This is a genomic window from Actinomadura verrucosospora (assembly GCF_039540335.1).
In the GTDB taxonomy this organism is placed as follows: Bacteria; Actinomycetota; Actinomycetes; order Streptosporangiales; family Streptosporangiaceae; genus Spirillospora; species Spirillospora verrucosospora.
The window spans coordinates 114,212-156,015 of the sequence record NZ_BAABEV010000016.1; the positions used below are offsets into that span (position 1 = coordinate 114,212).

Sequence of the window (41,804 nt, forward strand, 5' to 3'; positions counted from 1 at the left end):
TTACGTGAATTGCGGGGTTCACGTAAAGGCAGTCACGCGTTTGTCGGCGCTTTCGTCTGCTCTCCTTCGCATGTGTCTCTCTCACACGGGACGGCCGGCTCGGCCAGTCGCGATCGCGCCTGGGGGCTCTCGGTGTTCAGCGGCCCACCCTCCTGGCTCCGCGGATGCGCGCGATGCCGCTGACTCCGCGCGCTGATCCCGATGCGATGCCGTCGTTCTCACCGAATGCTCTCGGCCGCTTGCGCTAGGGCGTGGTGCCCGGACGGTACGTCCTGCGGGCTCGGTCCCGCAGTCAACTGAAAAACAAGAGAAAAGAGAGAACCATGGGAGACGCCAAGATCACCCGGCGACAGGTCATCGGAGCAGCGGCTGTCGGGGCTGTGCTCGCAGTGACGGGCAAGGACAAGGACGAAGAGAAGAAGAGCCCCCAGCAGGAGGCTCCTCGCTCTGGCGACTCCTCCACGGAGCAGCCGAAGCGCTGATCGCGAAGAATTCAGCCGGGCCCCCTCCACGAGGGGGCCCGGCCCTGCTTTTGCGCCCGGCAGGTTGTGCCTCTTCCGGCTGCGGTGCGTGCCCACGCAGGGGCCGGGGTCAGAAGCCGAGGGCGTGGCGGAGGTCAGCGGCGGACTGTAGGACGATCAAGGCTCCGATGGTGATGAAGGCGATCGGGACCAGCCATCGGTCGTGCTGGTCCAGGAGATCGATGACCTTCTTGTGCGAGCCCAGCCAGGACGCGGTCAGGCACCACAGGGCCACGCCCGCCGCGAAGACCGCGACGGTGACGAGGGTGGACTCCGGGCCGATGGTGCGGAAGACCGGCGTGTAGGCCGAGATGTTGTCGGCGCCGTTGGCGATCGTCACGCCGGCGATCGGAAGCAGGCCCGAGGCGACCGCGGGAGGGCCGTCGTGGTCTCCGGCGCGGACGGCCGCGACGAGGCCGCGGACGCCGAGGGCCAGAGGGACGAGGCCGAGCAGGCCGATCCATTCGTCCGGGACGATCGTCAGGCCCAGCGCGGCGACCACCGAGACGAGGACCAGGGCAGCGATGCCCGCGTACTGGCCCGCCCAGATCTGCCAGGGCCGCGGGGACCCGGTCGCGCGTCCGGACAGGAAGAGGACGGTCAGGACGATCAGGTCGTCGACGTTCGTCGCAGCGAACATGCCGCACGCGGTCGCGACCGTGCCCGCTATTGAGCCCATCCGCCGGAACCTACCGGAGAGGGGTGAAGGCCGGGGAGGGGCCCGGCCTTCACCGTCAGCCCTTGCGTGCGGGGAGGATGCGCTTCACCGCGAGGCCCGCGGAGACCAGGGTGAAGAGGGCGAGGCCGAGCCAGAGGGCCTGGAGGCCGAGCCAGGGCGACGCGGCGGCGGCGCCGCCGAAACCGGCGGCCACGCCGCCGATCGGGGGGTTGTTGTACATGGATCACCATTTCCTTTCTTTGCGCCAGGCGGCCTGCCAGAACGCACGCGCCTGGACGATCTGGAGGAAGACGTCGAAGACCATCTCGACGACGATGGTGGCGGCGATCGCCATCTGCGCCGGGCCGCGCCGGCGGACGGTCACCACGCGCTCCACCATGAAGATCACCGTGATGCCGGCCCACAGCGGGCTGATCTGGATCCCGCCGAGCCAGATCACCGAGTAGGCGAGCGAGAGCAGGTACGCGGTGATCACGAGGATGCCGACCAGGGAGAGCAGCTGCCGTCCCCAGTAGGGCCGGGTGACGGGCGTCCAGCCGTAGTCGACGAGGTTCTCCAGCGCGCCGCGCTTCCAGCGGAGGCGCTGCTGGGCCAGTTCGCGCCAGGTCGGCATCACCTCGGTGGTGAGCGTGCACTCCTTCGGGCAGAGGATGCGGAACCCGAGGTGGAGGATGGCGAGGGTCAGCTCGTTGTCCTCGGTCAGGACGCGGACGTCGTAGACGTGCGGCAGGCCGGGGAGGCGGCGGTCCCGGCGGGCGGCGACCACCTCCTGGAGCGTGGCGGCCCGGAAGATCGTGGCGGTTCCGGTGAGGACGAGGGCCTTGCCTTGGAGGCGCCGGACGTCGCGGGCGTAGCGGGCGTACTCGTTGCGCTGGAACATGCCGACGGCGCCGCCGCCTGGCTTGCCGGTGAAGGTGCCGCCGACGGCGGCGTACCGGCCGGTGGCCAGGTATTCGACGCCGTGCCGGATGAAGCCGGGGTCGAGCGCCGAGTCGGCGTCCATCACCATGATCGCGTCGTCCGGGCCGAAGATCGGCAGCAGCCGGTCGAGGACCTGGTTCAGCGCGCCCGCCTTCTTGTGCTCGTTGCCGCGGGTGCCGACGATCTCGACGCCGCACAGCTGCGCGAACGCGGCGGTGGCGTCGGTGCAGTTGTCGGCGATCACGATGATGTGGTCCGGGGGGCGCTCCTGGCGGCGCAGCGAGGCGATCGTCTCGGTGATCTGCTTCGCCTCGTTGTGCGCCGGGATCAGGACGGTCACGCGCATCGCGTCCGCGCGCACGGGGGCCTGGTCGCGCTTGCCGTCCTTCCCCTTGCGGGACGGCGCGGGGGCGGGCCGCGGCCGGACGTGGACGGGTGGAGGCGGGGGCGGAGCCGGGGGCGAGGGGCGCCGGACCGGCGGAGGCATGAGCGCGGCCGCCATCCGGTCGGGGACGGTGACGGTCGGAGAGAGGGCGCGGTGGGGGCTGGGGCCTCCCCGCGCCACCGGGGACGCCAGGTGTCCCGGGCCGGGCGTCCGCCGGACGGGAGACGCCCCGACGTGCGGAGCGGGGCGCGGGAGACGGTGCCGTCCCTGGTGGGGGCGGGGCCCGTCGGGGGCGCCGGAGACGGGGCGCATGTCAGCGGGTCCCCTCGGTGCGCATCAGGTGACCGAAGGCGATGACGTTGTCCACGTAGTGGCCGGTGGCGCGGTCGAAGCGCCCGCCGCAGGTGATCAGGCGGAGCGCCGCGTAGCCGGGGTCGGAGTAGACGCGGCGGGTGGGGAAGCGGTCCTTGCCGAACCGCTCGACGGAGTCGACCCGGAACACGGCGGTGCGGCCGTCGGCGCGCAGGACGCTGGCCCGGTCGCCGGGGCGCAGCTCTCCCAGCCGGTAGAACACGGCCGGGCCGCGCGCCGAGTCCACATGCCCGATGATCACGGCCGCGCCCCGGCTGCCGGGCGCGGCCCCGAGGCGGTACCAGCCGGCCTCCTGCGCGCGGCTCGGCGGCGGCGTCTCGACCGTCCGGTCCGGGTTCTTGGCCAGCTTCATCAGCGGTGTGCGCACGCCGATCCGCGGCACTTCGAGGCGGAGCGGCGCGGCGGGCGGCAGCGACGCCGTCGTGGCGGGCTCGGCGGGACGGGACGCGTCGGGAGGCGGCATCGGCGGAGCGGCGGTCGCCGGGTCTCCCCGGAAGGCCTGGAAAGCCAGGAACCCGGCCACGAGCAGGGCGGACGCCCCCACGGCGACGGCGGCGAGCACGCGCGCGCGTTGACCACGAGACGTCACTGGGGTCGTGCTCCTCTCGCCGCTCGGGGGGTGGGGGGCCGCGGAACGCGGTGGTGGTCGAACGGTAATGGGCCAGAGTTAACGTTTGGGGCTTGAGGACGGTGAAGTCGCAGATGAACGTCCTGTGACAGTTGAGGTGAAATGCCCCATGAGGGAGTCATTGGTCCTGTCAACCAGGTCGTCCAGGCGGGGACGCTGCGAACCAGAGCGCTGCGCCATGTGGTACTTGACCTGCGAAAATGTCGCTGGGGGCCGGAGTGGGCGGCGAAGGGGCGCCGGTCGGCGACGGCGGGACGGCCGCGACGGTGGATGCGAACATCGCTGTCCGAAAGTGGCCCATCTCTCAGCCGAAAATGATCTTCGCAGGTCACAGGGGTCGTCGACTTGGTCCTCCGGCCGGGCCCGAAACGCGCGGGAGGAGGTGGGCCACGCCCGGCGGCGGCGTTCGCGTCCCTAGGGCCACCACATCAGGACCGGCGCGGGAACTCGGGATGAGGGAATTGGTCTAGCGGCTCCCCAAGGGGCGGGCCACCGGGTAGACCTGCATCCGTGCAGGTGAGTTATGTGAGTGTGGCGACGCCGGGACGGGAGAACGAGGACTTCGTGGCGGCCGGCCCCGGCTGGGTGGTGCTGCTGGACGGCGCGACCGCCCCGCAGGGGGTCGACAGCGGCTGCCGGCACGACCCCGCGTGGCTGGTGCGCAGGCTCGGCGGGCATATCGCGGCGCTGCTGGCGCTGGAGGACGGCAAGCCCCTGCCCGACCTCGTCGCCGAGGCGATCAAGGTGACCGCGGAGGCGCACACCGAGACGTGCGACCTGGGCAATCCGGACAGCCCGTCCGCGACCGTGTCGCTGCTGCGCCGCCGCGGCGGGGCCGTGGAGTGGTACGTCCTCGCCGACTCGCCGATCGTGGTGGACGTCGGCGAGATCAGGGTCTTCCGGGACGACCGGGTGGACCATCTGCCGAGCTACACCCTGGAGGGCGTGCGGCGGTCGCGCAACAGCCCCGGCGGGTTCTGGGTGGCGAGCACCAGGCCGGAGGCCGCGTACGAGGGCCTGACCGGCGAGGTGCCGGTCGAGGGGCTGCGGCGGGCGGCGGTGCTGAGCGACGGCGCGTCCAGGCTCGTGGAGCGGTTCGGCCGGATGGAGTGGGGCGACCTGCTCCGCCTCCTCGACGAGGAGGGCCCGCGGGAACTCGTCAGGAGGACCAGGGCCGCGGAGGCGGAGGCGACCGCGGCCCGCGGGAAGCGGTACGACGACGCCACCGCCGTCTTCGTGCGCTTCGACTCCTGACCGCTGCCCCCGCCTAACGCGTCGGGGCCGCCCTGCCGTCAGCGCGTCGGGGCCGCCCTGCTGTTAACGCGTCGGGGCCGCGATGTGCGGCCACCAGGCGTCCAGGTCCTCCGGCAGGTGCATGCCCTCCATGCGGAGGGTGCCGGGCATGAGCGGGAAGCGCCGTCCGGCGGGGAACGTGCGCTCGTAGGACGGCGGATCGATCACGACGACGCGGGTGCCGTTCACGACCGGGATGTCGGCCGGGACGCCCTCGTTCCAGATCGGTTCGCCGTGCGCGTCGACGAGGTTCCACGGGCTGGAGATGATCGGGCGCCCGGGCGGGGTGTCGGCGTTGAGGAAGCAGGCGATGATCTCGGGGGCGGGACGGTCGCCGGTCAGCCCGCCGGGACGTCCGATGAGCGCGCCCGCGAGCAGGACGTGCAGCTGGAAGTTGTCGCCGATCCCGCCGATCGTGACCGTCCACCCCTTGCGGCTCGCGCGGTCGAGGACGAGGAGGCGCTCGCCGTCCAGGACGCGCAGCAGCGCCTGGTAGTGCTCCATCTGCCCGAGGTACTGGGCGGCCTGCCCGGCGGCGAAGGCGCAGAAGTCGCGGTCGGCGATGCCCGCCCGCACCGCGGGCCCCATCTGCAGGACGGTGCAGCCCGCCATCGCGAACTGCGGCAGCGCGAACCACGACATCATCGCGGTCACGGCGCCGTCCCCGAGGTGCGGCGCGACGGTGTCGAAGACCTGCTGGGAGGGCTGCTCCTCCTGCATGTCCGGCGGCGGCTTGCCGCCGGCGGCCTGGTCCCACGCGTTCGCGAACGCCAGCGCGGCGGCGGTGACCTCGGAGATGCGGTGGACGAGCGGCGCCCCGACGGGGTCGGGGTCGGCGCCGTTCTCGACCCAGGCGCCGGAGACGATGGCGAGCCACCCGCCGAGGTTCGGGGGCGCCTCGGCGATGCCCTCGGCGAGGCGGGGCATCGCGGCGGTCATCTCGGCGGGGGAGGCCGTCTGGAACACCTGCATGAGCTGCGGGAGGAGGTCGCCGAAGGAGCGGTCCTCGACCACCGCGGCCCGGACGATCTGATCGACGAGAGGCTGGAGCGACATAAACGATCACCTTGGCATATCGGGTGCGCCGGGCCGGAATCCGCCCACCATCTTGGAATCTGATTCTAGAATAGGGCGCATGGAGCCCCAGGATTTCGCCGACGTGCTCAAGGCCGTCCGCAGCTTCGTCCGCGACCAGGTCGTCCCGTGCGAGGAGGAGATCGAGGAGACCGACGCGATCCCGGAGCGGCTCCGGCGCACGTCCCGCGACATGGGCCTGTTCGGGTACGCGCTGCCCGAGGAGTACGGCGGGCTCGGCCTCTCGCTCGGTGAGGAGGTGCGGCTGGTCTTCGAGCTCGGCTACGCCAGCCCCGCGTTCCGCTCCATGTTCGGCACCAGCAACGGCATCGCCGGGCAGGTCCTGGTGAACGCCGGGACGGCGGCGCAGAAGGAGGCCTGGCTGCCGAGGCTCGCGTCCGGAGAGGTCGTCGGGGCGTTCGCGCTGACCGAGGCCGAGGCGGGGTCCGACCCGAGCGCGCTGACCACGACCGCGGTCCGGGACGGCGACGACTACGTCATCGACGGCGCCAAGCGGTTCATCACCAACGCGCCCGAGGCCGACGTCTTCATGGTCTTCGCCCGGACGGGCGGCCCCGGCTCCCGCGGCATCTCCACCTTCCTCGTCGAGAAGGGCGCGGGCGGCCTGCGCGTCGGCCCGTCCGACGAGAAGATGGGCCAGCGCGGCGCCCACACGGCCGAGGTCTTCTTCGACGGCGTGCGCGTCCCCGCCGGCGCCATGGTCGGGACGGAGGGGACGGGCTTCCGCACCGCGATGGCGTCACTCGCCCATGGCCGGGTCAGCATCGCCGCCGTCTGCGTGGGGCTCGCCCAGAGGATCCTCGACGAGACCGTCGCGTACGCCAAGGAGCGAAGCCAGGGCGGCAAGGCGATCGGCGAGTATCAGCTCATCCAAGGGCTCATCGCCGACTCCCAGACCGAGCTGTACGCCGGACGCTCGATGGTCCTGGAGGCGGCCCGCGCCTACGACGCCGGCGAGGACACCAAGCTCGGCCCGTCCTGCGCCAAGTACTACTGCTCGGAGATGGTCGGACGGGTCGCCGACCGCGCCGTCCAGGTCTACGGGGGCATGGGCTACATGCGCGGCGTCGCCGTCGAGCGCTTCTACCGCGACGTCCGGCTCTTCCGCATCTACGAGGGGACGAGCCAGATCCAGCAGCTCGTCATCGCCCGGAACCTGCTGCGCTGACCAGCGCGGACACCGGCGCGGGAATCCGGTTCGCACCACGCGCCCGGACCCTGTATGGTTTCACTGCGCGAACGACGCAGGCCCCTTTAGCTCAGTCGGCAGAGCGTCTCCATGGTAAGGAGAAGGTCTACGGTTCGATTCCGTAAAGGGGCTCACGGCAAACCGGCCGCCATCCGCATTCCGGAGGGCGGCCTTCGTCGTACCGGGGAGCGGCCGTCGCCGCCCCCGCGGCGCCGAGCGCCCTGATTCGCTCCATACCTGTGCCTGTGGTACCGTCCCACCGGTTCCAGCAGGACGTTTCGCAGCTCACCGGCGCACCCGGTATTCTGGAGACGGTCCCGCGGAGCCCGCGGAACCGGTTCCCCGATCATCGTCCGGGTTCTCGTGTTCCCAGGGCTCGGTGAGCATCCGGTATCCTGGCAATCCGGTCCACACCGACCATCTCGGCGGGGTAGCTCAGTCAGGCAGAGCAAGCGGCTCATAATCGCTGTGTCGCCGGTTCAAGTCCGGCCCTCGCTACTACCCAGGTCTCTCACCCCCCGACGGGGGTGAGCAGGCTGGGTCGAATCGCCGGCCGTCCCCCGGGGACGGCCGAGGTCCGAAAGTCCATGTCCCTAGCTCAGAAAGGCACTCCATCGTGGCTGCCACCGACGTCCGGCCGAAGATCACGCTGGCCTGCCAGGAGTGCAAGCACCGCAACTACATCACGCGGAAGAACCGGCGCAACGACCCGGACCGCCTGGAGATCAAGAAGTACTGCCCGAACTGCCGGACGCACCGTCCGCACAAGGAGACCCGCTAACCGAGGTCCCGGACGGAGAAGTACTGCCCTGCCGCAGGGCCAGGACCCACCGTCCGCATCGGGACACCCGCTGGCCAAGGACCCACGGTCCATGCCCGGGAGACCCGGCCACGGTGCGAGTCCGCCCCGCAGCGCAGACTTCTTCGCACGCTTGCCACTGACACGCATCAGCCCGTTCTCGCAGTCCGCGAGGGCGGGCTGAACGTCGTTCCGGGCGCCGTCCGTCCGGAACGCAGGTCCCGGGGACCGGCCGGCAGCGTGGCTGCCGGCCGGTCCCCGGGCGGGTTTCACGGACGGTTGCTCGTGTCGTTGAGCATCGCGTCTTCGATCTCCTGCAGTTCCGCCTCCGGCATCTCGATCATGCCGGCCAGGACGAACCACAGGACCCACGAGAACGTGAGGCCGGGACGCTCCTCCCACTCCCCGCGGGTGATCTTGCCCCTGGCGTAGCGCAGGGTGCGCTCCGCCAGTTCCTGCAACTGGGCCTCGGAGACCCATCGCAGGTTCCGGAACGACTTCCTGTCGAGGCGGAGTGCCTTCACGTCGGCCACCGTGGCGCGGTACAGCTGCCACTTGTGGCCGAGACCGAACGGGCCGTCCCCCCGCTTGCAGGGGTTGGCGCGCCACTTCGGCTCCGGGAACAGCGGGTTCAGCGACGTGACGGTCAGACCCGTCTCTTCGTTGACCTCCCCGTGGGCCGCTTGGTCGAAGCCGTCGAAGTCGTCCTCGACATGCCCGCCAACGCCGGACGCGCCCCGGCCGTCGGAGATGTCGCCGATCAGGACGCCCAGGACCGGATCGGTGATGATGACGCCGACGGAATGACCGTCACACCTTTTAGGGTGCGTATTTCGGGCAGCGCTCATGGCTGCTTCACTCCCTTTTGTTCTTGTTTGTCGGATATCTGGCGCGGCACGATGCCGCAGGTTGGACAGTCCAGGCGCGAAGGCTCCCCGCAATGGGCGCAGAGCGCCTGGTGGACGGCCCTGTCATCGCGGTGCGCAGACCGGTCAGAACGGTGCGCACACGGGTCATCGCCCGTCGTGAACTCGTCCGCCAAGGGAGGTTGCGGCTCGTCCGGACCAGCGGACGATCAACATCGCATCCCGAAATCCGGGCTGCCCTTGCGTCCGTCTCGGACGGCGTAAGGCGGGTTCAACGGAGAACCAACATGACAGAACCGATCTGTTCCTCCGGTCCGGAGGAGCGAGACATAAAGCTGCCCGCCTCGCAGGCGGCCGAGCCGGCACTGGTCGAGCCCAGCTCGATGCTGGGCCGGCGCGCGGAGGCCGAGTTCGCCGAGGGCTTCCGGGTCCTCGACCGCATCGGCCTGCCGACGGTCGCCGTGTTCGGCAGCGCCCGCACCGCACCCGGCACGGACGAGTACGAGCTCGGCGTCGGCATCGGCGCCGCGCTGGCCGCAGCCGGCTTCGCGGTGATCACGGGCGGTGGCCCCGGCGCGATGGAGGCCGCCAACAAGGGCGCGTTCCAGAACGGCGGGGTGTCGATCGGGGTGGGCATCGAGCTCCCCCACGAGCAGCACCTCAACCCGTACCTCACCGTCGGGATCGAGTGCCGGTACTTCTTCACCCGCAAGGTGAAGTTCGTGAAGTACTCGGACGCGATCGTGGTGCTGCCGGGCGGCAACGGCAGCCTCGACGAGCTGTTCGAGGCGCTGACCCTCGTTCAGACCAAGAAGATCCCCCCGCGGCCGATCGTGCTGGTCGGCGAGAAGTACTGGGGGGGCCTGGACGCCTGGATCCGGGGGACGATGCTGCCCAGCGGCAAGATCTCCCCGGGGGACCCCGACCTCTACACCATCGTCGACACGGTGGACGAGGTCATGGCCCTCATGCCCGGGCACACCGTCTCCTAGGGGGCGGCGTGAAGTAAGGGTCCCGCTCCCTGGGCGGGATCCCTGAGCGTCAGTGGACTCCCGGTCGGACAGCGTTCTCGCTGCCCGACCGGGAGTTTCATGTATGTGCCGAGACTTTCGCCAGTGTCCGATTCCCGCCGTCCGCCGCTCCTCCAGAAGGCCGCTCATTCCCCAGGCCGCCCAGACCGTCACGAACTCTCCGTTCTGGCACTGAGACCCGCGCGGACGGTGTGAATGCCGTTCTGTTACCGTCCGTCCGGAGAGGCGGAACCAGCGCGCTCAGAAGGCGCCCGGACGCCCCGGCCGGCGGAGCGGTGCGGCCGGCGAGTCCGCGGGGCCCTGGTCCATCTGGAGGGAACGGACTGCATGGCACTCAACCGTGATTTCATCGGGCGGAGCTTCCCGCCCAGCGAGCCCTACGAGGTCAGCCGGGTGAAGATCCGCGAGTTCGCGGACGCGATCGGCGACCGCAACCCCGTCTACCGCGACCGCGAGGCGGCCAAGGCGGCCGGGTACCCCGACGTCATCGCGCCGCCCACCTTCCCGATCGTGGTCTCCCTCGGCAACCCCGGGCTCGCCGACCCCGACCTCGGCCTCAACTACGCGATGGTCGTGCACGGCGAGCAGCGCTTCGAGTACACGCGCCCGCTGCGCGCCGGAGACGTCATCACCTGCACCTCGACGATCACCGAGATCAGGTCGATCGGCAACAACGAGAAGATGGTCGTGGAGACCGAGATCGCGACCGTCGAGGGCGAGCCGGTCTGCAAGTCCTACAACACGATCGTGGAGCGGGGTGCCTGATGACCGCCAAGGTGAACTACGCCGACGTCGAGGTCGGCACCGAGATCCCCAAGCAGACCTACGCCGTCGACCGCGCCAACCTCGTCATGTACGCGGGCGCGTCCGGCGACTTCAACCCGATCCACTGGCGCGAGGGCGTCGCCAAGGCCGTCGGCCTGCCGGACGTGATCGCGCACGGCATGTACACGATGGCGCAGGGCGGCCGGTTCGTCACCGACTGGGCCGGCGACCCGGGCGCCGTCGTGGACTACGGGGTACGGTTCTCCTCTCCGGTCGTGGTCCCGGACGAGGGCGGCGCGACGCTGGAGATCAGCGGCAAGGTGGAGGAGAAGCTCGACGACAACAAGGTCGTCGTGGCGCTCACCGCCAGGTCCAACGACCAGAAGGTCCTCACGCGCGCCAAGGCGGTCGTCAGGCTCGCCTGAGCGCGGCGGCACACCGGCCGGGATCGTCCCGGCCGGTGCGCGCGTCGAGGGGACGAGGGCGGGCCGGCCCGGCGGCGCGGGGCACGGCAGGAGGGGGAGACGACGTGGCGGTGTTCGCCGAAGACGTGAACCTGGCCGGATACACCACGCTGCGGCTGGGCGGTCCCGCGCGGCGCTTCGTCGAGGCGACGACCGAGGCGGAGCTGGTCGCGGCCGTCCGCAAGGCCGACGACGAGGGCGAACCGGTCCTGGTGCTCGGCGGCGGCAGCAACCTCGTGGTGTCCGACGACGGGTTCCCCGGCACCGTCGTGCGCGTCGGGACCCGCGGCACCGAGCGCGTCGCCGCCGAGGGCGGCAGGGTGCTGCTGCGCGTCCAGGCCGGCGAGGACTGGGACCCGTTCGTCGCCCGCTGCGTCGCCGACGGCCTCGCCGGAGTCGAGTGCCTGTCCGGGATCCCCGGCCGCGTCGGCGCGACGCCGATCCAGAACGTCGGCGCCTACGGGCAGGACGTCAGCGAGACGATCGTGGAGGTCCGCGCCTACGACCGGGAGGCCCGCGACTGCGTCGCCCTCGACCGCGACGCCTGCCGGTTCACCTACCGGCACAGCGCCTTCAAGGGCAACGACCGGTACGTCGTCCTGGACGTCACGTACGCCCTGGAGGAGGCCGAGGAGTCGCAGCCCATCGCCTACGCCGAGCTGGCGCGCAGGCTGGGCGTCCGGCCGGGGGACCGGGTCGCGCTGAAGGAGGCCCGCGACGCCGTCCTCGAACTGCGGCGCGGCAAGGGAATGGTCCTGGACGCGGCCGACCCCGACACCCGCAGCGCCGGGTCCTTCTTCACCAACCCGATCCTCGACCCGGACCGGCTCGCCGAGCTCGAACGCCGCGTCGCCGAGCGCCTCGGCCCGGACGCGACGTTCCCGCGCTACCCGGAGGCCGACGGCCGGGTGAAGACGTCCGCGGCCTGGCTCATCGACCGCGCCGGGTTCGCCAAGGGCCACGCGCGCGGCCCGGCCCGCATCTCCACCAAGCACACCCTCGCCCTCACCAACCCGGGCGGCGCCACCACCGCCGACCTGCTCGCGCTGGCCCGCGAGGTCCGCGACGGCGTCCGGGACGCGTTCGGAGTCGAGCTGGTGAACGAGCCCGTCATGGTGGGCGCGACCCTCTGACCCGGGGCCCGCCCGAGGCTCCTTGGTAGGGTGGACGGCGTCGAGGGGGAGTAGTCCCAATCGCGTGGTCGACATGCTGGCGCCGCCGACGGCGCCCGGTCACGCGGGCCCGGTCACATCGCGGCGGACGAGACCTTCGGCCTGGCAGTCATGCCGGGCCGAGGTCGTGCGCGCGAGCCCCCGCCCTTCGCCCGGCAGCACGAGCGAAAGGGACCAGGTGACCGCCTTCCTCATCAGTCTGGCCGTGATCTTCGTGGCCGAGCTGGGCGACAAGAGCCAGCTCATGGCCATGACGTTCGCCACCCGCTTCCGCGCCCTCCCGGTGCTGATCGGCATCACGGCCGCGACCGCGATCGTCCACCTGGCCAGCGTCGCCCTCGGCGCGGCCCTCGGCGCCGCGCTCCCCACCGGCCCGATCTCGATCATCGCGGGCATCGCGTTCCTCGGCTTCGCGCTGTGGACGCTGCGCGGCGACGAGCTGGACGACGCCGAGCGCGACAAGGCGCGCATGGCCACCGGGTCGGCGATCCTCGCCGTCGGCGGGGCGTTCTTCCTCGCCGAGCTCGGCGACAAGACGATGCTCGCCACCGTCACCCTCGCCGCCGACCACGGCGGCCTCGCCGGGCTGACCGGCGTCTGGCTCGGCTCGACCGTCGGCATGGTCGCCGCCGACGCGCTCGCCATCGTCGTCGGCCAGATGCTCGGCCGCAGGCTGCCCGAGCGCGTCATCAAGTACGGCGCCGCGGCGGGGTTCGCCGTCTTCGGCGTCCTGCTGCTGATCGAGGGCATCACCGCGTGACCCGGCGGGAACACTCCCTCCAGGGCCCTTGAGCGGTAGCGAGGCTCCACCGCGGAAGGGCCCGGACGGGAGTTACCACCGTGGCCCTACCCGCCTCCCTTCCCCCGCCGCGGCAGGCGCTCGGCACGCGGCTCCAGCTGAGCGACGAGGCCGCCGCCCGCATCCGCGAACTGATCATGGACGGGCGCATCCGGCCCGGCGACCACCTGCGGCTGGAACGGCTGGCCCTGGAGTTCGGCATCAGCGTCACGCCCGTCAGGGAGGCGCTGAAGTCGCTGCGCAGCGAGGGCTTCGTCGTCCTGGAGCCGCGGCGCGGGTTCGTCGTCGCGCCGCTGTCGGAGCGGGACGTCCAAGATCTTTTCTGGGTGCAGGCCGGCATCGCCGCCGAGCTGACCGTGCGCGCCGCGCCCCGGATCGGCCCCGCCGCCCTGGAACGCCTGGACGGCCTCCAGCGCGCCCTGGCCCGCGACAAGGCCGCGCACCGCCCCGACCTCATGGAGGAGCGCAACCACCGCTTCCACCGCGAGATCAACCTGGCCGCCGACTCGCCGAAGCTCGCCTGGTCGCTCGGCACGGCCGCCCGGTACGTGCCGCGCGGCCTGTACGGGCGCCTCGCCGGCTGGCCGGACGTCGCCGTCCGCGACCACGGGCGGATCCTCGCGGCGCTCCGGGACGGCGACGCCCGCGCGGCCGGCGAGGAGATGCGCGCCCATATCGTCCGGGCCGGGGAGCTGCTGGCAGGCCACCTCGAACGCCGGGGCCTGTGGCGCCCGTCCACATGATCGCCGCGGCCCGCCGCGCGGTCGTCAGCGCGGCCGGTCGCCGAGCCAGGCGTCGACGCCCGCCAGCAGCCGGCGCCGCACGTCGTCCGGCGCCGCCGAGGCCCGGATCGACTGCCGGGCCAGCTCCGCCAGCTCGGCGTCGGTGAACGCGTGCGCGGTGCGGGCCAGCTCGTACTGGCGCGCCAGCCGCGACCCGAACAGCAGCGGGTCGTCGGCGCCGAGCGCGATCGACGCGCCCGCCTCGAACAGCCGCCGCAGCGGGACGTCCGACGCCGTCGCCGCCACGCCGAGACCCACGTTCGACGCCGGGCAGACCTCCAGCGTGACCCCGCGGTCCACGATGCGCTCCAGCAGCCGCGGGTCCTCGACGGCGCGGACCCCGTGCCCGATCCGGTCGGCCTCCAGCGTCTCCAGGCACTCGCGGACGCTCGCCGGGCCGAGCAGCTCGCCGCCGTGCGGGTCCGACAGCAGCCCGCCGCGCTTGGCGATCCTGAACGCGCCCTCGAAGTCGTAGGCGCGGCCCCGCCGCTCGTCGTTGGACAGGCCGAACCCGACGACGCCCCTGCCGGTGTAGCGCACGGCGAGGCGCGCGAGGGTCTTGGCGTCCAGCGGGTGCCGGGTCCGGTTCGCCGCGATCACCACGCCGATACCGACGCCGGTCGCCTCCGACGCCTGGCGCGCGGCGTCCAGCACCAGCTCCACGGTCGGGGTCAGGCCGCCGAAGCGCCCGGCGTACCCGCTCGGATCGACCTGGATCTCCAGCCAGCCCGACCCCTCGGCGGCCTCGTCCTCGGCCGTCTCGCGCAGCAGCCGGCGCAGGTCGTCCGGCGTCTGCAGGACGGAGCGGGCGATGTCGTACAGGCGCTGGAACCGGAACCAGCCGCGCTCGTCGGTCGCGTGCAGCCGGGGCGGCCAGTCCTCGACGAGGGCGTCGGGCAGGTGGACGCCGTGCAGGCCGGCGAGCTCCACGAGCGTGGAGTGCCGCATCGACCCGGTGAAGTGAAGGTGCAGGTGCGCCTTGGGGAGCAGGGCCACGTCCGGGCGGGCGGGACCGCGCGCGGGCGCGGGCTCCCGGGGGTCCGGCATGGGACGGTGCTCGGCCGGACGGGCTGAAACGGTACGGGCCTCCATGAGCCAATGTTGCCGGATCATCGTCCTCCTCGAACGCCCGCCCCCAAAGGATCACTCCACCGGACTACCTCGCATGACACCCGGCGGCCATCGCGCCCCATGGGCATCCCCGAAAAAAACTTTGGAATCCCGTGCAACCCCCCACCGGCACCGTGCGTATACGAGGGGCGCCAGAGAGAGACAGGCACCCCCGAAGCACCACCTTGCCTCCGAAGGGATTCACGATGATCACGCTGAAGGCCGCCTTGATCGCAGCGTCCGCCGTCGGGACCGTGGCCGTGGGCGGCGGCGCGACGTGGGCCATGACCGGCTCCCACCACGAGGCCGGCCTCCAGTCGAGCAGCGCCAAGGCCCCCGCCGTGGAGCGCAAGCTCCAGGACGTCGCCCCCAAGACCGCCCCGACCTGCCTCCCGGCGAACCTGCCGGCCAAGCCCGGACTGCCCAAGGTCCCGGCCGACGGGGCGAAGAAGCAGGTCGAGCAGCACCTCAAGCAGAACCCGGCCACCCAGCACCTGCCGGAGGGGCAGCTGCCGAAGACCGGCGTCCCCGGCAAGGACCTGCCGGAGGTCGGCATCCCGAACACCGAGCTCCCCGGCGCGAAGCTCCCGGACGGCAAGACCCTCCCCGCCAAGCCCGGCGTCCCGGCGAACCTGCCCACCTGCGCGCCGTCCACCGGCGACCTGCCCGGCGGCGCCCCGGCGGCCAAGCCGAACGCGCGCGTGCCCGGCGCTCCCGCCAAGCCCGCGCTGCCGGCGCTGCCCAAGCTCGACTGCAGCACGCTGAAGCCCGCCGTGAAGGTCGGCGGCCCCGTCGAGAAGACCGTCATGACCGCCAAGGGCCTGCGCTACGTGTCGGCCGTCCCCGGCTCCGCCGACCTGCGCAAGGCGCAGATCTGCGCCGTCACGCAGAAGTGGACCGGCAAGGCCGGCCAGTGGCTCACCGTCGAGACGATCAAGACGCGCGCCGGCATGACCCAGGAGCAGCTGCGCCAGGCGCTCGGCCTGCCGCAGGGCGGCACCCCGCTGACCATCGCCGGCCTGGCCGCCTGGCAGAGCCCGAACGGCAGCGGCGTGCTGCTGTTCGACCCGAACGGGACCTCGCTGTTCGTCAACGGCAGCCCCGTCCTGGCCGGCGGGACGAAGGACCTGGCCGCCGCCCTGCACAAGGCGGGCTGACACCCCGTAACGACCCAGGGCGAAACTAGTAACACCAGTAACACCAGTAACACAACACAGGCGTGGGCGGGCGGCCTTGGCGCGGAGGCCGCCCGTCCCCGACGGGACAAACTGCCGGAACCGCTCTAGCCGGGACGGAGCACTGTGGGGCGTCGAGACGACGAGTCGTTCGTGGAGTTCGTGGCGGCACGCGGCGATGCCCTGCTGCGCACCGCGGCACTGATGTGCGGGGCCCGGCAGGACGCCGAGGACATCCTGCAGACCGCGCTGGAGAAGGCCTACCGCCACTGGGGGCGGCTGGAGGCGGGAAGCGATCCCGAGCCGTACGTCCGCCGGATCCTGGTCAACCTGGTGATCAGCCGCTCCCGGCGGTGGAAGGTGCTCCGGGAGATCCAGATGGCGAGGCTCCCGGAGACGCCGGCCGACTCGCCGAACCATTCCGTCGAGCTGAGGGGGACCCTCATGGACGAGCTGCGCAAGCTCGGCCCGCGGCAGCGCGCGGTCCTGGTCCTGCGCTTCTGGGAGGACCTTTCGGAGGCGGAGACGGCCCAGGCTCTCGGCTGCTCGGTCGGAACGGTGAAGAGCCAGGCGTCCCGGGGGCTCGCCAGGCTCCGGGAACGCCTCGACACGAACCTGGCCCCACTGGGGAGATGAGCGATGGATCTGGAGAGTGAACTGCGGAAGGCCATGGCCGAGCAGGTGGCCGGGGCGACCGCGTCACAGTCGCTCGTCACCGACGTCAAGCGCCGCCACCGCCGCCGCAAGGCCCGGCTCCACGCGGCCGCCGGCGTCGCGGCCGCGTCGGTCGCGGCCCTGGCCCTCGTGCCCACCTATCAGTCGTTCCGGGCCACACCGGCCGGAGACACCGAGACGACCCGTCCCAGCGACACCGTCTCGCCCCTCCGGCTGCCGGAGCGACCTCCCGTCTCGGGCCTCCCCGGGTCCCCGTCCCCCAAGGGGAGTCCCGAGGCGGGAGCCTCCCACAGGCCGGAGCCGCGCGGCTCGTCCGGCGACGGGCGGACCCCGGCCACGCCGGGCCCGGACGGCGTCACCGGCGTGCTGCCGGAATGGATCACGTATCTGCCCGACGGCCTGGCCGCCGTCGGCCCCTGCGAGGTCACCGGCGACGCCGACCGCAGGACCACGACCTGCGCGTGGCGCGGCGAGGGCGGCTGGGTGGAGGTCGCGCTCGTGAAGGGCGGCGGGCTGACCGGCCCGAAGGACCTGATGCGGGTGCCGGGCATCCCCGGCCGCACGTCCGTGCACGGCATGCCCGCGCTGACCGGCGACCGCCCCGACTCCTCGCGGCAGATCTCCTGGCTGGCGCGGCGCGGGGTCGGCGTCACCGTGACCGCCTCCGGCTCGGCCAAGGACCGCCTCATGCGCATCGCCGAGGGCGTGCGCCCCTGAACCCCGTTCCGGCGGGGCGTCCCACGGCGGAGAGGGGCCGTGCGCGGGACGTCCCGCCGGACTTCCCGGGACGGGAACCGGCGGAACCCGTCCCATACGAAACCGGCCCCGGGAAATGTGCACCCGGGGCCGGTTTCGTGTGCGCGGGTTCGCGCGCGGCGTGTCGTGGAGGTCAGCTCGCCTCGGACAGCAGCTTCGCGACGCGCGAGACGCCCTCGACCAGGTCGTCGTCGCCCAGCGCGTAGGAGAGCCGGAAGTAGCCCGGCGTGCCGAACGCCTCGCCCGGCACCAGCGCGACCTCGGCCTCTTCGAGGATCAGCGACGCAAGCTCCACCGACGTCTCGGGGCGCTTGCCGCGCAGCTGCTTGCCGAGCAGCGCCTTGACCGACGGGTAGGCGTAGAACGCGCCCTCCGGCTCGGGGCACACCATGCCCGGGATCTCGTTCAGCATCCGCACCATCGTCTGCCGGCGCCGGTCGAACGCCACGCGCATCTCCGCGACCGCCGACAGGTCGCCGGTCACGGCGGCGAGCGCGGCGGCCTGGGAGACGTTCGCCACGTTGGACGTCGCGTGCGACTGCAGGTTCTGGGCGGCCTTCACCACGTCCGCCGGGCCGATCAGCCAGCCGACCCGCCAGCCGGTCATCGCGTAGGTCTTGGCCACCCCGTTCAGGACGAGCGTCCGGTCGGCCAGCTCCGGCACCACCACGGGCATCGAGTGGAACTCGGCGCCGCCGTACACGAGGTGCTCGTAGATCTCGTCGGTGACGACCCACAGGCCGTGCCCGTCGGCCCAGCGCCCGATCGCCTCGATCTCGTCGCGGCTGTAGACCGCGCCCGTCGGGTTGGACGGCGAGACGAACAGCAGCACCTTCGTCCGGTCGGTGCGGGCCGCCTCCAGCTGCTCGACGCTCACCTTGTAGCCGGTGGTCTCGTCGGCGACGACGTCCACGGGCACCCCGCCCGCCAGCTTGATCGACTCGGGGTAGGTCGTCCAGTACGGCGTCGGGACGATCACCTCGTCGCCCGGGTCGAGCAGCGCCGCGAACGCCTCGTACACCGCCTGCTTGCCGCCGTTGGTCACGAGAACCTGGGAGGCCTCGACCCGGTAGCCGGAGTCGCGCTCGGTCTTCTCGGCGATCGCGGCGCGCAGCTCGGGCAGCCCGCCCGCGGGCGTGTACTTGTGGAAGCGCGGCACCCGGCACGCGGTGACCGCGGCCTCGACGATGTAGTCGGGCGTCGGGAAGTCGGGCTCGCCCGCGCCGAACCCGATGACCGGGCGGCCCGCCGCCTTCAGCGCCTTGGCCTTCGCGTCGACGGCCAGCGTGGCGGACTCGGATATCGCGGCGATGCGCTTGGAGATTCGAGGACGGTCGATGCTCATACCCCTATCGTTACAGACGTCGCACCGGGACCCGCAGCCATATATCCGCGCCGGTGGGACGGGTCCTCGCCGCGGCCTTCCGGAGGCCCCCCGATATCCGGTTCGACGCGGGCCCCTCGGGCACGTAGACTCCTCCTCCAAGTGACGTGTCGCCGGTATACGAGCCTGTCCGCACGCGGGCACCGAATCAGGCCGTAAGCTGGGACCCGGCACCCACCCGATCCTGTGGTCGGGTTTCTCCTTAGCCGGAGAAGCGAAGGGCAGTGGCTCAATTGGTAGAGCTCCGGTCTCCAAAACCGGCGGTTGGGGGTTCGAGTCCCTCCTGCCCTGCGAGGTGCGGTGCGCGCACCCGTGCCGGCCGCGCCATGGCGTCGCCGTGGCACTCCGCGGCACGGGACCGCGCGGCAACCACAGGGTGGTTGAATCACGACCTATGAGGTGAACGGCGGCAAATGGCGACTGAGACTCGCGACGAGCCCGAGGCCAAGGACGAGGGCAAGGGCAAGAAGAAGGCCCCTTCCAAGCGGACCTCGCCCGCGCTGTTCGTGCGCCAGATCATCGCCGAGCTGCGCAAGGTCATCTGGCCGACGCGGCGGGAGCTGGTCACCTACACGACCGTCTCGCTGGTGTTCGTGCTGGTCATGGTCGCGCTCGTCTCCGGCATCGACTACGGGTTGCAGAAGGGCATCTACCAGCTCTTCGGCTGACGCAGCCCGGCCCGGGCCGGGCGACGGGCCCCGCCGTACCTTCGCAAGTCCATCACCGCAGACCGAGAGAAGAGTTGACCGTGTCCGAGCCCTCACAGCCCTACGACGAGGCCGTTGAAGAGGCCCAGTCCGCTGCGGCTGCTGCGGCCGACCAGGTGGCTGAGCCCGCCGACGAGACGGCCGAGGCGGTCGTCTCCGCCGGCGACGCCGAGCCCGCGGACACGAAGCTCGAAGGCGAGGGCCCCGCGCCGGACGCGGCCGAGGGCGCCGCCGAGCTCGCCGCGTCCGTCGAGGGCGAGGGCGCCGCCGAGGAGGAGGCGGACGAGGAGGAGGCCGCCGCCGAGCCGCCGGCCGACCCGTACGCCGACTTCAAGATGCAGCTGCGCCTCCAGCCGGGCGACTGGTACGTCGTGCACTCCTACGCGGGCTACGAGAACCGGGTCAAGACCAACATCGAGACCCGGACGCAGACCCTCAACATGGAGGACTACATCTTCCAGATCGAGGTCCCGCAGCACGAGGTGACCGAGATCAAGGGCGGCAAGCGCCAGAAGGTCAACGAGAAGGTCCTGCCGGGCTACATCCTCGTCCGCATGGAGCTCACCGACGAGTCGTGGGCCGCGGTCCGCAACACCCCCGGCGTCACCGGGTTCGTCGGCCTGCTGAACAAGCCGTCCCCGCTCAGCCTGGACGAGGTCGCCAACCTGCTGGCCCCCGAGCCGGAGGAGGGCGTCGCCAAGGCCGCCAAGGAGCAGGCCAAGGCCCCCGCCACCGTCGACTACGAGGTCGGCGAGTCGGTCACCGTCATGGACGGCCCGTTCGCCACCCTCCCCGCCACCGTCAACGAGATCAACGCCGAGCAGCAGAAGCTCAAGGTGCTGGTCTCCATCTTCGGTCGCGAGACGCCGGTCGAGCTCTCCTTCAACCAGGTCTCCAAGATCTGACAGGCGTCCACGGTCTCACCCGTCCCCGAGAGACGTCCGGGCCGCTCAGGCCAGGCCGTATCCTGGACGGGCCGTCCCCGCCGAGGCGCGGACGGGCCCGGGTTCCCGGCCTCCGATCATCGGAGACCGGCGCCCATCGCCCCGCTCGCGCGGGGATGACCTCGAATCACCGCGCTCTTCGGGGTGCGGTGTCGTTCCCCGCGCACGCGGGGACGCGGGGTCGGCCAAGGTCCCAACGCGGCGGTCTAGTTCCGCCCGCCGTGTTGCCCGGTCTCCGGGAGTCGGGACCACACGAAACGGAACACGAGGGAGAGGCATGCCTCCCAAGAAGAAGAAGATCGCCGCGCTCGTCAAGGTCCAGTTGCAGGCCGGGCAGGCCACGCCCGCGCCGCCCGTCGGTACCGCGCTCGGTCCGCACGGCGTCAACATCATGGACTTCTGCAAGCAGTACAACGCCGCCACGGAGTCCCAGCGCGGCAACGTCATCCCCGTAGAGATCACCATCTACGAGGACCGGTCGTTCAGCTTCGTCACCAAGACCCCGCCGGCCGCGCAGCTCATCCTGAAGGCCGCGGGCGTGGAGAAGGGCAGCGGCGAGCCGCACAAGACCAAGGTCGGCTCGGTCACCCGCGACCAGATCCGTGAGATCGCCACGACCAAGATGCCCGACCTCAACGCCAAGGACCTGGACGCCGCCGAGAAGATCGTCGCCGGCACCGCGCGGTCGATGGGCATCGAGGTCAAGTAACACGTCCCAGTGGGAGGGCCGGCGCTGGCCCCTACCACGAGTTCCGTCTGGAGGAACGCACATGAAGCGCAGCAAGGGCTACCGCGCCGCGGCGGAGAAGATCGACCGGGAGCGGCTGTACAGCCCGGTCGAGGCCGTGAAGCTGGCCAAGGAGACCGCGGTCACCAAGTTCGACGCGACCGTCGAGGTCGCCATGCGGCTGGGCGTCGACCCGCGCAAGGCCGACCAGATGGTCCGCGGCACGGTCAACCTGCCGCACGGCACCGGCAAGACCGCCCGCGTGCTCGTCTTCGCCGTCGGCGCCAAGGCGCAGGAGGCCGAGGCGGCGGGCGCCGACCTGGTCGGCTCGGACGACCTGATCGAGCGGATCCAGGGCGGCTTCCTGGACTTCGACGCCGTGGTCGCGACCCCGGACCAGATGGGCAAGGTCGGCCGGCTCGGCCGGGTGCTCGGTCCGCGCGGCCTGATGCCGAACCCGAAGACCGGCACGGTCACGATGGACGTGTCCAAGGCCGTCTCCGACATCAAGGGCGGCAAGATCGAGTTCCGGGTCGACCGGCACGCGAACCTGCACTTCATCATCGGCAAGGCGTCCTTCGACGAGCGCCAGCTGGTGGAGAACTACGCCGCCGCGGTCGACGAGATCCAGCGTCTCAAGCCGTCCGCCGCGAAGGGCCGGTACGTCAAGAAGGCGGCGCTGACCACGTCGATGGGCCCGAGCATCCCGGTGGACCCGAACGCGGTCCGCAACCTGACGGCCGAGCTCGAAGAGGCCTGATCGAGCCCGGCGTCGAACGCCGTCGAACAGGGCGTCCCCACCGCGGGGGCGCCCTGTTCGCTTTTTTCCACAGGCTGTGGATGGTCGGGCGGCCTTCCTCAGGTCGCGCTCAGCGGGACGCGGCCGGCCCCGCGCACCGGTCCGCCGCTAGATTCGGCGCCCGGATCGTCGTCGGCGAAGGGGATGCGATGGGCGGGACGCTGCGCCGGGACGTCCACCGGCTGTACGACGTGCTCGACGCGGCCGCGGAGGACGCCCCCGAGGCCCCTGCCCTGTCGGTCGACGGCACGACCTGGACGTTCCGCGAGCTGCGCGCCCGGACGGACGCGCTGAGCGCCCACCTGTCCGCGCGGTGCTCGCCGGGAGCGCGGGTGGCGCTGCTCGCGCACAACCGGCTGGAGTACGTGGCGGCCTACTACGGGGTTCCGCGCGAAGGCAGGATCCTGGTGCCGCTCAACCAGAGGCTGCATCCGCGCGAATGGGCCGACCAGGTCGTCCGCTGCGGCGCCGAGCTCGTCATCGGTGAGCCGGACCTGCTGGAGAGGCTGGCCCGCGAGGGAGGACTTCCCGCAGGGCGTCCGCCGCTCGTGGACGTCGCCGACCTGCCGTGGGACGGCCCGGCCCCTCCGCGGGAGGACGGCCGCGATCCGGCCGAGGTCGCCTGGCTCATGTTCACCAGCGGCACGACCGGCAGGCCGAAGGGCGTGCGGCTCACCCACAGGAGCCTGCTGGCGGGGATGGCGGTCACGGCGTCGGGCCGTCCCGTATCGCCGGACGACGTGTTCTGCACGCCGTTCCCCCTGTGTCATGTGGCGGGCTACCAGGTCGTCCTGCACCACCTGTTCCGGCGGCACGCCGTCGTGCTGCGCCGGTTCGGTCCGGCCGCCCTGGTGGACGCGGCGCGCCGGCACGGCGTCACGAACCTGTCGCTCGCACCGACGATGCTGGAGGACCTGCTCGCCCACCTGGACGGGGACCCGGCGGCGCTGGAGGCGCTGCGGGCCACCGTCCGGGTGATCGCGTACGGGTCGGCGCCGATGCCGGTGCCGCTGCTGCGCCGCGCGGACGCGGCGCTCGGCTGCGACCTGAACCAGGGGTACGGCATGACCGAGCTGTCGGGCAACGCGACGTTCCTGTCCCCGGCGGACCACCGCGCGGCGGTGGCGGGCAGGCCGGAGCTGGCGGCGTCGGCGGGCCGTCCGGGCGACGGCGCGGAGATCGCGGTGATCGGCGAGGACGGGGCGCCGCTGCCGCCCGGCGCGCTGGGCGAGGTGGTCGTCCGGGGAGCACAGGTGGCGGACGGGTACTGGGACGATCCCGAGGCGACCGCCGAGGCGTTCGCGGGCGGCTGGTTCCGGACCGGTGACGCGGGCCGCGTCGACGCGGACGGCTACCTGTACCTCGCCGACCGGCTCAAGGACGTGATCATCACGGGCGGGGAGAATGTCTCGTCGCGCGAGGTCGAGGACGTCCTGCGCACGGTCCCGGGGGTGGGGGAGGTCGCGGTGGTGGGGCTGCCCGATCCGCGCTGGGGCCAGTCGGTGTGCGCGGTGATCGTGCCGGACGGCGTCCCGCCGCGGGAGGAGGACCTGACGGCGGCGTGCCGCGCCCGGCTCGCCGGTTTCAAGACGCCGCGGCGCGTCGAGTTCGTGACGGCGCTCCCGCGCACCGGGACCGGCAAGGTCCGCAAGGCCGCCCTCCGCGCCGAGCTGACAGACCGCCCTGAAATCCCCTGAATCGGCGGATACACGTCTCGCAGTCCAGAACCGGACAATCTGGTATCCGATTGTTTTGTTACCGGCGAGGAACCTGGTGTTGAATTGCCGCGTGAAGCGTCGCACCGATCGGGCCATCGCCATCTCCGCCGTGACCGCGGTGGCCGTCGTGCCCACGGCGATTCTGATGGTGGTGAAGATCGGGGGCGACTCGCCGAAGGACGCGGGGGTGCTGCCCCCCTCCGCGGCGATGGCCCAGCGCGACCCGGCCAACCCCAACGGCGCCGCGTCCGCCACGGTCTCCCCGGGCACGCCCGGCGCGCCGGGAGCCGCCCCGGGCGCGAGCGCGCGTCCCGGCACGCGCACCCCCGGAAACGGGGGCGCCGCGCACAACCTGCCGACGGCGCCGCCCCAGCCCGGTCCCAGCCTGCACTCCTTCACCCGCAAGACGGACCTGAAGGTGACGGTGGGCTCGGACGGCGACTACCAGCACGCCGTCGAGACGGCCACGTTCACGCTGTGGCCGAAGTTCTCGATGAGCGCCACCGGCGTCACGCGGACGATGAAGGGCGGCGAGCTGTCCAGGGTCACCCAGAAGGTGATCGTCCAGGGGAGCACGCTCAAGGGCTACGACGGGCAGAAGTGGACGCGGTCCACGCTGACCCCGGCGCAGCTGGGCGGCCTGCAGAGCGGCTCCGACCCCCGGCAGTTCACCTTCATGATCGGGACGCTGCCCGGCATGACGGCGAGCGAGCCGGACGCCGCCGGGCTGACGCGCTTCACCGCGCAGACGCTCATGGGCGGCGTGTACGCCCTGCTGCCGCAGGACGCGGTGGCGGCGTTCCGCAAGTGGGTGCCGGACGACACCGGATGCGGGCTCGACCTGCTGGCCGACAGCGAGGCCCGGCCGACCTCGATCAGCCTCAGCGGGCAGGCGCCCGGCGCGGGGCTGGCCGGGTCGATGACCTTCGGCGCCTACCGCTGACGCGGCTCCGGGACGCCGGACACCCCTGACGTCGGGTCAGGGGAAGGGCTACGCCGTTGGTCGTACCGGGCGGGGGGCCATTCGTACTACCGGGGGATGCCCTTCCGTTAACGCCCGAAGAGACTGGGAACACCAGCAGGGCGACAAGGGAGGCTCAACCCTAATGAACCGACGACTCGTGGTGGCGGCCGGCGGCACCGCAGTGGGTGCCGCGCTCCTCCTCTCCGGATGCAACGGGGACGGGACGGAGAACACCGGCAACATGAAGCTCAGCGCGAACCAGGCGCTGCTGAAGGCGTCCGAGAAGACCGGCAAGGCCGACACGTTCAAGGCCGACCTGACGGTGACGGGCACCGGCGGCGGCGACGGGAAGGTCCACGCCAACGGGCAGTTCCGGCTGCGTCCGTCGCTGGAGTTCAGCGCGAAGCTGGACGACTTCAGCCAGAACGGGCAGAGCGTGCCGGGCGCCAAGGGCCAGGCCGTCTTCACCGGCAACACGCTGTACGCGAAGGTCCCGCAGCTCGCGCAGTTCGTCAGCGGCGGCAAGCCGTGGGTGAAGATCGACGTGAACCAGATGGCGCAGCGGACCGGCTTCGACGTCCGGGGCCTGGTCGACCAGGTGCAGAAGGTGGACCCGGCCGAGCAGACGAAGATGTTCACCGGCTCCAAGGACGCCCGCAGGGTCGGCACCGAGACGGTCGACGGGGTCAAGACGACGCACTACGCCGGGACGGTCACCGTCGAGGACGCGCTGAACCGGCTCGACGCGCAGGCCCGCGCGAAGGTCCACCAGTGGCTGCCGAAGGACCGCGCCAACGGCAAGATCAACTTCGATCTGTGGACCGACGGCGACAACCTGCCGCGCAAGCTCGTCTCCAAGGCGACCGGCTCGAAGGGCGAGAACGGGTCGGTGACCGTCCTCTACAGCGACTACGGCAAGTCGTTCAGGGTGAACACGCCTCCGTCCGACCAGGTGGGGCAGCTGTCCCTCCCGGCCGCCCTGGGCGGCAACTGAGAACGGTGAACCGCAGCGGGGTCATTTGCGTCTGATGTACCGTTCGGCCCTACCCCTCGGGTGCCAAGGAGAGCAAGGAGACCCCCCTGATGATCCGTCGTTTCGCGGCAGGCACGGCGCTGGCCACCGGCCTCGCCCTCTCGCTGACCGGCTGCCTCGGCGAGGCCGGGAAGACGGTGGACGACGCCGGCAAGGGGCTCCGGCTGTCCGCCGCGCAGGTCCTCGGCAAGGCCGCCGAGAAGACCGGCCAGATCGACTCGTTCCAGGCCGACCTGACGATGAAGTCGACCGGCTCGTCGACGGGCGACATGACGATGAGCGGCACGATGCAGTACCGCACGAAGCCCGACCTGGCCTACAGCATGAACTTCGGGCAGATGACGGTCGCGGGCAAGCCGACGGGCGGCATGGAGCAGCGGCTCGTCGGCCGGACCATGTACATGAAGATGCCGATGCTGTCCCAGCTCGGCGGCGGGACCAAGCCCTGGATCAAGATCTCGCTGGACGAGCTGGGCGCCAAGTCCGGGATGAACATCGACGAGCTGCTCCGGCAGTCCCGGCAGATGGACCCGGTGCAGAACACCAAGATGCTGACGGCGTCCAAGGACGCGCGCGAGGTCGGCAAGGAGACCATCGACGGCGTCCAGACGACCCACTACACCGGCACGTACCGGATGGAGGACGCGGTCGCCAAGCTCTCCCCGGAGACGCAGGAGGCCTACCGCAAGAGCCTCGGCACGACCGGCCTCCAGGCCATGAACTTCGACCTGTGGGTGGACGGCCAGCAGCTGCCGCGCCAGATGACGATGAGGTCGACGCAGTCGACCACCGGCGACATGACCATGACGATGAAGTACCGCGACTACGGCAAGCCGGTGCAGGTCACCGAGCCGCCGGCGAGCGAGGTCACGGACTTCGGCGAGATCATGGGCCGGCTCGGCGGCGGCGGCCTGCCCGGCGGATCCTGATCCTGGCCTGAGCACGACCGAGGGACCGCGCCCCGCCCGGGGTGCGGTCCCTCGCTCTGTTCCGCTGATTTGGTGTCCTTGGTCAGGACACGTATGCTGTCCGATGCCGAAGACCGCCGGTCGTCACCTCCCGCGAGGTGACCGAAGGACCCGACTCAGTTCGGGCGGCCTGCGTAGGTGAGACGAGAGCTTCCCGCATGGCCTCCGTGCCGTGCCTGGACGCCCCGTGCGCCTGCGCCGGGGCGTTTTTTGGTGGATCGGCGCCCAGTTCGTCCGCGGACTGCGGCGTGGATCGGACCACCCAGGTAATCGGAAGGAGGGCTATGGCCAAGGCCCACAAGGACGCGGCGATCGCCGAGCTCAAGGACGAGTTCGAGAGCTCCAACGGCGCCGTGCTGACCGAGTACCGCGGGCTTTCCGTCGCGCAGGTCAAGGAGCTGCGCGACAACCTCGGCGAGACCGCGCGGTTCCGCGTGGTGAAGAACACGCTGACCAAGCGCGCCGCGAACGAGGCCGGTGTCGACGAGCAGTTCCGTGAGCTGCTCGAAGGCCCGTCGGCCATCGCGTTCGTCCGCGGCGACGTCGTCGAGGCCGCCAAGGGCCTGCGCGACTTCGCCAAGGCGAACCCGATGCTGGTGATCAAGGGCGGTTTCATCGACGGTCAGTCGATGGACGCGGCCCAGATCACCAAGCTGGCGGACCTCGAGTCGCGCGAGGTGCTCCTCGCGAAGCTGGCCGGTGCGATGAAGGGCTCGATGGCCAACGCCGCCGCGCTGTTCAACGCGCTGCCGACGCAGGCCGCCCAGCTCGCCGAGGCGCTGCGCGCCAAGCGCGAGGCCGAGGGCGAGACCGCCGAGGCACCCGCCGCCGAGGCGTCCGCCGAGTAGGCAACCCGCGGTTCCCGTACCACCCCAGATCACAAGCCATAGCGGAGGAATCATCATGGCGAAGCTCAGCACCGACGACCTGCTCGACGCCTTCAAGGAGATGACCCTTCTCGAGCTCTCCGAGTTCGTGAAGCAGTTCGAAGAGGTCTTCGACGTCAAGGCCGCCGCCCCCGTCGCGGCCGTCGTCCCGGGCCAGGGCGGCCCGGTCGGCGGCGCCGAGGAGGCCCCGGCGCAGGACGAGTTCGACGTCATCCTCGAGGGTGCCGGCGACAAGAAGATCCAGGTCATCAAGGAGGTGCGCGCCCTGACGAGCCTCGGCCTCAAGGAGGCCAAGGACCTGGTCGACGGCGCGCCGAAGCCGCTGCTGGAGAAGGTCAACAAGGAGACGGCCGACAAGGCCAAGGAGGCCCTGGAGAAGGCCGGCGCCTCGGTCACCGTCAAGTAACGACGCTCCAGAGCTCCGGAGCCCGCGCGGCTCCACTGCTCTCCAGGAGGCGGTCACCCCGATGGGGTGGCCGCCTCCTTTGCTTGCCGGGGGTGCTCGCGGGCCGGGTCGCGCCCGGCGGGCGGCAGGCGGGCGGCAGGCGGATGGCCTTGTCGCGGAACGTGGACCGGCGATGCCCGGAAGGTCTGTTTTCTGTGCTGAGGTGACAAACACCTGCGGGAAACCGTGTGTCCCGGCGGGTTGTGCGGCTTCCCGCGCGCGGCGTAGCGTCCCGTCTGACGCGGTGGCCACACCCGGCCGCTCGCGTCCCCGCAGTGCGGCGGGCCGCAGGGTCGCGGCCGTCCCCGGCACCCCCGGTCTTGAGGCTCCGGTTCTTGGACCACTAGTCTCATAGACGCCGTAAGTAACGATTGTCTTACAACGTCGCATTTGGCCGCTGATCTGGGTCGGAACCCCTTCCATTTGGACGGGGGGCCGCTACGGTAGTGGCACCCGTCACGGCTACCGGACGGTAGCAATGCGGCGGACACGCGGTGTGACGACGGAACGCGGCGTGGAGACAGAACGCGGTGTGACGACAGAAAGAGCCTGAGTGCTACTCGCTCATTGGTTCGGGATTCCCCCGGCCTGGACGAAAGGTGACGAGTGGGCGTCGAGATCAGAGTCGAGGGCCTGACGAAGTCCTTCGGCCGCCAGGTGATCTGGCAGGACGTGTCGCTGACCATTCCCGCAGGTGAGATCTCCGTTCTCCTGGGTCCGTCCGGCACCGGAAAGTCGGTCTTCCTGAAGTCCCTCGTGGGGCTGCTCAAGCCCGACCGCGGGCACATCTGGATCGGCGACAGGGACCTGCCCTACCTGCCCGAGTCGCAGCTGTACGACACCCGGAAGCTGTTCGGCGTCCTGTTCCAGGACGGCGCCCTGTTCGGCTCCATGAACCTGTTCGACAACATCGCCTTCCCGCTCCGCGAGCACACCAAGAAGTCCGAGTCCGAGATCAAGCGCATCGTCATGGAGAAGATGGACCTGGTCGGTCTTCTCGGCGCCGAGCACAAGCTTCCCGGCGAGATCTCCGGTGGCATGAAGAAGCGCGCCGGCCTGGCCCGCGCGCTCGTCCTGGACCCCGAGATCCTGCTGGTGGACGAGCCGGACTCCGGCCTCGACCCGGTCCGCACCGCGTTCCTCAACCAGGTGTTCATCGACCTCAACGCGCAGATCGGCGCGACGTTCCTGATCGTCACCCACGACATCAACACCGCCCGCACCCTCCCGGACAACATCGGCCTGCTGTACCAGCGGCACCTGGCGATGTTCGGGCCGCGGGAGATGCTGCTGTCCAGCGAGGAGCCGGTCGTCCGGCAGTTCCTCAACGCCAGCAAGATCGGCCCGATCGGCATGTCCGAGGAGAAGGACGAGTCCGAGCTGGAGGCCGAGGCGAAGATGGGCCACGACCCCGGCAAGCTGCCGCCGATCCCGCCGCAGCAGATGCCGAGCAACGGGCTGATCCGCGCCGGCATGCACGCGCCCGGCGCCTGGTGCGCGGCGCACGGCGTCACGCCGCCGCCCGGCTCGTTCGTCGACGACCTCGGCCGCAACTGGGTGGAGGAGTGGCCCCGGTACGTGGCGTCCATGACGCCCGTCGGCACTCCCGCCGGCGGCGCGCACGGGGCGCCCGGCGGCATGCCGCCCGCCGGTCCGCCGCCCGGCGGACCCGGGGGAGGGTTCCCCGGCACCCCGCCGCCCGGCCGGCCGGGAGCGGGTGCAGGCTACTGATGTCCACTCCTGGTATCGGCGCGGACCAGCGAGGGGCAAAAAAGGGCGGGGGCTCTTCGGCGACGTTCCGCAAGATCGGGGACGGCGCGGCCAACGTCGCGATCAAGGAACCGGGACGGTTCTTCGCCCTGTGCCTGGACACCGGCCGCGCGATGTTCCAGTGGCCGTTCCAGTGGCGCGAGTTCATCCAGCAGGCCTGGTTCATCGTCAGCGTCACCGTCGTCCCCACGATGCTGGTCGCCATCCCCTTCGGCGGCGTGCTGTCCCTCCAGGTCGGCGGGCTGATCCGGCAGCTCGGCGCGCAGTCCTACACCGGCGCCACCGCGGTGGTCGCGATCGTCCGGGAGGCCAGCCCGCTGGTCACCTCGCTGCTGGTCGCGGGCGCCGCCGGGTCGGCGATGTGCGCCGACATCGGCTCCCGGAAGATCCGCGAGGAGATCGACGCCATGGAGGTGCTGGGCATCAACCCCCTGCACCGCCTGGTGGTGCCGCGGATGCTCGCCTGCGCGTTCGTCGCGCTGTTCCTCAACGGGCTGGTCTCGGTGGTCGGCCTGCTGGGCGGCTACTTCTTCAACGTGATGCTGCAGGGCGGCACCCCCGGCGCCTACCTGGCCTCCTTCAACGCCATCGCGCAGCTGCCCGACCTGCTGCAGGCCGAGTTCAAGGCGTTCGTCTTCGGCATCACCGCGGGCCTGGTCGCCGCGTACAAGGGCCTGAACGCCAAGGGCGGGCCGAAGGGCGTGGGCGACGCGGTCAACCAGACCGTCGTCATCACGTTCATGCTGCTCTTCCTGGAGAACTTCCTGATCTCCACGCTGTACTTCCAGTTCGTCCCGTCGAAGGGGATGTAGATGGCTGCCCCTGGCAAGACGGGCAAGGCCGCCCGGCGGGTGGCGAGCGCGCCGCTCGACCGGCTGGACGACTTCGGCCACCAGATGTCGTTCTACGCCCGCGCGTTCGCGTGGGTGTTCCGGGTGCTGCGCCGGTACCGCAAGGAGGTGCTGCGGCTGCTGGCCGAGGTGAGCCTCGGCACCGGCGGCCTCGCGGTGATCGGCGGCTCGGTGGTGATCGTCGGGTTCATGACGTTCTTCACCGGCAGCCAGGTCGGCCTGCAGGGCTACGAGTCGCTGAACCAGATCGGCACGGCCGCGTTCACCGGGTTCGTCGCGTCCTACTTCAACACCCGCGAGATCGCGCCGCTGGTGTCGGCGCTCGCCCTGTCGGCGACGGTCGGCTGCGGGTTCACCGCCCAGCTCGGCGCGATGCGGATCTCCGACGAGATCGACGCGCTGGAGGTCATGGCCGTCCCGTCGATGCCGTTCCTCGTCACCACCCGGATGCTCGCCGGGATGATCGCGGTCATTCCGCTCTACATCGTGGGACTGCTCGCCTCCTACGGCGCGACCCGGGTCATCGTGACGATGTTCTACGGCCAGTCGACCGGCACCTATGACCACTATTTCCATTTGTTCCTACCGCCGTACGACATCTTGTGGTCATTCGGAAAAGTGATCGTCTTCGCGGTGCTCGTGATGCTGATCCACTGCTACTACGGCTACCACGCCTCCGGCGGCCCGGCGGGCGTCGGCGTCGCGGTGGGCCGCGCGGTGCGCACCAGCATCGTGGTGATCAACGTGGTCGACCTGATGCTCGGCATGGCGATCTGGGGCACCACCACCAGCGTCCGGATCGCGGGGTGACGTGGATGAGCGGAGCGAACGCGGGGGGTGTGGGGGGTCGTCCCTCCACAGGAGGCCGGCATGAGTGAGCGGTTGCGTTACCGGGTGCTCGGCGCGTCGATGGTCGTCGTGATCATCCTGCTGCTGGCGCTGACCGTGGCGCTGTACAACAAGGCGTTCACGCCGACGCTCGACGTCAAGGTGCGGACGGAGCGGGCGGGGCTGCAGCTGCTGCCGCACTCCGACGTGAAGATCCGCGGTCTGATCGTCGGGGAGGTGCGCGGCACCGACGCCGACGCGCGGGGGGCCACGCTCCACCTGGCGCTGGACCCGGGCAAGGCGAAGCTGATCCCGCGCAACGTCCAGGCGCGGCTGCTGCCGAAGACGCTGTTCGGCGAGAAGTACGTGGACCTGGCGGCCCCGGCGCAGGGAGGCCCGATGGGACTGCGCTCGGGCCAGGTGATCCAGCAAGACCGCTCCCAGGCCGCCGTCGAGATCGACAAGGTGCTGAACGACCTGCTCCCGCTGCTGCAGGCGGTGAAGCCGGCGGAGCTGAACGCGACGCTGAACGCCCTGGCGACGGCGCTGCAGGGCCGCGGCGACCAGATCGGCCGGAACCTGGAGGAGGCCGACGAGCTGCTGCGGAAGGTCAACCCGCAGCTCGGCACGCTGGTGCACGACCTGAACGGCCTGGCCGACGTCTCCGACATCTACAGCGCCGCGGCGCCCGACCTGCTGCAGACGCTCCGCAACCTCAACGTCACCAGCCGGACGATCACCGACAAGAAGGCGACGATCGAGCAGCTGATCCCGGCGACGACCGCGCTGGCGCAGGACGGCGACGTGTTCATGCGGCAGAACGCCCCGAAGATCATCGGCTTCAACATCGCGAACCGGGACGGGCTGGACCTGGTCGCGCGCTACTCGCCGTCCCTGCCGTGCGTGTTCGCCGGGCTGATGAAGCTCAGGCCGGAGTCGCAGCGGGTGGCCGGCGGCAACGGGTCCAAGACCTTCAACCTGACGATCGAGATCGTCAAGCCGGTGCCGGGCTACAAGTACCCGCTGGACAAGCCGGAGGCCAAGGACCAGCGCGACCCGCGCTGCTACGGGCTGCCGAACCCCAAGGTCCCGTCCCCGACCTACCTGGCGCTGGACGGCACGCAGGACGACCTGTGGTGGAAGAACCCCGACGACCCGAACGGCGGCGGGAGCCGCGGCCGGGCGCTGTCGAACGTCTTCGTGGACCCGGGCTCGATGAGCGAGAAGGACAAGATCAAGAACGTGCTCGGACCGGTGACGCGGACCCGCGCCGACCAGCTGTCCGACGTCGCGGCGCTGATGTTCGGGCCGCTGCTGGGCGACGGATCGGTGGTGACGGTCAAGTGAGGACGACCAGTGCGGCGATCAAGCTGGGGATCTTCGTGGTCGTCACCTCGCTGGCCACCGGCGTGCTGGCGATGACGATCTCCAACATGCGGTTCCGGGAGACGACCACCTACAAGGCGATCTTCTCGGACGTGACGGGCCTGCTCGACAACGACGACGTGCGCGTCGCCGGTGTCCGGGTCGGCCAGATCGAGCACATCGAGCTGTACGAGGGCGACAAGGCCGAGGTGACGTTCAGCCTCCAGAAGGAGGACGTGTTCAAGGCGGGGCTGCCCTCGTCCACCAAGGCGCAGATCCGGTACCGCAACCTGATGGGCCAGCGGTACCTGGCGCTGACCGACGGCGCCGGCCAGGCCAACGACTACCTCCGGCCGGGCGGAACGATCCCGATCGGGCAGACCACGCCCGCGCTGGACCTGACGACCCTGTTCAACGGGTTCCGGCCGCTGTTCCGCGCGCTGGAGCCCAAGGACGTCAACACGCTCGCGATGCAGATCATCCAGGTGCTCCAGGGCGAGGGCGGGACGATCAACAGCCTGCTCGCGCACGTGGCGTCGCTGACCAACACCCTCGCCGACCGGGACAAGGTCATCGGCCAGGTGATCGACAACCTGAACACCGTGCTCGGCACCATCGACGAGCGGCACACCGAGGTCAACCAGCTGATCACGGACCTGCGCGGGTTCGTCAGCGGGGTCTCGGGGGACCGCAAGGCGATCTTCGACTCGGTGGCGGCGATCAACGAGCTGACCGGCACCACCCAGAACCTGCTCGCCGACGCCCGCCCGGACCTCCGCGACGACATCGCGGGGCTGCGCAAGCTCACCGCCACGTTCGACGCGAACGGCAAGGAGCTCGACGCGGGCCTGCAGCGGACGCCGAAGCGGCTGGAGGGGCTGGTGAACATCTCCTCCTACGGCTCCTGGTTCAACATGTACATCTGCGGTCTCGACGCGCGGGTGCGGCTGCCGGGCGGACCGGTCTACCAGACGCCGGCGATCGTGAACGAGAACGCGAGGTGCAAGTAGATGAGGATCCCGTTCCGGGAACGCAACCCGGTCCCCATCGGTCTCTCCGCGTTCGCGATCATCATCGTGCTGGTGGTGCTGGCGATGAACCTGGAGAACATCCCGTTCGTCTCCGGCGGCAGGACCCACACCGCCGCGTTCCGGGAGGCGGCCGGGCTGCGGGCCGGCGAGGAGGTCCGGATCGCGGGCGTCAAGGTCGGCAAGGTCACCGGGCTGGAGCTGGCCGGCGACCACGTGAAGGTCACCTTCCGGGTCGACGACGGCGTGCGGCTCGGCGACCGCACCGAGGCCGACATCAAGATCAAGACGGTGCTCGGCGCCCACTACCTCGCGCTGAACCCGCGCGGGCGCGGCCGGCTCGCCCGCAACATCCCGATCGAGCGGACCCACACCCCGTTCGAGGTCGTCCCCGCGATCAGCGAGCTCAGCCAGCGCGTCGGCGCGATCGACGTGCAGCAGGTCGCCAAGTCCTTCGACGTGCTGTCGGACACCTTCAAGAACTCCCCGGAGGAGGTCAGGGCCTCCCTGCAGGGGCTGCGCCGGCTGTCCAACACGGTCGCGTCCCGCGACGACGAGCTGCACGAGCTGGCCGGCAAGGCCAAGGACGTCTCCAAGCTGCTCGCCGACCGCAACCAGGACTTCGCCAAGCTCGTCCAGGACGGCGACAAGGTGCTCCAGGCGGTGCAGGCCAGGCGCGACGTCATCCACCAGCTGCTGATCAACACCGTGACCCTGTCGCAGCAGGTGAACGCGCTGATCAACGAGAACGACGCGCAGCTGCGCCCGATGCTGGACAACCTGGCCGCGGTCAACCGGATCCTGCTGAAGAACCAGAACAACCTGGACCGGATCCTCCAGCTGTTCGCGCCGTTCGCCCGGCAGTTCTCCGACGTGACGGGCACCGGCCGCTGGTTCGACTCGTGGATCCAGAACCTGATCCCGATCCCCGCCTCGATCCAGAACCCCCCGTCCGGCGGAGGCGCGACGACGAACAGGCAGGGCGCCCGTCCGGGCGGCGGATCGCCCGGCACCGGCACGACCGGCAACACCGACAACCCGTTGCCCTTCCTCCCGTGAGCAGGCAGGTCACCAGTGCGTAACTCCACGAGCATCCTCCGCCTGGGCGGCGCGATCCTCGCCGTCGCGGTGCTGGCCGCCGTGCTCCTGCTCGTCCTCCAGGAGCCGAAGCAGCGCCACATGACGGCGTACTTCACCAAGGCGGTCGGCCTGTACAAGGGCGCGGACGTCCGCATCCTCGGCATCCCCGTCGGCGAGGTCACCAGCGTCGAGCCCGTCGGGGACGCGGTGAAGGTCGAGCTGAGGTACGACGCCGAGTACAAGGTTCCCGCGGGCGCGCAGGCCGTGATCGTCAACCAGACCCTCGTCGCCGACCGCTACGTCCAGATCACGCCCGTCTACAAGGGCGGCGCCGTCCTGGCCGACGGGGCGACGCTGGGCACCAACCGCACCGCGGTGCCGGTCGAGGTCGACGAGGTCGGCGGCAACCTGAACGAGCTGTCCCGGGCGCTCGGCCCGCAGGGCGCGAACGCGCCCGGAGCGAACGGCCAGCAGGGCTCGCTGTCGCGGCTGCTGCAGGTCGGCGCGGCGAACCTGGACGGGCAGGGCGAGGACATCCGGCAGACGATCGCCGACGCGTCCAAGGCGCTCAGCACGCTGAGCACCGACCGCGGCGACGTCGCCGAGACGATCAAGAACCTGCGGATCATCACCGACGCGATGAAGGCCAACGACCAGCAGATCAAGTCGTTCTCCGGGCACCTCAACGGCGTCTCCGGGCAGCTCGCGGGGGAGAAGGAGGAGCTCAGCGCGGCCCTCAACACCCTTGCCCCGACGCTGCGGAACGTGCAGCGATTCGTCAAGGGCAACCGCACCGAGCTGGCCGCCAACGTCCGGCAGCTCGCGCAGGTCACCGGCGTGCTGGTGAAGGAGAAGGGCGCGCTCGCCGAGATCCTCACCGCCGGCCCGCTCGCCGTGAACAACCTGGCCCGCGCCTACGACCCGATCAGCGGCACGATCCACACCCGCGACAACTTCCGCCAGTTCCACGACCTGGCCGACTGGATCTGCTCGCTGGCGTACTCGGTGGGCACGCCCGCCAAGGAGTGCCTCGACTTCGTCAAGCCGTACAACGGGATCGGCAAGGCGCTGACCGGCTTCAGCCTGGACCTGTCCTGGATCACCGCGCTGACCACGCACTACGACCCGGTGCCCATCCCGCCGGACGCCTACGGCCCGCAGGGCAGGCCCGGCAAGTCCGGCAAGACGAGCACGACGAACAAGCCCGCGGCGACCGGGACCCAGAAGAAGCCCACGGACGTCACGGCGCTGCTGCCTGGAGGTGGCCGATGACCAGGCGGTCGATCGGAAGGGCGCGGCTGCTCGGCGCCGCGGCGCTCGCGGGCGTGACGGCCCTGTCCGGCTGCTCGTTCAACGGCGTGGAGTCGCTGCCGCTGCCCGGCGGGCCCGACCTCGGCTCCCACCCGCGCACCGTCAAGATCGAGTTCGCGAACGTGCTGGACCTCGTCCCGCAGTCGGCGGTCAAGGTCAACGACGTGTCGGTGGGCAAGGTCGAGAAGATCGAGCTGGCCGGCGAGCCCGGCGGGCAGAGCGGGCAGGGCGGGCAGGGCGCCGGCTGGCACGCCGTCGTCACGGTCAAGTTCCGCGGCGACGTCAAGCTCCCCGACAACGCGATCGCGACGATCAGCCAGACCAGCCTGCTCGGCGAGAAGTTCGTGCAGCTCGAACCGCCGAAGAACGAGGCGCCGGTCGGGGAGCTCGCCGACGACGACCTGATCCCGCTGAACCGCACCTCCCGCGGCACCGAGATCGAAGAGGTGCTGTCGGCGATGTCGCTGCTGCTGAACGGCGGCGGCCTGGAGCAGGTCTCCACGATCAGCCACGAGCTGCAGGCCGCGATGGGCGGCCGGGAGTCCACGATCAAGTCGGTGCTCCAGCGGGTGAACACCTTCGCGGGGACGCTGGACCAGAACCGCGCAGCGATCACCCGGGCGCTGGACAGCATCGACCGGCTGACCGGCAAGCTGGCGGCCGAGCGCAAGACGATCCAGGACACCATCGACCGGACGGGGCCCGCGATCGCCGTCCTCGACCGCAACCGCGCCGACCTCACCAAGATGCTGGTCGCGCTGAACAAGCTCAGCCGCACCACCACCTACGTGATCAACCAATCCAAGGCCGACATGCTGGCCAACCTGCGGGACCTCAACACGATCCTGCGCAACCTCAACAAGGCCGGCTCCGACCTGCCGAAGTCGCTGGAGACGCTGATCACCTTCCCGTTCCCCTCGACGTTCGAGAACGTCATCGCGGGCGACTACGGCAACGTGCGGCTGACCGTCGACCTGGACTTCGAGTCCATCGCGCAGAACCTGCTCGGCGGCACCGACCTGGAAGGGCTGCTCGGCAGCGGCAAGCAGATGCGCGGCATGCTCCAGGTGCCGAACGTGACGCTCCCGGACTCCCCGCTGGGCGTCCTGCCGCAGACGCCGGGCGGCGGGAGCCAGGGCGGGCTGCCCGGGCTTCCCGGCGGCACCACACAGACCCCGGGGAAGCCGGCCGGCACGAACGGCCAGGGACGGCCGGGCGCGCTCGCGCCCGACCCCGGTGACGGCGGTCTGCGGACCCTGATGGCGGGGGGCCTCTCGTGATCCTCAAGCGCGGCGTCATCGTCCAGCTCATCGCCTTCGCGGTCATCACCGTCGTCGGCGTGGCGATCGTCTCGGTCAACTACATCGGCATCGGCCGCGACCTGCTCGGCAAGCAGTACGTCGCCTACGTCGACCTCACCGACTCCGGCGGCGTGTTCACCAACGCCGAGGTCACCTACCGGGGCGTCCCGGTCGGGCGCGTCGGCCCCCTGGAGCTGACCAAGGACGGCATCCGCGTCAAGCTGCTGCTGGAGCGCGGAAAGCGGATCCCGCGCGAGGGCACCAAGGCCGTCGTGGCGAACCGGTCGGCGGTCGGCGAGCAGTACATCGACCTGGAGCCCACCACGAAGTCCGGGCCCTACCTGGACGAGGGCGACCCGTACACCATCCCGCGGAGCCGCACCACGCTGCCGGTGTCCACCGCCGAGCTGCTGCGCAACGTCGACTCCCTCGTCGGGTCGGTGAACACCAAGGACCTCGGCATCATCGTGGACGAGCTGAACAAGGCGTTCACCGGCTCCGCCTCGGACCTCCAGTCGATCCTGGACGACACCGACCGGCTGCTGAAGACCGCCAACGAGGCCTACCCCGACACCGAGCGGCTGCTGAACAACAGCGTGACCGTCCTCGACACCCAGCGCGGCCAGGGCGCCAACATCCAGGGCTTCGCCCGCAACCTGAACGCGCTGACCACCTCGCTCCGCAACGACGACCCGGCGCTGCGCAAGACCATCGACAGCGCTCCGGGCGCGGTGAACGAGACCCACCAGGCCATCAACCAGCTGGCGCCGACGCTGCCCGTCCTGCTGGCCAACCTGACCACGACGGGGCAGATCGTCGCGTCCCGCAAGGCCGGCCTGCGGTCGCTGTTCATCCTCTACCCGGTGACGGTCGCGGGCGCGTTCACCGTCACGCCCGGGGACGGGACGCAGCACCTGGGGCTCGACCTCAACATCGACGGGCCGCCCGCCTGCACGCAGGGCTACGAGAAGGTCAAGCACCGCTGGCCGCAGGACACCTCGAAGAAGAAGCCGCGCCTGGACGTCGGCTGCAAGGCGCCGAACAACGCGCCCACGGCGGTGCGCGGCGCCCGCAACTTCCCGCGCGACGCCATCGCGCCGTTCCCGCAGGTCCCGCCGGGCGCGACCACGGGGGCCGGGTTCCCCGAGGGCGGCGCGTACGGCACCCGCGGCGACGGCGCCGGCAGCGGCGACGGCGACGGCGGCAAGACGGACGCCAAGGGCTCCGGCAAGAGCAAGGCGAAGGCCGCGGAGGCCCCGACGGGCCAGCTCGCGGGCGGGAACCTGTACCTGTCGTATCCGGCCGGTTCAGTCGAATTCGCTGGATACGATCCAGCGACGGGCGCCGTCTACGGCCCCGATGGCAAGCGATACGTCATGCCGCGCAGCGCCGGTACACGCCAGTTGGGAGAGGAATCCTCGTGGAAGTGGCTCCTGCTCGGACCGCTGAGCCAGTGAGGCGGGCACGATGAGGCGCCGTCTACCCCTCGTCACCGCGATCGTCCTGAGCGTCGTCGTGGTGGGGCTCGCCGTCGCGTCCGGCTGGCTCGGCGTGGTCTCCCTCAGGAACAAGGACGAGGCCGACCAGAAGGCGAAGGCGATCCAGTCGGCGCGGCAGATGGGCGTCAACCTGATGTCGCTCGACGCCGCCACCGCCCAGCGCGACCTGGACCGCATCGTGGGCGGCACCACCGGCGACCTCAGGAACAAGCTGGGAAGCCAGTCGAACGCCTTCATGCAGCAGATCACCAAGGCCAAGGCCAAGTCGACGGTCAGTGACGTCGACGCCGCGCTGGTCTCCATCGACGGCGACTCCGCCGAGGTGATGGTGTCCCTCACCGGGACCGTCACCAACGACAAGGTGCAGAACGGTACGCCGCAGGGCTACCGGTACCAGATGGACCTCACGCGGGTCGACGGCCGCTGGCTCGTGTCCGGACTGGAGGTTGTCCCGTGACGATCAAGGCGGATCGAGCGGCCAGGGCCGAGGAGGCCGCCGAGGCGGCGCGCCTGGCGGAGGAGGCCGCCGCGAAGGCCCGGGAGGCCGCGCGCCTCGCCCAGATCGCCGCGGACGAGGCGGCCGCCGCCGAAGCGGCCGCGGCGGACGAGGAGCCCGAGGAGCCCGAGACGCCCGAAGGGGACGTTCCGGAGGAGACTCCTAAGGCCCTCAAATCCCCCAAGAAGCCCCGTCGTGGCGGTAAGGCGTCTGAAGTCGCGTCCGACGACGCCGACGCCGCAGGGAGCGAATCAGCGGCGGAGACGGACGACGAGGCCGTCGGCGACGACGACGCGAAGGCCGAAGAGGACGAGACCGAGTCCCTCAAGACGGCCCAGACCACCAAGATGGCCAAGGCTCCGAAGAAGGCCAAGGCTGCGAAGAGCGCCGAGACCGCGAAGGTCGCTGAGGCCGCTGAGGCCGAGGAGGAATCCGAGGCTGAGGAAGACGCCGAAGGCGAGGAAGACGGCGAGGACGCGAAGCCCGCCAAGGCCCCCAGGACCAAGCGCCTGAACCTCAAGAAGCCGGTCAAGGCGACCGACGAGGGCGACGACGACGAGGACGACGACGAGCCGGCGGGCCGGTCCCGGCTGGGCGGCAGGTCGACCGTGATCGCCGTGCTGGTCGTCCTGGCGGTCGCGCTCGCGGCGGCCACCACGGCGCTGGCGCTGAAGGTCCGCGAGCAGGACGCGACCGAGCAGGCGTCCAAGGAGGCGTCCTTCGCGGCGTCCCGCGCGGCCCAGAAGCTGTCCTCGTACGACTACCAGACGCTGGACACCGACCTGAAGGCCGCGTCCGCGACCACGACGGGCAAGCTGCACACCCAGTACGACAAGCTCGCCCAGCAACTCAAGACCGTCGCCGTCCAGCAGCAGGCCGTCTCCAACACGACGGTCATGAAGGTCGGCGTCGTGAGCGCGACCCCCGACAAGGTCGTGGCGCTCGTCTACGCCAACCGGTCGTCGGCGACCAAGACCGACAAGCAGCAGCGCCTCCCCGAGCCGCTCCGGATCAAGCTGACGATGGTCAAGAAGGACGGCAAGTGGCTCGCCTCTGAGCTCACGGTCCTCTCCTAGCCGCCGCACGCGCCGGGCGCCGGTCTTGGGCCGGGCGCCCGCCCCCTCCGGGCCCGGACGCCTGTCTCTCCCGGAGTCTTCCGGACGGCCGCCACGGCGCGCGGACGAGTCGCTGTTAACCCCCTCGGGCCGCGCCTAGACGAGGCGGCGGGCCGAACGGTCCGAGGGCGCGCGACCCGCCGTCGTGGACGGTTCGCGGGCTGTCAACCCGGATCCCTAAACTATGGCCTTCCTCACTGCAGGTCAGGGCCTGAAAAGTCCAAGTCCGCTCTTGACTGAGAGGCGCTGAGGGGCGATGCTCCATGGCAACGTGATGCATACTGCGGCGCTAGAGTTGCGAGCGGTGTACCGGTTCGGCTACACTGCCCCTTTGCGCTGCCCTCTGACTATCCACGTGTGAGAGCACACCTGTGAAGGTCCGGTTCAGGCCCCTTTGAGGGTCCGGTTTGGCCCTCTTTGAGCAGGTCTCGAACGTGGATCGTCTGGCGTGCGTGTCATCTGTTACGCCGCGAGCCCTCGGAAGGACCACTCTTGGCAGCCTCGCGCAACGCCTCGAATACCGCAACCGGTCCGAACCGCGTCTCCTTCGCGCGCATCAAGGAGCCGCTCGAAGTCCCGGACCTCCTTGCTCTGCAGACCAACTCGTTCGACTGGCTGCTGGGCAACGAGAGGTGGAAGGCCCGGGTCGAGGCGGCCCAGAAGGCCGGAAGTAAGAGCGTCCCGACGCAGTCGGGGCTGGAGGAGATCTTCGAAGAGATCAGTCCGATCGAGGACTTCTCCGGAACCATGTCCCTGTCGTTCCGGGACCACCGGTTCGAGCCGCCCAAGTACTCCGTCGAGGAGTGCAAGGACAAGGACATGACCTACTCCGCCCCGATGTTCGTCACGGCGGAGTTCATCAACAACACCACCGGTGAGATCAAGAGCCAGACGGTGTTCATGGGCGACTTCCCGCTCATGACCCCCAAGGGCACCTTCATCATCAACGGCACCGAGCGTGTCGTGGTCTCGCAGCTGGTGCGTTCGCCGGGGGTGTACTTCGACCGGGCGCTGGACAAGGCGTCGGACAAGGACATCTACGGGTGCCGGGTGATCCCGAGTCGGGGTGCCTGGCTTGAGTTCGAGATCGACAAGCGCGACAACGTG

Annotated in this window: 42 protein-coding genes, 3 tRNA genes and 1 pseudogene; 38 read left to right on the forward strand and 8 right to left on the reverse strand. The window is 70.8% G+C overall.

Going from position 1 to position 41,804, the window contains the following annotated elements; translation table 11 throughout:
• The first annotated feature begins 323 nt into the window (after window positions 1-323).
• Window positions 324-482, forward strand: coding sequence for a twin-arginine translocation signal domain-containing protein (locus ABD944_RS19300; RefSeq protein WP_345178380.1), 159 nt, complete (start codon window positions 324-326; stop codon window positions 480-482).
• 109 nt (window positions 483-591) lie between these two features.
• Here the strand turns inward: ABD944_RS19300 and ABD944_RS19305 are convergent, their stop codons facing one another.
• Genes ABD944_RS19305 through ABD944_RS19320 form a run of 4 tightly spaced genes read right to left on the reverse strand, consistent with a single transcriptional unit; the run spans window position 592 to window position 3,467 of the window.
• Window positions 592-1,200: a cadmium resistance transporter gene (locus ABD944_RS19305; RefSeq protein WP_345178381.1), complete on the reverse strand. Its 609-nt coding sequence runs from the start codon at window positions 1,198-1,200 to the stop codon at window positions 592-594.
• Window positions 1,201-1,255: 55 nt separating this feature from the next.
• Window positions 1,256-1,420 carry a hypothetical protein gene (locus ABD944_RS19310; protein WP_160160924.1) on the reverse strand — a complete coding sequence of 55 codons (165 nt, stop codon included), beginning with the start codon at window positions 1,418-1,420 and terminating at the stop codon, window positions 1,256-1,258.
• A gap of 3 nt (window positions 1,421-1,423) precedes the next feature.
• Window positions 1,424-2,818: a glycosyltransferase family 2 protein gene (locus ABD944_RS19315; RefSeq protein WP_345178384.1), complete on the reverse strand. Its 1,395-nt coding sequence runs from the start codon at window positions 2,816-2,818 to the stop codon at window positions 1,424-1,426.
• A gap of 1 nt (window position 2,819) precedes the next feature.
• A complete protein-coding gene (locus tag ABD944_RS19320; RefSeq protein WP_345178386.1) occupies window positions 2,820-3,467 on the reverse strand; it encodes a class F sortase in 648 nt (215 codons plus the stop codon).
• Window positions 3,468-4,031: 564 nt separating this feature from the next.
• Between ABD944_RS19320 and ABD944_RS19325 the strand changes: the two genes are divergently transcribed.
• A complete protein-coding gene (locus tag ABD944_RS19325) occupies window positions 4,032-4,760 on the forward strand; it encodes a PP2C family serine/threonine-protein phosphatase (RefSeq protein WP_345178388.1) in 729 nt (242 codons plus the stop codon).
• 63 nt (window positions 4,761-4,823) lie between these two features.
• On the opposite strand, the gene ABD944_RS19330 is transcribed toward ABD944_RS19325, so the two are convergent.
• On the reverse strand, window positions 4,824-5,855 hold the full coding sequence (locus ABD944_RS19330) for a hypothetical protein (RefSeq protein ID WP_345178389.1): 1,032 nt from the start codon (window positions 5,853-5,855) through the stop codon (window positions 4,824-4,826).
• Window positions 5,856-5,934: 79 nt separating this feature from the next.
• Between ABD944_RS19330 and ABD944_RS19335 the strand changes: the two genes are divergently transcribed.
• The 4 genes from ABD944_RS19335 to rpmG all read left to right on the forward strand — a co-directional run bounded on the left by ABD944_RS19335 (window position 5,935) and on the right by rpmG (window position 7,864).
• Window positions 5,935-7,062, forward strand: coding sequence for an acyl-CoA dehydrogenase family protein (locus tag ABD944_RS19335; RefSeq protein WP_345178391.1), 1,128 nt, complete (start codon window positions 5,935-5,937; stop codon window positions 7,060-7,062).
• Between the two features lie 80 nt (window positions 7,063-7,142).
• Window positions 7,143-7,215 (forward strand) — tRNA-Thr (locus ABD944_RS19340).
• A 292-nt stretch (window positions 7,216-7,507) separates the two neighbouring features.
• A tRNA-Met gene (locus ABD944_RS19345) sits at window positions 7,508-7,581 on the forward strand.
• 118 nt (window positions 7,582-7,699) lie between these two features.
• Window positions 7,700-7,864, forward strand: a complete 165-nt coding sequence (gene rpmG, locus ABD944_RS19350) for a 50S ribosomal protein L33 (RefSeq protein WP_067466611.1) — start codon at window positions 7,700-7,702, stop codon at window positions 7,862-7,864.
• 287 nt (window positions 7,865-8,151) lie between these two features.
• On the opposite strand, the gene ABD944_RS19355 is transcribed toward rpmG, so the two are convergent.
• Window positions 8,152-8,730: an NUDIX hydrolase gene (locus ABD944_RS19355; protein WP_345178404.1), complete on the reverse strand. Its 579-nt coding sequence runs from the start codon at window positions 8,728-8,730 to the stop codon at window positions 8,152-8,154.
• A gap of 305 nt (window positions 8,731-9,035) precedes the next feature.
• On the opposite strand from ABD944_RS19355, the gene ABD944_RS19360 reads away from it, so the two are divergent.
• The 6 genes from ABD944_RS19360 (at window position 9,036) to ABD944_RS19385 (ending at window position 13,722) form a co-directional block, all read left to right on the forward strand.
• Window positions 9,036-9,740, forward strand: coding sequence for an LOG family protein (locus ABD944_RS19360; RefSeq protein WP_345178406.1), 705 nt, complete (start codon window positions 9,036-9,038; stop codon window positions 9,738-9,740).
• Between the two features lie 366 nt (window positions 9,741-10,106).
• The gene (locus ABD944_RS19365; protein WP_089315429.1) at window positions 10,107-10,544 is read left to right on the forward strand and encodes a MaoC family dehydratase N-terminal domain-containing protein; all 438 of its coding nucleotides are present in this window, start codon (window positions 10,107-10,109) and stop codon (window positions 10,542-10,544) included.
• A complete protein-coding gene (locus ABD944_RS19370; RefSeq protein WP_345178409.1) occupies window positions 10,544-10,969 on the forward strand; it encodes a MaoC/PaaZ C-terminal domain-containing protein in 426 nt (141 codons plus the stop codon). The genes ABD944_RS19365 and ABD944_RS19370 overlap by 1 nt, the downstream gene beginning before the upstream one ends.
• A gap of 104 nt (window positions 10,970-11,073) precedes the next feature.
• Window positions 11,074-12,141, forward strand: coding sequence for a UDP-N-acetylmuramate dehydrogenase (locus tag ABD944_RS19375; protein ID WP_345178411.1), 1,068 nt, complete (start codon window positions 11,074-11,076; stop codon window positions 12,139-12,141).
• A gap of 217 nt (window positions 12,142-12,358) precedes the next feature.
• On the forward strand, window positions 12,359-12,940 hold the full coding sequence (locus ABD944_RS19380; protein ID WP_345178413.1) for a TMEM165/GDT1 family protein: 582 nt from the start codon (window positions 12,359-12,361) through the stop codon (window positions 12,938-12,940).
• Window positions 12,941-13,020: 80 nt separating this feature from the next.
• Window positions 13,021-13,722 carry a GntR family transcriptional regulator gene (locus tag ABD944_RS19385; protein WP_345178416.1) on the forward strand — a complete coding sequence of 234 codons (702 nt, stop codon included), beginning with the start codon at window positions 13,021-13,023 and terminating at the stop codon, window positions 13,720-13,722.
• Window positions 13,723-13,746: 24 nt separating this feature from the next.
• On the opposite strand, the gene ABD944_RS19390 is transcribed toward ABD944_RS19385, so the two are convergent.
• Complete coding sequence (locus ABD944_RS19390) at window positions 13,747-14,808, reverse strand: adenosine deaminase (RefSeq protein WP_345178473.1); 1,062 nt, start codon at window positions 14,806-14,808, stop codon at window positions 13,747-13,749.
• Window positions 14,809-15,077: 269 nt separating this feature from the next.
• On the opposite strand from ABD944_RS19390, the gene ABD944_RS19395 reads away from it, so the two are divergent.
• The 3 genes from ABD944_RS19395 (at window position 15,078) to ABD944_RS19405 (ending at window position 17,438) form a co-directional block, all read left to right on the forward strand.
• Window positions 15,078-16,028, forward strand: coding sequence for a hypothetical protein (locus ABD944_RS19395; protein ID WP_345178418.1), 951 nt, complete (start codon window positions 15,078-15,080; stop codon window positions 16,026-16,028).
• A gap of 144 nt (window positions 16,029-16,172) precedes the next feature.
• Entirely contained in the window at window positions 16,173-16,682 is a 510-nt protein-coding gene (locus ABD944_RS19400) for a SigE family RNA polymerase sigma factor (protein WP_345178421.1), read from the forward strand.
• A 3-nt stretch (window positions 16,683-16,685) separates the two neighbouring features.
• The gene (locus tag ABD944_RS19405) at window positions 16,686-17,438 is read left to right on the forward strand and encodes a hypothetical protein (RefSeq protein WP_345178424.1); all 753 of its coding nucleotides are present in this window, start codon (window positions 16,686-16,688) and stop codon (window positions 17,436-17,438) included.
• 172 nt (window positions 17,439-17,610) lie between these two features.
• Here ABD944_RS19405 and ABD944_RS19410 read toward each other — a convergent pair whose 3' ends face one another.
• Window positions 17,611-18,822 (reverse strand): pyridoxal phosphate-dependent aminotransferase, encoded by a 1,212-nt coding sequence (locus ABD944_RS19410; RefSeq protein WP_345178426.1) that lies wholly within the window; start codon window positions 18,820-18,822, stop codon window positions 17,611-17,613.
• 257 nt (window positions 18,823-19,079) lie between these two features.
• On the opposite strand from ABD944_RS19410, the gene ABD944_RS19415 reads away from it, so the two are divergent.
• From ABD944_RS19415 to ABD944_RS19525, 23 genes and pseudogenes are all read left to right on the forward strand, one after another.
• Window positions 19,080-19,152, forward strand: a tRNA-Trp gene (locus tag ABD944_RS19415).
• Window positions 19,153-19,274: 122 nt separating this feature from the next.
• Window positions 19,275-19,529, forward strand: a complete 255-nt coding sequence (gene secE, locus ABD944_RS19420) for a preprotein translocase subunit SecE (protein ID WP_345178429.1) — start codon at window positions 19,275-19,277, stop codon at window positions 19,527-19,529.
• A gap of 155 nt (window positions 19,530-19,684) precedes the next feature.
• Window positions 19,685-20,473: a transcription termination/antitermination protein NusG gene (gene nusG, locus ABD944_RS19425; RefSeq protein ID WP_378188796.1), complete on the forward strand. Its 789-nt coding sequence runs from the start codon at window positions 19,685-19,687 to the stop codon at window positions 20,471-20,473.
• Between the two features lie 316 nt (window positions 20,474-20,789).
• A complete protein-coding gene (rplK, locus tag ABD944_RS19430) occupies window positions 20,790-21,221 on the forward strand; it encodes a 50S ribosomal protein L11 (protein WP_345178434.1) in 432 nt (143 codons plus the stop codon).
• Between the two features lie 61 nt (window positions 21,222-21,282).
• Window positions 21,283-21,999 (forward strand): 50S ribosomal protein L1, encoded by a 717-nt coding sequence (gene rplA / locus ABD944_RS19435; RefSeq protein ID WP_149259625.1) that lies wholly within the window; start codon window positions 21,283-21,285, stop codon window positions 21,997-21,999.
• A gap of 188 nt (window positions 22,000-22,187) precedes the next feature.
• Complete coding sequence (locus tag ABD944_RS19440) at window positions 22,188-23,735, forward strand: class I adenylate-forming enzyme family protein (RefSeq protein WP_345178437.1); 1,548 nt, start codon at window positions 22,188-22,190, stop codon at window positions 23,733-23,735.
• 91 nt (window positions 23,736-23,826) lie between these two features.
• Entirely contained in the window at window positions 23,827-24,699 is an 873-nt protein-coding gene (locus ABD944_RS19445; RefSeq protein ID WP_345178439.1) for a hypothetical protein, read from the forward strand.
• Between the two features lie 163 nt (window positions 24,700-24,862).
• On the forward strand, window positions 24,863-25,714 hold the full coding sequence (locus tag ABD944_RS19450; protein WP_345178440.1) for an SCO4651 family lipoprotein: 852 nt from the start codon (window positions 24,863-24,865) through the stop codon (window positions 25,712-25,714).
• Window positions 25,715-25,803: 89 nt separating this feature from the next.
• Window positions 25,804-26,682 carry an SCO4651 family lipoprotein gene (locus ABD944_RS19455; RefSeq protein ID WP_345178443.1) on the forward strand — a complete coding sequence of 293 codons (879 nt, stop codon included), beginning with the start codon at window positions 25,804-25,806 and terminating at the stop codon, window positions 26,680-26,682.
• 323 nt (window positions 26,683-27,005) lie between these two features.
• The gene (rplJ, locus tag ABD944_RS19460) at window positions 27,006-27,569 is read left to right on the forward strand and encodes a 50S ribosomal protein L10 (protein ID WP_345178445.1); all 564 of its coding nucleotides are present in this window, start codon (window positions 27,006-27,008) and stop codon (window positions 27,567-27,569) included.
• A 55-nt stretch (window positions 27,570-27,624) separates the two neighbouring features.
• Window positions 27,625-28,014, forward strand: coding sequence for a 50S ribosomal protein L7/L12 (rplL, locus tag ABD944_RS19465; protein WP_345178448.1), 390 nt, complete (start codon window positions 27,625-27,627; stop codon window positions 28,012-28,014).
• Between the two features lie 645 nt (window positions 28,015-28,659).
• Window positions 28,660-29,784: an ABC transporter ATP-binding protein gene (locus ABD944_RS19470; protein ID WP_345178449.1), complete on the forward strand. Its 1,125-nt coding sequence runs from the start codon at window positions 28,660-28,662 to the stop codon at window positions 29,782-29,784.
• On the forward strand, window positions 29,784-30,635 hold the full coding sequence (locus ABD944_RS19475) for an MlaE family ABC transporter permease (RefSeq protein ID WP_425550309.1): 852 nt from the start codon (window positions 29,784-29,786) through the stop codon (window positions 30,633-30,635). Before ABD944_RS19470 ends, ABD944_RS19475 begins: the two co-directional genes overlap by 1 nt.
• A complete protein-coding gene (locus ABD944_RS19480; RefSeq protein WP_378188722.1) occupies window positions 30,636-31,484 on the forward strand; it encodes an MlaE family ABC transporter permease in 849 nt (282 codons plus the stop codon).
• Between the two features lie 60 nt (window positions 31,485-31,544).
• Window positions 31,545-32,849: an MCE family protein gene (locus ABD944_RS19485; protein ID WP_345178451.1), complete on the forward strand. Its 1,305-nt coding sequence runs from the start codon at window positions 31,545-31,547 to the stop codon at window positions 32,847-32,849.
• Entirely contained in the window at window positions 32,846-33,877 is a 1,032-nt protein-coding gene (locus ABD944_RS19490; RefSeq protein WP_345178452.1) for an MCE family protein, read from the forward strand. Before ABD944_RS19485 ends, ABD944_RS19490 begins: the two co-directional genes overlap by 4 nt.
• A complete protein-coding gene (locus tag ABD944_RS19495; protein ID WP_345178454.1) occupies window positions 33,878-34,954 on the forward strand; it encodes an MCE family protein in 1,077 nt (358 codons plus the stop codon).
• Window positions 34,955-34,969: 15 nt separating this feature from the next.
• Window positions 34,970-36,247 (forward strand): MCE family protein, encoded by a 1,278-nt coding sequence (locus tag ABD944_RS19500; protein ID WP_345178455.1) that lies wholly within the window; start codon window positions 34,970-34,972, stop codon window positions 36,245-36,247.
• Window positions 36,244-37,566, forward strand: a complete 1,323-nt coding sequence (locus ABD944_RS19505) for an MCE family protein (protein ID WP_345178457.1) — start codon at window positions 36,244-36,246, stop codon at window positions 37,564-37,566. The genes ABD944_RS19500 and ABD944_RS19505 overlap by 4 nt, the downstream gene beginning before the upstream one ends.
• On the forward strand, window positions 37,563-39,044 hold the full coding sequence (locus tag ABD944_RS19510) for an MCE family protein (protein ID WP_345178458.1): 1,482 nt from the start codon (window positions 37,563-37,565) through the stop codon (window positions 39,042-39,044). Before ABD944_RS19505 ends, ABD944_RS19510 begins: the two co-directional genes overlap by 4 nt.
• 10 nt (window positions 39,045-39,054) lie before the next feature.
• Window positions 39,055-39,543: a nuclear transport factor 2 family protein gene (locus ABD944_RS19515; RefSeq protein ID WP_345178460.1), complete on the forward strand. Its 489-nt coding sequence runs from the start codon at window positions 39,055-39,057 to the stop codon at window positions 39,541-39,543.
• Entirely contained in the window at window positions 39,540-40,658 is a 1,119-nt protein-coding gene (locus tag ABD944_RS19520) for a hypothetical protein (RefSeq protein WP_345178461.1), read from the forward strand. Before ABD944_RS19515 ends, ABD944_RS19520 begins: the two co-directional genes overlap by 4 nt.
• A 531-nt stretch (window positions 40,659-41,189) precedes the next feature.
• Window positions 41,190-41,804, forward strand: a pseudogene (locus tag ABD944_RS19525) (DNA-directed RNA polymerase subunit beta); the annotation flags it as partial.

Excerpts from the sequence above, each read along its gene's own strand:
- ABD944_RS19495 (WP_345178454.1), top strand. The coding sequence starts at position 33,878 with ATGAGGATCCCGTTCCGGGAACGCAACCCGGTCCCCATCGGTCTCTCC.
- ABD944_RS19450 (WP_345178440.1), top strand. The coding sequence starts at position 24,863 with ATGAACCGACGACTCGTGGTGGCGGCCGGCGGCACCGCAGTGGGTGCC.
- ABD944_RS19315 (WP_345178384.1), bottom strand. The coding sequence starts at position 2,818 with ATGCGCCCCGTCTCCGGCGCCCCCGACGGGCCCCGCCCCCACCAGGGA.
- ABD944_RS19370 (WP_345178409.1), top strand. The coding sequence starts at position 10,544 with ATGACCGCCAAGGTGAACTACGCCGACGTCGAGGTCGGCACCGAGATC.
- ABD944_RS19305 (WP_345178381.1), bottom strand. The coding sequence starts at position 1,200 with ATGGGCTCAATAGCGGGCACGGTCGCGACCGCGTGCGGCATGTTCGCT.
- ABD944_RS19390 (WP_345178473.1), bottom strand. The coding sequence starts at position 14,808 with ATGCCGGACCCCCGGGAGCCCGCGCCCGCGCGCGGTCCCGCCCGCCCG.
- ABD944_RS19505 (WP_345178457.1), top strand. The coding sequence starts at position 36,244 with ATGACCAGGCGGTCGATCGGAAGGGCGCGGCTGCTCGGCGCCGCGGCG.
- rplK (WP_345178434.1), top strand. The coding sequence starts at position 20,790 with ATGCCTCCCAAGAAGAAGAAGATCGCCGCGCTCGTCAAGGTCCAGTTG.
- ABD944_RS19455 (WP_345178443.1), top strand. The coding sequence starts at position 25,804 with ATGATCCGTCGTTTCGCGGCAGGCACGGCGCTGGCCACCGGCCTCGCC.
- ABD944_RS19405 (WP_345178424.1), top strand. The coding sequence starts at position 16,686 with ATGGATCTGGAGAGTGAACTGCGGAAGGCCATGGCCGAGCAGGTGGCC.
- ABD944_RS19360 (WP_345178406.1), top strand. The coding sequence starts at position 9,036 with ATGACAGAACCGATCTGTTCCTCCGGTCCGGAGGAGCGAGACATAAAG.
- rplA (WP_149259625.1), top strand. The coding sequence starts at position 21,283 with ATGAAGCGCAGCAAGGGCTACCGCGCCGCGGCGGAGAAGATCGACCGG.
- ABD944_RS19330 (WP_345178389.1), bottom strand. The coding sequence starts at position 5,855 with ATGTCGCTCCAGCCTCTCGTCGATCAGATCGTCCGGGCCGCGGTGGTC.
- ABD944_RS19485 (WP_345178451.1), top strand. The coding sequence starts at position 31,545 with ATGAGTGAGCGGTTGCGTTACCGGGTGCTCGGCGCGTCGATGGTCGTC.
- ABD944_RS19515 (WP_345178460.1), top strand. The coding sequence starts at position 39,055 with ATGAGGCGCCGTCTACCCCTCGTCACCGCGATCGTCCTGAGCGTCGTC.
- ABD944_RS19480 (WP_378188722.1), top strand. The coding sequence starts at position 30,636 with ATGGCTGCCCCTGGCAAGACGGGCAAGGCCGCCCGGCGGGTGGCGAGC.
- ABD944_RS19365 (WP_089315429.1), top strand. The coding sequence starts at position 10,107 with ATGGCACTCAACCGTGATTTCATCGGGCGGAGCTTCCCGCCCAGCGAG.
- rplJ (WP_345178445.1), top strand. The coding sequence starts at position 27,006 with ATGGCCAAGGCCCACAAGGACGCGGCGATCGCCGAGCTCAAGGACGAG.
- ABD944_RS19335 (WP_345178391.1), top strand. The coding sequence starts at position 5,935 with ATGGAGCCCCAGGATTTCGCCGACGTGCTCAAGGCCGTCCGCAGCTTC.
- ABD944_RS19300 (WP_345178380.1), top strand. The coding sequence starts at position 324 with ATGGGAGACGCCAAGATCACCCGGCGACAGGTCATCGGAGCAGCGGCT.
- ABD944_RS19395 (WP_345178418.1), top strand. The coding sequence starts at position 15,078 with ATGATCACGCTGAAGGCCGCCTTGATCGCAGCGTCCGCCGTCGGGACC.
- ABD944_RS19410 (WP_345178426.1), bottom strand. The coding sequence starts at position 18,822 with ATGAGCATCGACCGTCCTCGAATCTCCAAGCGCATCGCCGCGATATCC.
- ABD944_RS19440 (WP_345178437.1), top strand. The coding sequence starts at position 22,188 with ATGGGCGGGACGCTGCGCCGGGACGTCCACCGGCTGTACGACGTGCTC.
- ABD944_RS19475 (WP_425550309.1), top strand. The coding sequence starts at position 29,784 with ATGTCCACTCCTGGTATCGGCGCGGACCAGCGAGGGGCAAAAAAGGGC.
- secE (WP_345178429.1), top strand. The coding sequence starts at position 19,275 with ATGGCGACTGAGACTCGCGACGAGCCCGAGGCCAAGGACGAGGGCAAG.
- ABD944_RS19355 (WP_345178404.1), bottom strand. The coding sequence starts at position 8,730 with ATGAGCGCTGCCCGAAATACGCACCCTAAAAGGTGTGACGGTCATTCC.
- rplL (WP_345178448.1), top strand. The coding sequence starts at position 27,625 with ATGGCGAAGCTCAGCACCGACGACCTGCTCGACGCCTTCAAGGAGATG.
- ABD944_RS19310 (WP_160160924.1), bottom strand. The coding sequence starts at position 1,420 with ATGTACAACAACCCCCCGATCGGCGGCGTGGCCGCCGGTTTCGGCGGC.